The sequence below is a fragment of the Streptomyces sp. Y7 genome, from assembly GCF_043195415.1.
In the GTDB taxonomy this organism is placed as follows: Bacteria; Actinomycetota; Actinomycetes; order Streptomycetales; family Streptomycetaceae; genus Streptomyces.
In genome coordinates this window covers 512,476-569,488 of record NZ_JBIDDQ010000001.1, presented here as the reverse complement: position 1 = coordinate 569,488, position 57,013 = coordinate 512,476, and the positions used below count along the sequence as shown (strand labels likewise).

The 57,013-nt window shown below is 72.0% G+C and carries 49 protein-coding genes (2 of these 49 running past the window's edge); 22 read left to right on the top strand and 27 right to left on the bottom strand.

What is annotated here, in order from left to right:
- The 6 genes from ACGFW6_RS02305 to ACGFW6_RS02280 all read right to left on the bottom strand — a co-directional run.
- Positions 1–82, bottom strand: partial view of an aminotransferase class I/II-fold pyridoxal phosphate-dependent enzyme gene (locus ACGFW6_RS02305; protein WP_393503659.1) — the 5' end (the start) only. 1,400 nt of this gene lie to the left of the window's left edge; the window shows 82 of its 1,482 coding nt (coding positions 1–82); it begins with the start codon at positions 80–82; its stop codon lies off the left edge, out of view.
- A 105-nt stretch (positions 83–187) separates the two neighbouring features.
- Positions 188–1,207: an iron-containing redox enzyme family protein gene (locus ACGFW6_RS02300; RefSeq protein WP_393503656.1), complete on the bottom strand. Its 1,020-nt coding sequence runs from the start codon at positions 1,205–1,207 to the stop codon at positions 188–190.
- Positions 1,204–1,425, bottom strand: a complete 222-nt coding sequence (locus tag ACGFW6_RS02295; RefSeq protein ID WP_393503654.1) for a CDGSH iron-sulfur domain-containing protein — start codon at positions 1,423–1,425, stop codon at positions 1,204–1,206. The genes ACGFW6_RS02300 and ACGFW6_RS02295 overlap by 4 nt, the downstream gene beginning before the upstream one ends.
- Complete coding sequence (locus tag ACGFW6_RS02290) at positions 1,409–2,086, bottom strand: HemK2/MTQ2 family protein methyltransferase (RefSeq protein WP_393503651.1); 678 nt, start codon at positions 2,084–2,086, stop codon at positions 1,409–1,411. Before ACGFW6_RS02290 ends, ACGFW6_RS02295 begins: the two co-directional genes overlap by 17 nt.
- Positions 2,087–2,098: 12 nt before the next feature.
- Positions 2,099–2,299 (bottom strand): hypothetical protein, encoded by a 201-nt coding sequence (locus tag ACGFW6_RS02285; protein WP_393503649.1) that lies wholly within the window; start codon positions 2,297–2,299, stop codon positions 2,099–2,101.
- A 130-nt stretch (positions 2,300–2,429) separates the two neighbouring features.
- Positions 2,430–2,615, bottom strand: coding sequence for a hypothetical protein (locus tag ACGFW6_RS02280; protein ID WP_393503646.1), 186 nt, complete (start codon positions 2,613–2,615; stop codon positions 2,430–2,432).
- 290 nt (positions 2,616–2,905) lie between these two features.
- Between ACGFW6_RS02280 and ACGFW6_RS02275 the strand changes: the two genes are divergently transcribed.
- The 3 genes from ACGFW6_RS02275 (at position 2,906) to ACGFW6_RS02265 (ending at position 5,145) form a co-directional block, all read left to right on the top strand.
- The gene (locus ACGFW6_RS02275; RefSeq protein ID WP_393503643.1) at positions 2,906–3,382 is read left to right on the top strand and encodes an SRPBCC family protein; all 477 of its coding nucleotides are present in this window, start codon (positions 2,906–2,908) and stop codon (positions 3,380–3,382) included.
- A 167-nt stretch (positions 3,383–3,549) separates the two neighbouring features.
- Positions 3,550–4,074: a MepB family protein gene (locus ACGFW6_RS02270; protein ID WP_393503641.1), complete on the top strand. Its 525-nt coding sequence runs from the start codon at positions 3,550–3,552 to the stop codon at positions 4,072–4,074.
- Positions 4,075–4,323: 249 nt separating this feature from the next.
- The gene (locus ACGFW6_RS02265) at positions 4,324–5,145 is read left to right on the top strand and encodes a class I SAM-dependent methyltransferase (protein WP_393503638.1); all 822 of its coding nucleotides are present in this window, start codon (positions 4,324–4,326) and stop codon (positions 5,143–5,145) included.
- A gap of 229 nt (positions 5,146–5,374) precedes the next feature.
- Here the strand turns inward: ACGFW6_RS02265 and ACGFW6_RS02260 are convergent, their stop codons facing one another.
- The gene (locus ACGFW6_RS02260) at positions 5,375–6,505 is read right to left on the bottom strand and encodes an FAD-dependent oxidoreductase (protein WP_393503636.1); all 1,131 of its coding nucleotides are present in this window, start codon (positions 6,503–6,505) and stop codon (positions 5,375–5,377) included.
- 193 nt (positions 6,506–6,698) lie between these two features.
- On the opposite strand from ACGFW6_RS02260, the gene ACGFW6_RS02255 reads away from it, so the two are divergent.
- Positions 6,699–7,133 (top strand): VOC family protein, encoded by a 435-nt coding sequence (locus ACGFW6_RS02255; protein WP_393503633.1) that lies wholly within the window; start codon positions 6,699–6,701, stop codon positions 7,131–7,133.
- A 69-nt stretch (positions 7,134–7,202) separates the two neighbouring features.
- Here the strand turns inward: ACGFW6_RS02255 and ACGFW6_RS02250 are convergent, their stop codons facing one another.
- The gene (locus ACGFW6_RS02250) at positions 7,203–7,667 is read right to left on the bottom strand and encodes a winged helix-turn-helix transcriptional regulator (RefSeq protein ID WP_393503630.1); all 465 of its coding nucleotides are present in this window, start codon (positions 7,665–7,667) and stop codon (positions 7,203–7,205) included.
- Between the two features lie 89 nt (positions 7,668–7,756).
- Here ACGFW6_RS02250 and ACGFW6_RS02245 point away from each other — a divergent pair, with 89 nt between their 5' ends.
- The 6 genes from ACGFW6_RS02245 to ACGFW6_RS02220 all read left to right on the top strand — a co-directional run bounded on the left by ACGFW6_RS02245 (position 7,757) and on the right by ACGFW6_RS02220 (position 16,410).
- Positions 7,757–8,251, top strand: a complete 495-nt coding sequence (locus ACGFW6_RS02245; protein WP_393503627.1) for a PaaI family thioesterase — start codon at positions 7,757–7,759, stop codon at positions 8,249–8,251.
- Between the two features lie 155 nt (positions 8,252–8,406).
- Positions 8,407–9,909: a HEAT repeat domain-containing protein gene (locus tag ACGFW6_RS02240; RefSeq protein WP_393503624.1), complete on the top strand. Its 1,503-nt coding sequence runs from the start codon at positions 8,407–8,409 to the stop codon at positions 9,907–9,909.
- A gap of 118 nt (positions 9,910–10,027) precedes the next feature.
- The gene (locus ACGFW6_RS02235) at positions 10,028–11,014 is read left to right on the top strand and encodes a hypothetical protein (RefSeq protein WP_393503621.1); all 987 of its coding nucleotides are present in this window, start codon (positions 10,028–10,030) and stop codon (positions 11,012–11,014) included.
- 63 nt (positions 11,015–11,077) lie between these two features.
- Positions 11,078–12,925, top strand: a complete 1,848-nt coding sequence (locus ACGFW6_RS02230; RefSeq protein ID WP_393503618.1) for an HSP90 family protein — start codon at positions 11,078–11,080, stop codon at positions 12,923–12,925.
- A gap of 2 nt (positions 12,926–12,927) precedes the next feature.
- Entirely contained in the window at positions 12,928–15,888 is a 2,961-nt protein-coding gene (locus ACGFW6_RS02225) for a hypothetical protein (RefSeq protein WP_393503616.1), read from the top strand.
- 144 nt (positions 15,889–16,032) lie between these two features.
- Complete coding sequence (locus tag ACGFW6_RS02220; protein WP_393503613.1) at positions 16,033–16,410, top strand: nuclear transport factor 2 family protein; 378 nt, start codon at positions 16,033–16,035, stop codon at positions 16,408–16,410.
- A 260-nt stretch (positions 16,411–16,670) separates the two neighbouring features.
- On the opposite strand, the gene ACGFW6_RS02215 is transcribed toward ACGFW6_RS02220, so the two are convergent.
- From ACGFW6_RS02215 to ACGFW6_RS02200, 4 genes are all read right to left on the bottom strand, one after another.
- A complete protein-coding gene (locus ACGFW6_RS02215; RefSeq protein WP_393503610.1) occupies positions 16,671–16,808 on the bottom strand; it encodes a hypothetical protein in 138 nt (45 codons plus the stop codon).
- 275 nt (positions 16,809–17,083) lie between these two features.
- On the bottom strand, positions 17,084–17,830 hold the full coding sequence (locus tag ACGFW6_RS02210; RefSeq protein WP_393503607.1) for a phosphotransferase family protein: 747 nt from the start codon (positions 17,828–17,830) through the stop codon (positions 17,084–17,086).
- Between the two features lie 110 nt (positions 17,831–17,940).
- Entirely contained in the window at positions 17,941–20,427 is a 2,487-nt protein-coding gene (locus tag ACGFW6_RS02205) for an FtsX-like permease family protein (protein WP_393503604.1), read from the bottom strand.
- Positions 20,424–21,239, bottom strand: coding sequence for an ABC transporter ATP-binding protein (locus tag ACGFW6_RS02200; protein ID WP_393503602.1), 816 nt, complete (start codon positions 21,237–21,239; stop codon positions 20,424–20,426). Before ACGFW6_RS02200 ends, ACGFW6_RS02205 begins: the two co-directional genes overlap by 4 nt.
- A gap of 329 nt (positions 21,240–21,568) precedes the next feature.
- On the opposite strand from ACGFW6_RS02200, the gene ACGFW6_RS02195 reads away from it, so the two are divergent.
- Entirely contained in the window at positions 21,569–22,441 is an 873-nt protein-coding gene (locus ACGFW6_RS02195) for a GNAT family N-acetyltransferase (RefSeq protein ID WP_393503599.1), read from the top strand.
- 118 nt (positions 22,442–22,559) lie between these two features.
- On the opposite strand, the gene ACGFW6_RS02190 is transcribed toward ACGFW6_RS02195, so the two are convergent.
- Together ACGFW6_RS02190 and ACGFW6_RS02185 are read right to left on the bottom strand one after the other, a co-directional pair.
- Positions 22,560–24,446, bottom strand: a complete 1,887-nt coding sequence (locus ACGFW6_RS02190; RefSeq protein ID WP_393503596.1) for a LamG-like jellyroll fold domain-containing protein — start codon at positions 24,444–24,446, stop codon at positions 22,560–22,562.
- 167 nt (positions 24,447–24,613) lie between these two features.
- The gene (locus ACGFW6_RS02185; RefSeq protein WP_393503594.1) at positions 24,614–25,504 is read right to left on the bottom strand and encodes a S1 family peptidase; all 891 of its coding nucleotides are present in this window, start codon (positions 25,502–25,504) and stop codon (positions 24,614–24,616) included.
- Positions 25,505–25,836: 332 nt separating this feature from the next.
- Here ACGFW6_RS02185 and ACGFW6_RS02180 point away from each other — a divergent pair, with 332 nt between their 5' ends.
- Entirely contained in the window at positions 25,837–26,823 is a 987-nt protein-coding gene (locus tag ACGFW6_RS02180) for an LLM class flavin-dependent oxidoreductase (RefSeq protein ID WP_393503591.1), read from the top strand.
- 34 nt (positions 26,824–26,857) lie between these two features.
- Here the strand turns inward: ACGFW6_RS02180 and ACGFW6_RS02175 are convergent, their stop codons facing one another.
- Positions 26,858–27,619, bottom strand: a complete 762-nt coding sequence (locus ACGFW6_RS02175) for a DeoR/GlpR family DNA-binding transcription regulator (RefSeq protein ID WP_393503589.1) — start codon at positions 27,617–27,619, stop codon at positions 26,858–26,860.
- An 89-nt stretch (positions 27,620–27,708) separates the two neighbouring features.
- On the opposite strand from ACGFW6_RS02175, the gene ACGFW6_RS02170 reads away from it, so the two are divergent.
- The 3 genes from ACGFW6_RS02170 to ACGFW6_RS02160 are packed head-to-tail and all read left to right on the top strand — an operon-like array spanning position 27,709 to position 29,574.
- Positions 27,709–28,911, top strand: a complete 1,203-nt coding sequence (locus ACGFW6_RS02170) for an MFS transporter (protein ID WP_393503587.1) — start codon at positions 27,709–27,711, stop codon at positions 28,909–28,911.
- Positions 28,912–28,940: 29 nt separating this feature from the next.
- Entirely contained in the window at positions 28,941–29,159 is a 219-nt protein-coding gene (locus ACGFW6_RS02165; RefSeq protein WP_393503584.1) for a hypothetical protein, read from the top strand.
- A 7-nt stretch (positions 29,160–29,166) separates the two neighbouring features.
- Complete coding sequence (locus tag ACGFW6_RS02160) at positions 29,167–29,574, top strand: HAD-IA family hydrolase (protein WP_393503581.1); 408 nt, start codon at positions 29,167–29,169, stop codon at positions 29,572–29,574.
- A gap of 175 nt (positions 29,575–29,749) precedes the next feature.
- On the opposite strand, the gene ACGFW6_RS02155 is transcribed toward ACGFW6_RS02160, so the two are convergent.
- Entirely contained in the window at positions 29,750–30,541 is a 792-nt protein-coding gene (locus ACGFW6_RS02155) for a DUF4253 domain-containing protein (protein ID WP_393503578.1), read from the bottom strand.
- A gap of 164 nt (positions 30,542–30,705) precedes the next feature.
- Between ACGFW6_RS02155 and ACGFW6_RS02150 the strand changes: the two genes are divergently transcribed.
- Both ACGFW6_RS02150 and ACGFW6_RS02145 read left to right on the top strand, forming a co-directional pair.
- Complete coding sequence (locus tag ACGFW6_RS02150) at positions 30,706–31,272, top strand: PadR family transcriptional regulator (protein ID WP_393503576.1); 567 nt, start codon at positions 30,706–30,708, stop codon at positions 31,270–31,272.
- A 77-nt stretch (positions 31,273–31,349) separates the two neighbouring features.
- On the top strand, positions 31,350–33,068 hold the full coding sequence (locus ACGFW6_RS02145; RefSeq protein WP_393503574.1) for an acyl-CoA dehydrogenase family protein: 1,719 nt from the start codon (positions 31,350–31,352) through the stop codon (positions 33,066–33,068).
- Between the two features lie 131 nt (positions 33,069–33,199).
- Here ACGFW6_RS02145 and ACGFW6_RS02140 read toward each other — a convergent pair whose 3' ends face one another.
- Positions 33,200–33,865, bottom strand: coding sequence for a pyridoxamine 5'-phosphate oxidase family protein (locus tag ACGFW6_RS02140; RefSeq protein ID WP_393503571.1), 666 nt, complete (start codon positions 33,863–33,865; stop codon positions 33,200–33,202).
- Positions 33,866–34,306: 441 nt separating this feature from the next.
- On the opposite strand from ACGFW6_RS02140, the gene ACGFW6_RS02135 reads away from it, so the two are divergent.
- Complete coding sequence (locus ACGFW6_RS02135) at positions 34,307–35,104, top strand: hypothetical protein (protein WP_393503568.1); 798 nt, start codon at positions 34,307–34,309, stop codon at positions 35,102–35,104.
- Positions 35,105–35,246: 142 nt separating this feature from the next.
- Entirely contained in the window at positions 35,247–36,296 is a 1,050-nt protein-coding gene (locus tag ACGFW6_RS02130; protein WP_393503565.1) for a hypothetical protein, read from the top strand.
- Positions 36,297–36,394: 98 nt separating this feature from the next.
- Here ACGFW6_RS02130 and ACGFW6_RS02125 read toward each other — a convergent pair whose 3' ends face one another.
- Complete coding sequence (locus tag ACGFW6_RS02125) at positions 36,395–38,365, bottom strand: SMI1/KNR4 family protein (RefSeq protein ID WP_393503562.1); 1,971 nt, start codon at positions 38,363–38,365, stop codon at positions 36,395–36,397.
- A gap of 408 nt (positions 38,366–38,773) precedes the next feature.
- Here ACGFW6_RS02125 and ACGFW6_RS02120 point away from each other — a divergent pair, with 408 nt between their 5' ends.
- The 3 genes from ACGFW6_RS02120 (at position 38,774) to ACGFW6_RS02110 (ending at position 42,995) form a co-directional block, all read left to right on the top strand.
- Entirely contained in the window at positions 38,774–40,081 is a 1,308-nt protein-coding gene (locus ACGFW6_RS02120; protein WP_393503559.1) for a YhgE/Pip domain-containing protein, read from the top strand.
- Positions 40,082–40,139: 58 nt separating this feature from the next.
- Positions 40,140–41,093: a DUF389 domain-containing protein gene (locus ACGFW6_RS02115; RefSeq protein WP_393503556.1), complete on the top strand. Its 954-nt coding sequence runs from the start codon at positions 40,140–40,142 to the stop codon at positions 41,091–41,093.
- A 66-nt stretch (positions 41,094–41,159) separates the two neighbouring features.
- On the top strand, positions 41,160–42,995 hold the full coding sequence (locus ACGFW6_RS02110; RefSeq protein ID WP_393503553.1) for a glycoside hydrolase family 15 protein: 1,836 nt from the start codon (positions 41,160–41,162) through the stop codon (positions 42,993–42,995).
- Here the strand turns inward: ACGFW6_RS02110 and ACGFW6_RS02105 are convergent, their stop codons facing one another.
- The 9 genes from ACGFW6_RS02105 to uca form a co-directional block, all read right to left on the bottom strand.
- The gene (locus ACGFW6_RS02105) at positions 42,996–44,786 is read right to left on the bottom strand and encodes a cation:proton antiporter (protein WP_393503551.1); all 1,791 of its coding nucleotides are present in this window, start codon (positions 44,784–44,786) and stop codon (positions 42,996–42,998) included.
- 43 nt (positions 44,787–44,829) lie between these two features.
- Positions 44,830–45,867, bottom strand: coding sequence for a cytochrome d ubiquinol oxidase subunit II (locus ACGFW6_RS02100; RefSeq protein ID WP_393503548.1), 1,038 nt, complete (start codon positions 45,865–45,867; stop codon positions 44,830–44,832).
- On the bottom strand, positions 45,867–47,342 hold the full coding sequence (locus ACGFW6_RS02095; RefSeq protein WP_393503545.1) for a cytochrome ubiquinol oxidase subunit I: 1,476 nt from the start codon (positions 47,340–47,342) through the stop codon (positions 45,867–45,869). The genes ACGFW6_RS02100 and ACGFW6_RS02095 overlap by 1 nt, the downstream gene beginning before the upstream one ends.
- A 42-nt stretch (positions 47,343–47,384) precedes the next feature.
- The gene (locus ACGFW6_RS02090) at positions 47,385–48,224 is read right to left on the bottom strand and encodes an SDR family oxidoreductase (protein WP_393503542.1); all 840 of its coding nucleotides are present in this window, start codon (positions 48,222–48,224) and stop codon (positions 47,385–47,387) included.
- 162 nt (positions 48,225–48,386) lie between these two features.
- Complete coding sequence (locus tag ACGFW6_RS02085; RefSeq protein WP_393503539.1) at positions 48,387–49,967, bottom strand: GMC oxidoreductase; 1,581 nt, start codon at positions 49,965–49,967, stop codon at positions 48,387–48,389.
- Positions 49,968–50,101: 134 nt separating this feature from the next.
- Entirely contained in the window at positions 50,102–51,016 is a 915-nt protein-coding gene (locus ACGFW6_RS02080; protein WP_393503536.1) for a cyclase family protein, read from the bottom strand.
- Between the two features lie 238 nt (positions 51,017–51,254).
- A complete protein-coding gene (locus tag ACGFW6_RS02075) occupies positions 51,255–51,962 on the bottom strand; it encodes a TetR/AcrR family transcriptional regulator (protein ID WP_393503533.1) in 708 nt (235 codons plus the stop codon).
- A 73-nt stretch (positions 51,963–52,035) separates the two neighbouring features.
- The gene (locus ACGFW6_RS02070) at positions 52,036–53,703 is read right to left on the bottom strand and encodes an allophanate hydrolase (protein ID WP_393505050.1); all 1,668 of its coding nucleotides are present in this window, start codon (positions 53,701–53,703) and stop codon (positions 52,036–52,038) included.
- Between the two features lie 5 nt (positions 53,704–53,708).
- A protein-coding gene (gene uca / locus ACGFW6_RS02065) for an urea carboxylase (RefSeq protein WP_393503530.1) crosses the window boundary here: on the bottom strand, positions 53,709–57,013 show its 3' portion. It continues 289 nt past the right edge of the window; 3,305 of the gene's 3,594 nt are visible here — the last part of the coding sequence; its start codon lies beyond the right edge, outside the window; it ends in the stop codon at positions 53,709–53,711.

The following is a 57,013-nucleotide window of genomic DNA, read 5'->3' as shown; positions in this document are numbered from 1 at the left end:
GGGGAGTGAAGCCCAGGTGGTCGGAGTCGTGATAGCGGGCCAGCGCTTCGAGAACCGGAGTCTCGTCGTGGTTCACACCCATGCGCGCCGGGTTCCCCGCCCTCGCCCCGGCTATCGCGAGACCGGTCACTTCGTGTGCATGTCCATGAAGTGCCTGCGCGCCGGCGGCTCGGGGCCGATACCGGACTCAGGGCACCGGCGCCGGTGTGCGCAGCGCCGTCGCACCGGTCCGCCAGGCTTCCAGCAGCCCGGCCCCGAAGCGGTCCTCCAGATGCGTGGTCGCGCGGATCCCGAAGACCACGTCGCCCTCCAGGCCCGGTTCGTCCTCCAGGAGACCGTCGACCACGTCATGCCGTACGACCTGTTCGTGCACCGCGTCGGCCTCGACGTGCTCGGTGTAGAACCGCACCGCCGCCGGCCCGGCCCCCGCTCGGCGCATCGCTTCGGCGAGCCGCCGCGACGCGGGGGAAGAGGTCACCTCGACCGTCGCGAAGTGCCCGACCAGCGCGCCCCGCAGCGCCCGGTGCAGGCCGAACAGGGACATCAGATTGACGGTGGCGAGCATCGCGGCCGGAGCGGCGTCGACGTAGTGGCCGTACGCCGTGTCCAGGTCCAGGTCCGCCATGAGGTCGGCGAACAGTTCGGCGTGGATCTCCTCGGCACGGCCCGCGCCGAACTCGTCGAACTCGACGGCGACCATGCCCGCCTTGGCCCGCCCGCGGAGCCGGGGGATGACCCAGGCGTGCGGGTCCGCCTCCTTGAGGTGGTACAGGGAGCGCAGGGCCGCGTAGTCCCGCAGCTGCCCGAGGCTGCCCCGGTCACGGAGGAAGTGCGAGACGCTGCCGGATCCGTCGACCGGTTCGATCTGCAGTTCGTCCAGCGCCCGCACCGCCGTGTCGGTGGCGTCGACGGGCACGTCCTCGCGCAGCGCGCCCAGGAAGCGTCGCTCGATCGCCGAGCGGTGGGCCAGCAGTGCGCTGTCCCACTCCAGGTCGTCGGGCACGTCCTGGAAGCCCTCGTAGTGCAGTTCATAGAGGACGTACAGGGCGAGTTGCAGGTCGTCGCCGTACGCGGAACAGCGGTCCGGGGAGGGTGAGTCGGCGGGAGCCGATCCCCTCAACAGGGACAGGACGGCCGCGGACAGCGGACCGCGTGGCTCGGGCAGTGGCGGTGGCCTGCGCAGGGAGCGGGGGCGGGAGGGGCTCATGCCGGGCCGCCTTCGCAGGGTCGCCCGCCGCGGCGGCGATGACTGGTGTCGCACCAGGGGAACATGCGGCTGCGGCGGCAGGTGCAGATGGCCACGGCGAAGCGCTGAGAGACGGTCACCTCGCCGTTCTCGTCCACCACTTCCACCGGCCCCTCGATGAGCAGGGGGCCGTCGCGCCGGACGCGAATCCGGCGGGGTCGTTCAGGCGTGTTCGGCACGGATCACCACCAGCTCCTCCGTCGTGTCGTCCCCCGCCAGCCCCCGCTCGCGCATCCAGCCGAGGCGCGAGTGCAGCACATGGCCGAAAGGGAGGCGGAAACGGTCGACGACCTCCGCGCGCAGACCGGCCTTCGCGAGGCGGGCGCGCGTGGCGTCGATGCCGCACAGGTGCGAGTGCACGATCAGCAGGGTTCCTGAGGGCCGCAGGACCCTCGGAGCGCTGTCGCAGATACGGTCGATCAGCGCGCGGCCGTCCGGACCGGCGTCCCAGGCCCGCGCGATCCCACGCGGCGGAGCCTGGCCCGGGGCCGGTACATAGGGCGGGTTGGCGAGCACCAGATCGAAGCTGCGGCCCGGGACCGCCGCGACCAGGTCGCCGTGGCGTACGCGCAGGCTCCGGCCGTTCAGCAGGCCGTTGAACCAGGCGACGGCGAGGGCCCGCCGGGAGATGTCGACCGCGGTGACGCGGCCGCCGAGACGGGCCGCCTCGATCGCCAGCAGCCCGCTGCCCGTGCCCAGATCCAGTACGTCCGTCCGGTTCGTGATCGCCTCGCGGCGCAGTGCCTGCCGCAGCAGCCGCGTGTCGGTCTGGGGCGGATAGACACCCCGGGGGACCCAGCAGCGCGGCGGGGCGGGGGCGGTTCGACAGTCCAGGGTCATCGGTGTCCCCCGTCAGGCCGGTGCCTTCAGCGGCAGGGCCGCGAGGGCCACGGCCACTCCGTGCAGGGTGTCGGCCATCGCGCGTCCGGTGTCGTGCGCCCAGTCCCGGCCGCGCGCCTCCTCCCGGTGGTCGGGACCCGGTCCCGGCCCGAGGTGCCCGTGGAAGGTCTCGGGGGATTCCTTGAGGGTGCGGTTGATGGCAAGTGCTTTCACGGCTGCTCCGGTGTCGGGGGTTGCGCTGCGTGGATACGGACTCCCTGGTCGCAGCGCCCCACGAGTACCCGGTGGTCACAGACGTAACGTGCGCGAAGGCGTTGTGTCGGGGCTTCGGGCCGTGCCCGGGTCAGTCCTCGCCCCGCACGATGTTGCGCTCGGCGCCGGCGGGCGGCGAGGGCGTGGCACCTGGGTCCGCGACGGGGGCGACGCAAGTGCGGACGCGCCGGCCACTCAGGTGACGGGCCTTCGACCAGCCGGTCTCGGCCACGTGCAGGACATTGACGGTCTCGGTACTGACAGTGCGCGCGGTCACGGCGCTTCATCCACTCTCTGCGTTCAGAAAAAGTCGGTCCGCCGGACCCGGAGATGCGACATCCGACGGGCCGGCGATGAGAGGCCCGAGTTCCCGGTGGCCGCACCGGGAAACGCGGTCACCGGGTGCCGAGACCCGTGTCTCAGGGCCTGGGCGGCGCATTCTGTCCGTCGATCGCCGGTCGTGCTGATTCAGATCGCCTTCTCGGGTACCCGGGGCCCTGCACGCAGGGGGAGCGCCGCCCGGTCAAGTGCGGCCGACCCCCGTCAGGAACCGAGTGAGGAGGATCCATGAGCACGGTCAAGGAAGCCATCGAGGTGGACGTCTCGCTGCGCAAGGCGTACGACCAGTGGACCCAGTTCGAGGAGTTCCCGAACTTCATGGAGGGCGTCGACGAGGTCACACAGCTCGATGACCGGCACAACCACTGGATCACCAGTATCGGAGGGGTGCGGCGCGAGTTCGACACGGAGATCGTCGACCAGCTGGCGGACGACCGGATCACCTGGCGGACCGTCGACGGCGAGACCAGCCAGCGCGGCTCGGTCCGCTTCGAGCCCCTCGACGACATGCACACCCGCGTGGAGCTCACCATGGACGTCGAGCCCAGCGGCATGGCCGAGAAGGGCGCCGACGCCCTGGGCCTGATCGACCGCCGCGTCAAGGGCGACCTGCGCCGTTTCAAGGACTACGTCGAGAGCGGCGGAGCCGCCGCCGAGGGGTGGCGCGGACGCATCCGGCCCGAGAACCCGGGTTCGGTGCTCTGAACCTCTGACGGTGGGACGAGACACGCTGGACCAACACCATGATCAGGCCCCTCTCCCCGCAGCTGCTCGTCGCCGACCGGCCCTGACCACTCGGTGACGAGCAGCAGACGCCACGGCAGGGCCGATCCCGGGCCGGCGCGTGGCGGACGGGGTGGCACGATGAGTGGATGGTGACGGATCAGCCCTGGTCAGGGCTCCATGGAGACCTGCTCGCGGCGAAGACCCTGGTGTACGACCCGAGCGGCTTCACCTGCTCCCGGCCGGTGCCCGAGCCCGAGAGCGCCGAGTACGCGGCCCACGGGTTCACGCTCGACGGCCGGTCGGTGAGGTTCCGCGCGGCCAAGACCACGCCGACGAAGGTCGGCCAGTTCGTCACCGTGTGGCAGCGGTCCGCGCAAGGCCCGATCCGGCCCTTCGACGCCGAGGACGGAGTCGACCTCTTCGTCATCAGCAGCCGCGACAGCGGCTGCCTCGGACAGTTCGTGTTCCCCCGAGAGGTGCTGTGCCGGCGCGGCATCGTCTCCCGCGCCGGCTCCGGCGGCAAACGAGGTTTCCGCGTCTACCCGCCGTGGGTGACCACGACCAACCGCCAGGCGAGCAGTGCCCAGGCGTGGCAGACGGACCATTTCCTGCCCCTCGGGGACGGCGAACCCGTCGACGCGGCCCGCGCCCGAGCGCTCTATCACCCGTGAGGGGCGTGGAGCCTCTCGTGAGCCGCCGGTGACGCCTGCCGTGGCGGCCCTGGTCCGATCGGCGCAGGCTCGGCGCGCCTCGGGCGCCGGGGCGGTGGCCGGTGGAGGATCGGTGGGGCGACGGCTCCGGCAACGGGGCCCGGTTCGACCCACCGTGTGGAGAGGTACGGCCATGAAACTCCTCGACGACCCGCTGTACCGCCCCCTCGGGCACGACGACAGCCCCGGCGCCACGTCGGCGGCCAGGTGATGCCCGCCGCACGCGGGGCCACGCCGGGCGGCGGTCGCTACGGCGAGGCCGTCTTCCGCCCCGAACGGGCCGGCGAGGGCGAGCGGATCGACTTCGGCGCCCTGGCCTACGACGACGTCACCATGGCCAGGCTCAGGACACTGGGCGTGGGCCCGGGGTGGCGTTGCCTGGACGTGGGTGCCGGCACGGGCACGGTCTCCCGCCGACTGCTGGACGAGGCCGGGGTGGACGGCGTGCTCGCCGTGGACCGCGACGTGCGGTTCCTCGCCGAGCGTCCCGGGCTCGACGTGCTGGAGGCCGACATCACCTCCCCGGACCGCATCCCCGGCCGCTTCCGGCTCGTCCACGCGCGCTTCGTGCTGATGCACCTGCCGGAGCACCGGGGCGTGATCAACGCGCTCACCGAACTCGTCGAGCCCGGCGGGGTGTTGGTCCTGAGCGACGCGGTCGATCTGACCAGCGACCGGACGCCCGTGACGCCCTACACCACAGTGATGCGGGCGATGTGGGAGGGACTGCGGGCCACCATCGGCACCGATGTCTCCTGGGTGCCGTCGTACCCGCACCTGTTGCGCGCGGAAGGGCTGGAGGCCGTCGCCGCCGAGATCCATGTGCCGCCGCTGGTGCCGGGCAGCCCCATCAGCCGGTTCTGGGCGGACACATGGGAGCGCAGCCGCGCGGCGATGCTCGCCACCGACCTGGTCGACGACGCAACCGTCGACGCGGCGGTTCGCTACCTGGACTCGGACGAGTGTGCCGCGCTGTCCGCAGGCATGCTCACGGCGTGGGGCCGGAAGCCGGACGAGGAAGCCGGGCGCTGACGCCGGCCGGGGACGGGTGTTTGTCCCGAGCGGGCCGCGGCCGTGGGCGCGGGATCGCACGGGCCCGTGCTCGCCGTCCTGACCGATGACGGCGAGCGCGGTGTCCCGCTCGGCGCACGCCCGCCGGCAGCGGACGGTCAGTCCGCGTGGGCGGCCGTCGGGCGGGTGCGATGACGGTGCGAAGGGGGCAGGAGCCGTAAGGACAGCCCCGGTTCAGTGCGCGAGCGGGTCATCGGCCCTCCTCGGTGAACATGTCGATCAGGCCGTGGGCCGTGTTGTCCTGCGAGTCGATCCGATGGATCGCGGCATCCTCGGACGTGGCGACGTCGGCGCTGCGTGCGAGCATCACCTGCTCGTACTCGGTGAGCGCGGCCTCGATGTCGTCGGGGCGTGCCGCTATCGCCCGGCCGAGGTCGGCGCCGTCGAGCATGGCCAGGTTGGCGCCTTCGCCGTTCGGGACGGTGAGATGGGCGGCGTCGCCGAGCAGCGTCACCCCCGGCACCCGGTCCCACCGGTGCTCGGCCGGCAGGGCGTAGTGCGGGCGCAGGACCGGCGCGGTGTCGGTGTCGGTGATCAGCGCGGTGAGCTCCGGTGCCCAGTCGGCGAACTCGGCGGCGACGCGTGCGGTCGCCGCTGCGGGGTCGGTGAAGTCGATCGCGGCGAACCAGTCCAGGGGCTCGGCCAGCGCCACATAGATGTGCAGGGTGTCGCCGCTCTCCCGGTGGGCGAAGAACTGCCTGCCCGGCGAGGGCGCGATCATCGATCCGCCGCCCACGGTCTTGGCGGCGACGGGGTGCCGGGTGTCGGCGTCGTGGAGGTAGGTCTCGACCACGGACGTCCCCGCGTACTCGGGTGTGGCGGCGGACAGCAGCGGGCGCACCCGGGACCACGCACCGTCCGCGCCGACGAGCAGGCCGGTGACGGCGGTGCTGCCGTCGGCGAAGGCCACTTCGTGCCGGCCGTCGCCGAGGGATCGGGCGCCGGTGACCTTGTCCCCCCACCGGACGGTGCCGGCCGGGAGCGAGTCGATCAGCATCCGCCGCAGCTCCCCACGCATCACCTCGGGGCGTCCGCCGGTGCCGTCGTCCGCTTCCTCGAACAGGACGGTTCCGTCCCGGTCCAGGACCCGCATCGCCTGCCGGCCGTCCAGGACGATGGCGCGGAACGCGTCCATCAGCCCGGCCGCCTCGACGGCGAGCTGCCCGTTGTAGTCGTGGATGTCGAGCATTCCGCCCTGGGCGCGTGCCGAGGGGGAGGGATCGGCTTCGTGGACCGTGGCCGGGATTCCGTGCACATGCAGGACGCGGGCGAGGGTGAGACCGCCGAGTCCGGCGCCGATGATCGTGACGGGAGTGGTCATGGTGGCTCCTTCGGGTTCGGGCCGCCCGGTGTGTTCCGGTCGGCCGTCCCTGAAAGGTGCCAAGCCCCGTCGACGGGCCACCGATAGCCGACCGACAGCCCTGACAGATGACCGACGTGCCGACAGATGACCGACAGCCCTGCCGGTCAACGGTGCGGGCGGGGCCTCGGAGCGGCCCTGCTATCGTGCGTCGATGTCATCGGTCAAGCAGGTCCAGGTCACCTTCGACTGCGCCGAACCCGAGCGTGTCGCCCGGTTCTGGTGCGAGGTGCTGGGGTACGTCGTACCGCCGCCGCCGGAGGGGTTCGCCACCTGGGACGAGTTCAATCGCTCACTGCCGCCGGAGCGTCAGGACGCGGCGTTCGTCTGCATGGATCCCTCGGGTGCGGGCCCGCGCATGTACTTCCAGCGCGTACCCGAAGGCAAGGTCGTCAAGAACCGGGTGCATCTCGACGTCCGGGTCGGCACCGGTCTCGTGGGTGAGGAGCGCCTCGCCGCGCTCGAGGCCGAGTGCGCGCGCCTGGTCGCGCTCGGCGCGGTGCGCCTGCGACTGCTGCCTGCCGATGGAGTCGAAGAGTCGTGCATCGTGATGCAGGACATCGAGGGCAACGAGTTCTGCCTCGACTGAGCGTCCTCCGAGGCGGTCGTCCGGGAGGGGGCCGTCGCGTCGGCCCGTTCCCGGGCCGCGCCCGGCGGGTCACAAGGCGTGTGCCGTGGCGCCGGGCCGTGTGTAGGCCTCCCGTGGCGTGAGGGGCCCGTGATCGCCGGAGCAGACGACGACGGTCTCCACCGTCTCACCGCACTCACGGTGGCGGACCTCCAGGGGCGGCCCCTCGGGGTCGGCCGTGTAGCGGTCGCCCCACTGTTTCAGCGCGATCATCACCGGCCACAGATCCCAGCCCTTGCTGCTGAGCCGGTACTCGTGCCGGGTGCGGTGGCCCGCCTCGCGGTACGGGACGGTGTCCAGCACCCCGGCGGCGACCAGCTTGCGCAGCCGGTCCGCCAGCACCGCCTCCGACAGTCCCACGTGTCGGCGGAAGTCGTCGAAGCGGCGCACGCCGTTCATGGCGTCACGCAGAACCAGCAGCGACCACTTCTCACCGATCAGGTCGAGGGTGCGCTGCACCGTGCAGTTCTCGGTGTTCGTCTCCAGCCAGGTCATGCCTCATCCTAGGCTGGCTTCATCATTGACAGCCAGCTCTGCGTCCAGCTAACTTCGATTATTGAAGCCAGCCGGGGAGGAAGAGACGTATGACGAGGTCACGCACGTACGAGTGGCAGGATCCGGGCATCTCGGCAGCCGACGTCGGCCAGGAGAGCGGCCTCGACTTCCTGCGCGACGTGCTGAGCGGACGTCTGCCCGCCCCGCCCATCGCAGCGACCCTCGGCTTCACCCTCGAGCAGGTCGAGTTCGGTCACGCCGTCTTCGTCCTGGAGCCGGGGGAGGAGCACTACAACCCCATCGGCAGTGTCCACGGCGGCGTCTACGCCACCCTTCTGGACTCGGCGGCGGGCTGTGCCGTGCAGTCCGTGCTTCCGGCCGGCACGGGGTACACCTCGCTCGACCTGACCGTGAAGTTCCTGCGGCAGATCACCGTGGACACCGGCAAGGTCCGTGCCGTCGGCACCGTCCTCAACCACGGCCGCCGCACGGCCCTGGCGCAGGCCCAACTGCTCGACTCCGAGGACCGCTTGCTCGCACACGCCACCAGCAGTTGCATGCTTTTCCCGGTCTCGCCGAGCTGACGTCGGCGGCGAGCGGAGGGACCTGGGGGTTCGCCCCCATCAGAGGTGGACAGCGAGTGGCCGAGAGCCCCGGCCCCGTGATCCCGGACCCGCTTTCCTCGACCGGCCCGGTACAACCTCCGGCCCGCTCGCCGGTCTGACTCACCGGGGTGTTCATGGGCTCGGAACGACAGATCGCCTTCTTCCTGCGGGAGTTGGAGGACGGCGACACCTGGCGGCGTGCCGCCGCGGCGAAGGGGCTGGGCCGGATCGGGCGGGAGGAGCACGCCTGGGTGCTCGCCGGGTCGGCCGATGACCGAGCGGCGGAGGTGCGCGAGGCTGTGGCCGCGGGACTGGGACGGCTCGGGGTGGCCGGGGCGGGCCACGCGGTCCTTCCCGGCCTGATGGGCGACGAGGATCCCTGGGTGCGGCGCCGGGCCTCGCGTACCGCGATCCGGCTCGGGCTCGACGGCCCGACGGTCGTGGCCGCCTTCTCACGTCTGCTGCGCGACCCCGACCACCATCTTCGGATCAACGCGCTGGACGGCTTGCGGGCCCTGGGCGTGCCCGGTGACGTGCGCGCGCTCATGGAGCTTCTCGGCGACCCGGAGGGAGCCGTGTGGGGGCGCGCCCGCAGTCTGGTGTACGCCCTCCGCGATGACCCGGACGTCGGCGCGGAACTGGTCCGCACGGCCGAGCAGGGCGCGGTCGACGCCCGCGTGCAGGCTCTCCGACTGCTTCCTGAACGCTGGACGGAGCGCATCCTCGACGTACTGGTCGCGGGGTTGCGCGACGAGTCCGCGCAGGTGCGCAGCGAGGTGGCCGACCGCCTGATGCGCGTGGAGGACGCACGGGTCCAGGACGCCCTGGCCGCAGCGTTGGAGGCCGAACGGAACGCTGGATGCGCGGAGTTGTTGCTGCGCGGGCTCGCGGAGCGCGGCGACGAACGGCTGACCGGCCCGGCGATCCGTTGGCTCGGCCATGCCGACGCCGGAACCTCCGCGGCGCTCGCGCTGGGAGCCGCGGGAACACGGGCGGCCGCGCAGGCTCTGCGTACGGCCGTGACCGGCAGCGCGCTGTCCGGCCGTACACGTGGCGCGGCGGCGAAGGCCATCGGGCAGGCGGGGCGTTGGGACGCCGTATGGCTGCTGCTTCCGCTCCTGGACGACCCCGACGGCGAGGTGCGCGCGGGCGCCGTCGACGGCTTGGACATCCTGGTCGCCGAGGGGTTACGCCTCTGGGAACGTCATCCCGTGGCCCGCGCGTTGGTGGCGCACCTCGCCGCGGACCCGAACACGGTCCGGCAGACGCACAACGCGCTCATCGGCCTGGCGGAGGCGCTGCCCGGGCTCCGGCAGATCGTGGACCGGACCCCCTCGGCCGACGTCCGCGCCGCCGCGCTCTCGCTTCTCGACACGCACAACGCCACCGACGCGGACACCGGCCGGGATCTGCCGCGCTTCGTCCACGCCTTGGACGACCCCGACGAGGACGTTCGCCACCACGCCGCGGAAGGGCTGGCGCACTGGCTCGTGACCACCGGCAGACCGCCGCGCGACGAGCAGCGGCTCCGCGTCCGGCTCACCCGCCTCGCCTCGGACGCCTCGGCGGCGGAGACCCGCGCGGTGGCCGACGAGGCGCTTCGAGCGCTGGACGAGTGCCGTCCCTCCGGGCCGTGACCGGCGGGCGGACGGGGCAGGTCCGTGAAGCCTGGGTGAAAACCCTGTGGAAGCGGTGTCAGTCGTGCCGTTTATGCTGCCCCCCGATGATCACGCGGGACCCAGGGGAGGGCGCGGCATGTTGGGCAAGCTGTTCGGCAGGGGAGCGGAGAGACCGGCGACGGATCCGAACGTCATTCCGGCTCCGCGAAGGCAGCGGAACGGGACGTACACGCTCCGCGCGCTCGGGGACGCGCGGGTGCTCGCGCTGGTGGAGGCGGCCGACGCGGGTGAATGGGACGCGGTGAAGGCGGCACTGGCCCCCTTCGACCTCGGCCGCGACCACCAGGTCCTGGGCGAGCTCGCCGAGCTGGACGGAGTGCAGGACTGGATCGGCCGGGCCGTCGAGGAGGACAAGGAGCACCGGGCCACCGCCCTGCTCATCTCCGGGACCCGCCACGTCAGCTGGGGCTGGGAGGCCCGCACGGCCGCGCGGGCCGTCGACGTCACGCAGGAGCAGTGGCGGGTCTTCCACGAGCGGCTCGAGATCGCGGAGGAGCACCTGCTGGAGGCCGCCGAGCTGCGGCCGGACTGGGTCACGCCGTGGCGCCGCCTGCTCACCTCCGGCCGGGGCATGTCGCTGGGCCACGACATCACCCGGACCCGGCTCGACGCCGCGCTGCGCCGGGACCCCCTCGACCTGGAGAGTCACATCGAGTGGGTGTCGCAGCTGCAGCCCCGGTGGGGCGGTGAACCGGGGCAGGCCCTGGCGTTCGCCCGCGACGCCCTCGCCCGCACCCCGCAGGGTCACCGCCTCGGCTGTGTCGTCGCCATGGCGCACATCGAGGACTGGGTCGAGTCGGAGCGCGGGGACTGCCTCGAAACCCCGGAGATCCAGGCCGAGTTGCGCAAGGCGGCCGACCACAGCATCCTCCACCCCGCCTATGTGTGGGGGCCGGGCTGGCAGCACGACTTCAACATGTTCGCCATGGCGCTGTCGCTGGCCGGTGAGCGCCACACGGTCCGACGTGTCTTCCAGACGCTCGACGGTGCCTACACCAAGTGGCCCTGGGTCTACTTCGCGGATCCCGAGAAGCAGTTCGCCCGCCACCACCGCCGTGCCTGAGCACCCTCCGGCCCCGGTGCCGCCCACCCGCCACCCGTCGCTTCTCCCACCCCGGACTGCCCGATGACTCTGCACGACACCGCCGTGGACCCGGCCGGCGCCGACCGCACCTTCCAGGTCGACCTGCGCGGCCTCGTCGACCTCCTCTCCCACCACCTGTACTCCAGCCCTCGCGTCTACCTGCGCGAACTGCTCCAGAACGCGGTGGACGCACTGACCGCCCGGCACGGCCTGGAACAGACCGCACCCGCCGACGCGTTCGGCATCCGCCTGTACGCCGACGGCAAGGTCGTCCGCGTCGAGGACGACGGCGTCGGTCTCACCGAGGCCGACGTACACACCTTCCTCGCCACGATCGGCCGCAGCAGCAAGCGGGCCGACCGGATCGCCGAGCAGCGCGGCGACTTCATCGGCCAGTTCGGCATCGGCCTGCTCTCCTGCTTCCTGGTCGCGGACGAGATCCACGTCCTCAGCCGCTCCGCCCGCACCCCCGACGCCCCGGCCGTGGAGTGGCGCGGACGCGGCGACGGCAGCTACAGCGTCCGTACGCTGCCCGCCTCCGCCCGACCCCGACCGGGCACCACCGTGACACTGACCCCGCGCTCCGACGCGGGCGAGTGGACCCGCCCGCAGCAGGTGCACGCGCTGGCCCGGCACTTCGGCTCGCTGCTGCGCCACCCGGTGACCTTCGACGACGGCTCGGGCGGCCCGGGCGCCTGCGTCAACCCCGAACCGGCACCGTGGACACGGGGCTTCCCCACGCCGGGAGCCCGTGCCCGTGCGCTGGCCGCCTACGGCGAGGAGGTCTTCGGGTTCACGCCGCTCGACACCATCGAGCTGGACCTGCCGGCCGTCGGCCTGAAGGGCATCGCGTGCGTGCTGCCCGAAGCGGTGCCGGCCGGACGCCGCCACGGCCACCGCGTGCACGTCAAGGGCATGCTGCTGTCCGGACAGGCCGAGGAGATCCTGCCCGAGTGGGCGTTCTTCGTGCGCTGCGTCGTCGACGCGGAGAGTCTGCGCCCCACGGCTTCCCGTGAAGCGCTGTACGAGGACGACACCCTCGCCGCCGTCCGCGACGCCCTCGCCGAGCGGCTGCGCGCGTGGATCGCCCGTGCCGCCGCCAGCGACCCGGACCTGCTCGGCCGCTTCCTCCAGGCCCACCACCTGGCCGTGAAGTCGCTCGCCGTGCACGACGACGAGATCCTGCGGATGCTGCTGCCCTGGCTGCCGTTCGAGACCACCGACGGGCACACCACCCTCGACGAGTTCGCGCGCACCCACCGCACCGTGCTGGTGACGTCCAGCGTGGAGGAGTTCCGCCAGGTCGCGGCGATCGCCTCGGCCGCCGGGCTCGGAGTGGTCAACGGCGGCTACACCTACGACCGTGAACTGGTCCACCGGCTGCCCGAGATCAGGCCGGAGGTCAGCGTCGCCGACCTCGACCCGGCGACCCTCACCGCCCACCTCGACCCCGTCGACCGGGAAACGGAACTGGCGGCCGCGCCCTACCTGGCGCAGGCCCGCGACGCGCTCGCCGTCTTCGACTGCGACGTCGCCCTGCGCACCTTCCAGCCGGCCTCCGCTCCCGCGCTCCTCGTCGACAGCCGCGACGCCCGGCACGAGCGCACCCGCTCCCAGCTCGCCCGCGAACAGGAGGGCGGCCTGTGGGGCGACATCCTCGGCGCCCTGCGCCAGGAGGCCCCCAGGGCTCAGCTGATCCTCAACCAGCTCAACCCGCTGGTCCGCACCGCCGTGGCCATCGACGAGCCCGAGCTGGCGCGTACCAGCGCCGAAGCCCTCTACGGGCAGGCCGCGATGCTGTCCCGGCGCCCGCTCAGGCCGTCCGAATCCAGCCTGATCAACCGCTCCTTCCTCGACCTTCTCGCCCACGCCCTCCGCAAGGACAGCTGACGATGCCGACCGCACCCCAGACCACCGACGAGCTGTTCCAGGCGCTCCAGGAGAACGACCGGCGCCCCTACGGCCGCACCCGCACCGTCACGGCCGAGGAACTCGTCGACGCCGCCGAGCAGTTCGAGGAGCCCGTCGCGCTCGTCCACGCGCTCCTCGAACTCCAGGAGGCGTACACCTACGGCTCCGAACCCCGGAAGTCGCCGGTCGTCTTCGCCCGCCTGCTCAACCTCTTCGACGAGCAGCCCGACGTCTTCGACGACCGCCTGCGGCACATGCTGTTCTGGCGTTTCAAGTGGGTGGGCCACGCCCTGCGCCAGCTGCCCGAGGTCCCGCTGACCGGGCTGCGCCAGTGGCTGACGGAGATGCGCGACCGGTACGAGAAGGCCGGCCTCGGACTGCAGCCCTACTACGGACAGGCCTACCAGCTCGCCGCCCACCTGGGCGAGGACACCGCCCTCGCCTACGAGCTGTGGGCCGGCCGCACCCGCACCCGGCTCAGCGACTGCGAGGCCTGCGAGATCTGCGAGCGGGCCCTGTACCACCTCGTCGCCGGCGACGACGAACGGGCGCTGAGCGTCTGGGAGCCCGTCCTGGCCGGGAAGGAGTCCTGCCAGGAGGAGCCGGCCCGCTCCGTGTCGTACGCGCTGCTGCCCCTGCTGCGCACCGGCCGCACCGACCGGGCCCGCGAGCTGCACCTCGCCGGCTACCGCGGCTGCCGCCGCAACCCGTCCATGTCCCGGGAGGTCGGACGGCACCTGGAGTTCTGCGCGCTCACCGGCAACGAGGCCCGCGGCCTGGAGCTGCTCGCCGAGAACCGGGTCCTGTTCGAGGAGGTCGACTCGCCGCTGGACCAGCTCGGCTTCCTCACCGGCGTGGAGGTCCTCCTCCAGCGCGTCGAGACCCTCGGCCGCGGCGAACTGCCCGCCGCCGGATACGCGGGCCGCACCTGGACGGTGTCCGGCCTGCGCGCCGAGGTACGCGGTCGCGCCGACGACCTCGCCGCCCGCTTCGACGCCCGCAACGGAACCACGGCCCACACCGACCGCCGCCGGGTACGCCTCGAGCGTGCCCCGCTCGTGGACTCCCTCGAACTGACCCTGCGCGCCCGCGGCCTCGACGACGTGACGCCCGTCGCGGCCGCCCCGGTCGCCGAGCCCACCGCCCGAGCCGCCGCCGTCCCCGACGCCCTGCCCGAACTCGTCCTCCGGGCAAGGGCCCTGGACGAGCAGGGGCACCCCGATGCCCGGGCCTGCTGGGCGCGGCTGCGTACGCTCGTCACCGCCCGGGACTACGTCCATCCCGACGACCCGGCCGTCGGCCCGCTCGTGCGGCTGCGCGCGGACCTGCTGGCCGAGGAGGCGAGCCGGGCGGGCGACAAGGACGAGTTCACCGTCGCCGCCGACCTCCACGAGGAGGCCGCGGCCCTGTACGACGACGCCGGGGAGCCGGGGCAGGCGGCGGTCTGCCGCGCCTGCGCCGTCCTCGCCACCGCCGAGAACGCCACGGAGGGCGCGGACGCGGCGGAGGCACAGGCCGGTGACGGCGCCGAGGCGAAGGTCGCCGCGCTGACCGCCGCCCACGCCGCCATGGTCCGCCTGCACGAGGAGACGCCGGGCCTCACCCCGTTCCAGGAGGCCCGCCTGCTGCGCCTGCGGGCCACCGCACTCGGCCTGCGCCTCCAGACGTCCAGGAGCGAGGAGCACGCAGCGCCCGTGTTCGCCGAAGTGGACCTGCTGCACGCGTTCGCCGCCCGGCACGACATCGACGTACAGGTCTCCGGCGCCCTGCTGCTGCGGACCAGCACGCACGCTCTCTCCGGCGACCTGCCCGCCGCGGTCACCGAGGTCGACGCCCTGCTCGACCGGCTGAAGACGCGGGGCCCCGCCTGGCATCTGCCCCGCACGCTCGGACTGCGTGGCCGGCTCCAGCTCGCGCTCCGGGACGCGCAGGCCGCCCAGGCGGACCTCGCCGAGGGCCTGCGACTGGCGGCCGACTGGCCCGCCGACGCCGTCGACACCGCCCGCCTGCACGGCGACCTGGCTGAAGCCGTCATGCACCTGGGCCGTCCCGACGAAGCCCTGCGCCACCTGACCCGCTGCGCCGAGCTGGAGCTCCGCGGCGGCAGCCGTACCGACGCGTACTGCACGTACAGCAACGCCGCTCAGCTCAGCCTCGACCTGGGCCGTGTCGAGGACTGCATAGCCCTGCTCGACTCGCTGCTCGCGGAGCCCGACGTGGCCGCCGGAGAACTCGACGACCGGCTCGTCGCCCAACTGCGCCTGACCCGCGCCCGCGCGCTGCACGCGGGCGAGGACCTCAAGGCCGCCACGGCGGAGTTCGTCGCCCTCGCAGCCGAGTCGGCAGGCTGGGACGACGACCCGGGCAGCCATGCGATGATCGCCGCGGAGACGGCCGTACTCCTCGGCGAGTCCGGCGAGTTCGGCCGCGCCCGCGAGGCCGCGGACCAGGCCCTCGCCGCCCACGCCCTGGCTCCGCGCTACGAGCAGCTCAGCAACTGCCTGCGCGAACTCGCCCGCCTCCAGGCCCAGCGACAGGGCCACGACGGCCTCGACGACGCGCGCGCCTTCCTCGACGACGCCGCCCGGGTCGCCGACGAGGCCCGCACCGCCGAGTACGAGGCTCAAGGCCGCTCCCTGGACACAGCCCTGGCCTACGAGCACGGTCGGGTGGCTGCCTACGCCGGCGAGTACGAGGACGCCCTCACCGCCCTGGACAAGGCCCTCGCCCTGCTCGGTGAGCCGGGCGAGGACGCCGACCACGCCGGAGAGTGGGCCGAGTGCATCCGGCTCGCGGGCGCGGTGGAGGGCCTCTACCTGGAACGCCCCGCGCCCGCCCTCGCCCGCCTCGACCCGGCGATCTCCCGGCTGACGGCCGCGGGCCACCGGCAGGAAGCGGAGTCGCTGGCCTCCCTGGCGACGCGGCTGCGCGACGAGGAGTGACGGGCCGGTGCCGGGGCGAGGTGTCCACCCGCCCCGGCACCCGGGTCCGTCACCCCAGAAGCCGACAGGGAGCCCTCCGGGCAGGCCGGCACGAGCTGTTCGCGAGGTGAGCGCGATGCGTGAAGCGGCTGGTACTACTGGTGCATGCAGGAAGAGATCGCACGTTCCGCCATTGACACGTTCATCTCCGCGTTCAACGCCTCGGACGACAGCTATGTGACCGGTCTGCTCTCACAGGCCCTGACCTCGGACGTGGTGTTCTGGGGACCGCTCGGCCGTAGCGAAGGGATCGAGGCGGTCGAACAGTTCGTACTGGACCTCCGGCGGCACCCGGCCGGGGCAGGCACGATGGTGCGCTGTTCGGCGGTGGACATGCCGGACGAGTGGGCGCGGTACCAGTGGGTCTTCACCACGCCCGGCGGTGGCCCCCGCCTCGCGGGGACGGACGTCGTCCATCTGCGGCGGAGTCTGATCGACCAGGTCATCGTCTTCGCGGGGGAGATCGAGAAGTCCGACGCCTGACCCGTCGTGGCTCAGGCGCTGCCCGTCGTCCTCCACCGGCAGGCCGGGCGAACCGGGTCCCTTCATCCGGCGGGGGAGTCCTGCTCGAGGAAGTCCCGCAGGGCGGTGACCATTTCGGCGGGGGCTTCGAAGGGCCAGAAGTGGCCGGAGTCGAAGAGGTGCACGCCACTTCCTTCCGACAGCTTCGCGAGGACGTCGGGGTCGGTGTAGAACTCGCGGGGCTGGAGGGGGGCGTCGGCTCCCTGGAGCAGCAGGACAGGTCAGGTCCACCGAGGGATGAGCCGGGTGCGTCGATCGATCCATTCCTGGTGGAACGACGACGAGTTGAAGTAGCGGGGGACGGCGGTGCTGATGCCGTCGTAGCTGAACTCCTGCACGGTTCGGACGAGGTCGGCCACCTTCACTCACGTTCACCGAGCACGGAGTAGGCGGTCACGACGATGCGGCGGGCATCGGCCAGGAGGGCGGGGGCCTCGGGTGAGGTGAACAGGTCCTGCTGCGGGTGGAGGTCGGGGTGGAGGTGCCAGAGGTGCTGCTGCCCTCATCAGGAAGTGAGCGCGTCAAGGAATCGGCGCCGCTCGCGGGCGGTGCCGAGTTGTGGGTGGTGCAGGCTGGTGGGTGCGTCAGGCACGCGGAGTCGGTGTGCCTGCTCTCGATGACGCCGGGGCGTGCCTCACAGCCGGGAGCGCAGCACGTCGACCTCGCAGCCCGGTGCGAACGGGTCGAAGCCGTGATCGAGGAGCCAGCGAACCGCCAGCAGGCTGCGCAGCGACCACCAGGCGTGGATCACGTCGAGGTCCACGTCGGTGCCGTAGCCGGCGAAGAGGTCGCCGAGGTGCTCCTCGTGTCCGAGGGCCAGCGTGGCGAGGTCGTACAGGGCATCTCCTCGGCCCGCCTCGGACCAGTCGATGATGCCGGTGATCTCGTCGCCGTCGACGAACACGTGCGCGATCTGCAGGTCCCCGTGGGTGAACTCGGGAGTCCACGGCCGGAGCGCGGCCTCGGCGACCTGGCGGTTACGGGTGACGAGGCCGGCGGGCAGGACGCCGTTCCTCACCAGCCACGCGCACTCGGCGTCGAGAGCCGCCGCCAGCTCGTCCGGGCCTCGGCCCGCTCGGCCGTGCCAGGACGGCGGCGGCCCGTCGTGCAGTTTCCGGACGGCGGCACCCGCCGCCTCCCACGCCGCCGGCGACGAGGTCGACGGCTCGCCGAGGCGGCCGAGCGCCCGTCCCGGGACCGCGGCGATCGCGAGCACGGGCGGCCTGTGCCACAGGACCCGCGGGGTCGGCACCGGCGCCAGGGCCATCGCCGCGACTTCGATGTCGATGCGTGCCTGATCGGGGTCCACCTTCAGGAACACGTCACCGACGCGCAGGGTCGCCCGCTCGGCATGAGCGACGACGACTTCGACCTCGTCCATGGGCGACCAGTATCCCGAGGGCGGTCACCGACGTCTCCGGGTTTTGTCGCGGGCGAGGGCGCGGCTGACTCCGTCGACGCCGTGAAAGGCGAGGATCGGCGAGGCAGGCCCTACTTTCTCAACGCCGCCCTCGCCGGCAGCGTCACCGCCACCAGGCCCAGTCCCACCGCGCCCCCGGCGAAGGCCGCGTACAGCAACGGAGGTACGTACGGCCCCTCTCCGGTCAGGCCCCGCATCATCGGGATCAGGGTCGCGGCGGCGATGGCCGTGCCGAGGACGATGCCGGCGAGGGTCACCAGCAGGCCCTCCCAGTGCAGCATCCGCATCACCTGACGCCGGGTGGAGCCGATGAGACGGAGCATGCCGAGCTCGCGGCGGCGGTCGAGGACGGTCATGACGAGGGTGTTGACGGCGGCGATCGCAGCGAAGCCGCCGAGGACGCCGGCCATCGTGTAGTTGGCCCAGGCGTTGAGCTCGCGGTCGGTGTTCTGCTCCACGACGTACCCGGACGCGTCGGTGACCCGGCCGAGCGCGGTGAGAGCCGCCGCGTCGCCGCCGCGTACCAGCAGCACCCGGTCGAAGCCCGAGGTGACATGGGGCGCCAGGGACGCGCGGTCCATGGTCACCGCCGCGAGGCCGAGTCCGCGGCCGTACACGGCGACGACCTCGGGGCTGGACATGGTGCCGTCCGGAAGGTACAGCGGCAGCTCGTCGCCGACCTCGACCTTCGCGGATGCCGCGAGCGTCCTGTCGATGGCGATCCGCCCCTCACCGACCCGGTCGAGGCTGCCGCCGCGCACGTCGAGGTCCTGCACCTCGGCGAGCTCCTCACCGGAGCCGGAGATGCCCTGCGCCGTCGAGCCCTGCAGCCACCGGTCGCCGCCGGATCCGACGGGCACCAGCACCTGTGCGTCGAGGAGGCCCACGGCGGCCTCGACGCCGGGCGCCCGGGCGGCTCGGGCGGCGGCGTCGGCCGGCAGCCCGTCCGGGTCCGTGACCACGTGGTCCGCGGTGACGCCCGCGCGCAGCTGTTTCGCGGCCACGTGGCTCTCGCTCGTGTGCATGAAGACGAGCGTCGAGGCGAAGGCCATAGCCAGCACGATGGGGGTGATCGCGGAGGCCAACCTCCGGGCGTTCGTACGGGAGTTGGCGGCCGCGAGGGACGCCGGGGCGTCGCCTCCCCGCAACGCGAGCCCGAACAGCGCCGCCCACAGCCGTGCCACCAGCGGGCCGAGGAGCGCGACGGCGAGCATGAACAGCATGACGACGCCGAGAGCCGCGTTGGCGGCGTCGTCCCCGGCCGAACGAGCGGCGACGACGGTGAGGAACCCGCCGCCGACGAGAGCGCCCAGACCGAGCACGACACGGATCACGCCCGGCCGCAGCCGCTCCACCGACGCCTCGGTCAGCGCCTGTCCCGGTTTGATCCTCGCGGGCCTGCGCCCGGCCGCCCAGCCGGCGGCGAGCGCCGTCAGCAGCCCCGTGCCGACGGCGACGACGAGCGGGATCCAGGAGACGTGCAGCTGCACGGCCTCAGGGACGGCCCCGCGGTCCTGGAGCTGTCCGAACCACCAGTGCGCGAGACCGATCCCGGGCAGGCACCCCACCACACCGGCGAGCGGCGCGACGAGCAGCGCCTCGGCGGCGACCGCGCGGCGGATCTGCCGCGGGGTGGCCCCGACGGCGCGCAGCAGCGCGAACTCGCGGGCGCGCTGGGCGACCGACAGGGCGACCGTGCCGGACGCCGTGAAGACGGCGACCGCGGCGGCGATTCCGCCGAAGGAGCCGCCGAGGCCGGTGAGCATCTCCTTGGCGTAGCCGAGCCCCCGGTCCTCGACGCCACCCCGGCTGTCACCGGTGTGCACCTGGGCGCCGGAGCCGGCCAGCGCCTTCCGCACGCCGGCGGCGACGGCGTCGGTGTCGACCCCGTCCTCGGACAGTACGGCGATCGCGTCGGCCTTGCCGGGATGGCCGGCGAGCACGGGAGACCGGGCGTCCGCGAACCAGACGGTGGGCCCGTCGGACACGTCACCTGACCCGCCCTCCGCCAGCCCGGAAACGCGGAAGCCGGCCCGTCCCGTGGCGGTTTCGAGGGCGACGGTGTCGCCGACGCCGGCCTTCGCGGCGCGCGCGGTGGCGGCGTCGAGCACGACCTCGCCGGTCCGGGGCGCGACCCCGGCGGTGAGCGCGGCACCGGTGAAAGCGTGCGATCCCCAGCCGTGGCCCGTCAGCGGGCCCGCGTCGTGGCGCACCGGGAACGTGAAGTCCGGCACCGCCGCCGTCACGCCGGGCACGCGTGCCGCCCCGTCCGCGAGAGCGACATCCACCCGCGCCGCGTCCGGCAACGGGTCCGCCGACTCCGACCGGTCGTCGCCGCTGCCCGTGACGAGACGGGCGTACTGGTCCGCCGCCGCGACGACCGGCGCCTGCGCGTACCGCTGCGGCGGCACCGAGGCGCGAACCCCCGTCTCCAAAAGGATGCCGCAGGCGGACACGATCAGCGCCGCCATCATCAGCGCGACGAACGTGCCCGCGAACGACGCCGGCTTGAAGCTCACGGCCGCGCGAGCAAGGCCGTTGGGGACGAGGCTCCTCACGCCGCGGCCCTCACCATCGCGCCCGTACGGGACGTGAGGGCGGCCATCCGGGCGGCGATCTGGTCCGCCGAACCGCGGTCGAGACTGCCGGCGAGGACACCGTCGGCGAGGAACAGCACACGGTCCGCCCAGGCGGCCGCCACCGGGTCGTGGGTGACCATGACGACGGTCGCCCCGAGGGCGTCCACCGCCTGCCGGAGCAGACCGAGGACCTCGGCGGCGGTACCGGTGTCCAGGGCCCCGGTGGGCTCGTCGGCGAAGATCACGTCCGGCCTGGTGACCAGGGCACGGGCGATGGCGACCCGCTGCTGCTGGCCGCCGGAGAGCTCGCCGGGCCGGGACCGCGCCCTGTCGGCCAGTCCGACCTGCGCGAGCACCTCGGCCGCCCGGCGGCGGTCGCGGCGCTGCCCCGCGAGGCGCATCGGGAGCAGCACGTTCTGCTCGGCGGTGAGGGAGGGCAGCAGGTTGAACGCCTGGAAGACGAAGCCGAGGCGGCTGCGGCGCAGCTCCGTGAGCCGGTTCTCACGCATGCCCGTGATCTCCGTACCGCCGAGGCGCACCGAACCGGCCGAGGGCCGGTCGAGACCGGCGGCACACTGGAGGAAGGTGGACTTGCCCGAACCGGAGGGGCCCATGACGGCCGTGAACGTGCCGCCGGCCAGGGCGAGGTCGATGCCGGCGAGCGCGTGCACGGCGCCTGCTCCCCGGCCGTACTGCCGCCGGACACCGCGCAGTTCGACGGCGAGACCGGGCGTGCCCTGCGCCCGAGGCGGGTCGTCCGTCTTCTCGCGCTTGCCCTTGCGCAGCCCCATGGTCCGCCCTCTCGCGATCTTCTCCAGCCGATGACTCGACGCTACGGATCACGGTGATCGCGGGCCATGGTGGCTGCTGGCGCATCGCGGGTGGGGATAACCCGAGGCGCTCCCTGAGGTGGCCCCGTGAACCCGCGGCCATCTGGTGCCGGCGGGCGCACAGTGGTCTTCTGCCGCCGGGGCCGGGGCCGGGGCCGGGGCCGGGATCGGGGGCGAGGACGGGGACGGAGACGGAGACGGGGCCGGAGACGGGGCCGGGGGCGTGGACGAGGCGGGGGCGTGGACGAAACCGTGTGCTGCGGAGCCCCGCACATCCGGGACCATGAACCATGCGCCCGGACGACTGGCAACTCACCCACGACATCGACCACTTCCTCGCCCGAGCTGGGGACTTCCTGCGCTCGCGGCCCGCCCTGCACAACACGCCGCTGACCGACATCGAGAAGCTGCGAAAACGCGGGCCGGAAGCACACGCGGGCGATCCCGCCGTCCTCGGCCGACTGGAGTCAGGAGGCGAGGTCCGCGGCATCTGCTACCGCACCCCGCGCGGATACCTGAACATCACCCCCCTCGCCGCCGAACAGGCCGGCACGCTCGCCGCTCACCTGGCCGCCCTCGGCCACCGCCCCTCGGGCGTGATCGCGGACCACGACACCGCCACCGCCTTCGCCGAGGCTTGGCGGCGGCACACGGGCGCGGTGCCGACGCCTTTCTGGCGGACCCATCTCTACCGACTGGGCACGCTCACCCCACCCCGGCCACACCCGGAGGGAAGGGCGCGTACGGCGGGCGCGCGCGACCATGCCCAAGTCGTGCGCTGGTGCCGTGAGTTCTGCGTCGAGGTCGGGGAGCAGCACTCCATCGACCTGATCGACGCCGGTTCCTGGGCCGACTCGCGCTTCGGCGACCGGCACTTCACGTTCTGGGAGACCCCGGAGGGCACCCCCGTCTCCCTGGCGGCCGCCACCACGATGGTCGCCGGCATGATCCGGGTGGACCCGGTCTACACCCCGGCCCACCTCCGGGGCGGCGGTTTCGCCGGCGCCGTGACGGTCGAGGTGAGCCGTGCCGCGCTGGCATCGGGCGCTACGGACGTCGTCCTGTTCACGGACCCGGCCAACCCCACCAGCAACGCCCTCTACCAGCGCGTCGGATACGTCCACGTGGCCGACTTCACCGGATACCGGTTCGCCGGTCGATGACCTGGAGCCGGGGTGGTGGGGCCGTGAGGGTGGGGCGGGGCGCCGGCCGGCAGGCGTCCATCCGCGGCTGCCGGCCGACGCACACGGCCCCGCCGTCACGTCCTCGCGCGCAGGCCGCTCAGTCGAAGGGCGTCAGGAAGTCGCGCGGGGACAGGGCCCGACTCACGATGCGGGTGTCGCCGATCCACCCGTAGAAGCCCTGCCCGAACTTCTCGTCGAACTGGGTGGCGCCGATGACGAAGGGCTTGCCCAAAGTGGTGATGCCGGTCGACGGCTGCGTCGGGTTGCGGGCGATCCTCGAGCCGTCGACGTACATCACCGTGCGTCGGCCGTCGTTGACGAGCGCGATGTGCATCCAGCGGCCGACCGGCACGGCGTGGCTCCAGGACGTCGGGTCGGCGTCCTGCGCGTAGGGGTAGACGACGAACTGGAGGAACCTCTCCGGAGACAGGTTGAGGCTGCAGGTGGGTTCCAGCGGGGACCAGCCGGTGGTCTTCCCGGCGTCGCCGTTGCGGCCCTCCCAGCTCAGGATGCCCATCCAGCTGTGGTCGCCCTCGAAGGGCTCCGGCAGCATGATGTGCGTCTCCAAGGTGTAACCCCGGGTGAACTTCGCGCTGTTGACGGGAGCGCCCGCGGCCGTCGTGAGGATGGCGCCGCGGTCGGGGCTCTTGCCGCCGTCGAAACGGAGGCTGGCGTGCGCCGGCTGGTTCGGGTGATGGTCGGCGGACCAGGTGAGGGCGTCCGGCCCGCTCGCGTGCAGCCGGCTCACCGTCAGATCGTTGCCGTTGCCCGTGAGGTCGCGTACCCGCACTCCGTCGGCCACGGGCGCACCCGGGGTGCCGGCGGCGGTCGTACCGGAGGTGTCGAAGCGCCAGTAGGCGACCGTGCCGCGGGGCATGACGGCGGACGCGGGACGCGGCTTCGGCGCGGGGACCGGCGCGAAGCCCTTGAAGCGCTCGTCGAAGTCGATGCTGAGGCTGAACCGGTCGGTGGGGCCCGTCAGTTCGATCGTCTCGGCCTCCAGCGGCGCACGCTGCTCGGGGTCACGGGCGAGGAACCACGGCGAGAACGTCTCGACGTCGATGACGCCGCGCACCACGTCGAAGCCGTAGAGGCGGATCATGCCGGCGCCGCCGTAGTAGCGGTCCTGGTAGTTGGTGATATGGACGTGGACATCGTTGTCAGCGTCGTTGGTCAGAACGGTGCGCCCGGGCGGCCAGTAGTGGCCGCCCAGCGCGAGGAAGATCTGGTCGTTGCCGCGGATGAGCCCGTCCCACAGCCGCTTGCCGTTGTCCGACAGCTGCGCCGCGCCCTCGTCGTCCGACCAGGCGATGTCATGCGTGGTGAGGACGGCGGGCAGCGTCGGATGCTCGTCGAGCACACCCTGCGCCCACCGCAGCCCCTTGTCCGACACCCGCCAGTCGAGGGCGAGTACCAGCCACTCGCGGTCCGCGGCGCGCAGCACGTGGTAGCTGTTGTAGCCGTCGGGGGAGGCACCGCGGAAGGTCGGCATCGACGCGTAGCGCTCGGGACCGAACGCCGCGAGATAGGCGGAGTCACCACGCTGGTCGTCCGTGGACGAGCGGATGTCGTGGTTCCCCGCCAGGACGCTGTACGGCACCTTGCCGTGCAGGCCCCTGAAGGTGTCGGCGGCGAGCTCGATCTCCTCCTCGGTGCCGTGCTCCGTGACATCGCCGAGGTGCGTCATGAAGGCGATGTTCGCCTCCTCCCGCTCGGCGACGAGGTAGCGGAACGTGGCGCGCAGCGGCGCCGGGTCCGCGCTGTCGGCGTCGAAGAGGTACTGCGTGTCGGGAAGCACGGCCAGCGCGAACCGCGGACTCTCGGTGTCGAACCGCGACCGACCGCTGCTGACGGCCGCCGAGTCGGCCCGCGCCGGTCCCGCGCCGGCCGCCGTGACCACCGCACCGGCCGCGGGTATCGCGACCGCGGCCTGCAGCAGGACACGTCTGTCCAGTCGTCTGCGGTTGTCCTCTGTACTGCTCATCTGCCCTCCAGGTCATGAATGTCGACGTAGGAAGGCACAGTGCTGACCGGCCGTGGCCACGTGATGGCAACAGGCCGAACGGCGGACCCACAAACGGCGAATGGCCGCTCGTGGGGCCGCCGGGCACCTCGGGCGCCGCTCGGTGGACGGCGCGGGCGGGCGTGTCGTCAGTAGACGGACAGGCCGTACGCGCTCAGCACCTCCCCGATCGGCTGGTAGTAGGTGGTCCCGCCCGTGGCGCAGTTGCCTGAGCCGCCGGAGAGGATGCCGATGACCTTGTCGCCCGCGTACAGCGGGCCACCGCTGTCGCCGGGCTCGGCGCAGATGTTGGTCTGGATCAGCCCGCTGACGATGTCGCCCCCGCCGTAGTTCACCGTTGCGTTCAGGGCGGTGACCACGCCGCACCGGACCCCGGTCACCGCGCCCCGGGTGCAGACCCGTTGGCCGACGTACGCGGACGCCGTCCCGGTCACGTCGACCGTGCCGATCGTGCCGGGGTGCGGCACGGCCGGGTTGGCGTGACGGACGACCCCGAAGTCGTTGCCGGGGAAACTGGTGCCGGTGGTCGGGCCGATGGCCGTGTCCAGCGCGGCGCCGGTGTACCAGGTGGCCGCACCCTCGGTGCAGTGTCCCGCGGTGACGAAGTAGTAGGCGGACCCGCTCTGCACATTGACGCCCGCCGTGCAGCGGCGACCGCCGGCGTAGACGCCGTCGCCGCCGGACAGGAGCGTGCGCAGCCGGCCGTCGACCCGTTCGAAGGTGACGGCATCGGTGAGGCGGCCGGTGGCGTGGCGGAGCCGGGCCAGCTCGGTGCCGCTGACCGTCGAGTCGGCGAGGACGCGCAACTTCCCGCTGCGCTCGTCCACGGCCCACGCCGTCCCGTCGATCCCCAGGGACGCGACGGCCGAGGCCGAAGCGGAGAGGGAGGACGGCGCGGGCCGGGCGGTGGGCGCTGCCGTCGCGCTGGTACCGGACACCGTGAGGGCGGCCACTCCCAGCAGGCTCAGCGCGTAGGCGATCGGCCGAGAGCGTCTGTTGGTGGTACGGCGTGCTGTCATCCCGAATCTCCCCGAGGACGGTCGGACGGTTTCGGGCACGCCGGGTCGTCACCGGGCGCGCCGGCTTGCCTGCCGTGGTGCTGGTGTCGTGCGGGATTCGAAGGCGAACGCGAGCCCTCGTCGTGGCTTCGTCTACGACGCCGGGCGGAGGCGAAGCAGGCTCATTGTGCCCGGGCGGGGTCCGGCGGGGGTAGGGCGCGTTCGGTCGCGGTGTGCGCGCCGCGTCGGGCTCCCGTGTGCGAGTCGAAGGAGCCCCGGCTCCGAGTGGCCCTGCGTCGGGCGGGTGGCGTGAAATCCCGCTCGGGTGCGGGAGGTTGGGCCATGATGATCACATGATGGCTGTGCCGCTCTCCGTACTGGAAGTCGCGATGGTTCAGGCCGGCGGCAAGGCCGCCGACACCCTGCGCGACACGACCGTGTTCGCCCGGCGGGTCGAGGCCATGGGCTATCGGCGACTTTGGTACGCCGAACATCACCATTCGCCCGCCATCGGTGCCTTCCCGCCGGTCGTGCTGATCGCGCACGCCGCCGCGTCGACGTCGACGATCCGGCTGGGTTCCGGGGGTGTTCTCGCTCCCCACCACAGTCCGATCCTGCTGGCCGAACAGTTCGGCACGCTGGCCGGGCTGCACCCGGAGCGTGTCGACCTCGGCATCGGACGAGGTCCGGGAACGCTGGACGAGGCGACCGCGCGGGCGCTGCGGCGAGGAGCGGGACCGACCACCGACGACGAGTACCGCGACGGCGTGGCCGCCACCTTGCGGTTCCTCGTGGACGAGGTCGCGCTCGACGACCTGCCCGAGCCCTGGCTGCTCGCCTCCAGCACCGCCGGTGCCGCGCTCGCCGCGGACCTGGGCCTGCCGGTCGCCGTCGCCCACCACATCCGCCCCGACAACACCGCTGCCGCGATCGCGGAGTACCGGGCCCGCTTCCAGCCCTCGCGCTGGTGCGACAGCCCGCGTGTGCTGCTGTGCGTGGAGACGGTGTGCGCTCCCACGCCGGAGGACGTCGAGTGGCTCGCCGGTCCGATGAACGTGGTCAAGGCCGGGCTCCTCCAGGGCCGCGGTGACTTTCCCTTCCCGACACCGGCCCAGGCGGCAGAGCACCGCTTCACCGAGCAGGAGTCGCAGGCCCTGGCCGGCTTCCGCGCCCAGCAGGCCCACGGCACGCCCGACACCGTCGTCCGGCGCCTGACAGAGCTCGTCGACGCAACGGGGGCACAGGAGTTGATGCTGGTCACCCCCGTGTACGCGGTGGAGGAGCGTCTGCGGTCCTACGAGCTCGTCGCGACGGCCTCGGCCGTCGGTTCGATCGCCTGAGGTCCGGCGCTGATCCACGGGCGCCGTGCCGAGGTCAGACGGCCTTCACCACGACGCCGGCCCGTTCCAGCGCGGCGACCTCGTCGGCGGGCGCCGTTCCGTCGGTGACGAGCGTGTGCGCGAGTGTCGCCGGGCCCACGTGGGCGTAGGCGGTGTGGCCGAGCTTGCTGCCGTCGGCGGCGACCAGGACGCGGCGCGCGGAGGCGATCGCGGCCTTCTTCACGGCCGCGTCGTCGAGATCGTAGGCGGTCATGCCCTCGACGGCGCTCAGACCGCAGCAGCCCATGACGGCGGTGTCGAAGCGCAGGGCCGCGAGGGACGCGAGGGTCAGAGGGCCGGTGAGGGCGCCCTCGGCGGCCCGGGGCCGCCCGCCGGGCACCATCAGCCTGGCCGGGTTCGAGCCTTCGCCGAATACATGGATGGCCTGCAAGGACAGGGGCATCACGGTGACCGGTCGTCGGCGCAGCAGGTGGGCGACCTCCAGGCACGTCGTGCCGCTGTCGAGGAGGACGGTCTCACCGTCGGCGACGAGCGAGGCGATCTCAGCCGCGATACGGCGCTTGGTCTCGACGCCCTCACGCGCGCGCAGCGCGAAGGGGGGCTCCTCGCCCCTCAGCAGCAAGGTCCGTGCGCCGCCGCGGACCCGTTCGAGGACGCCTTGCGCGGCCAGCGCGTCGAGGTCCCGGCGGATGGTCATCTCGGAGGCGCCGGTCAGTTCGGCGAGTTCCTGGACCGTGACCCTGCCCGACTCCCTGACGGCCTGCGCGATCACCCCGTGCCGGTCTGCGTTGCTCATGCCACGATTCAACACCGCACGAAACGAACAATCAATATGTGCGAAACGCCAGTGTTCAATCGTCCTGCGTGTTCGTTACGGTTGCCTGTATGGATCACTCCCTCCGAGCCGCCCGAGTGGCGACCTTCGTCTACTTCATCCTGTGCGGCGCCTTGATGGGCACCTGGGTGGTGTACATCCCCGCTGTCGAGGAGCGCGTGGACATCAGCCACGCGACGCTCGGGGGATTCCTGGTCCTGCTGGGGCTCGGAGCCTTCATCGGCATGCAGGTGGCCGGGCGGCTGACGGACCGGCTCGGAGCGCGGGTCGTCGTCCCCGTCACCGGCGTGCTGTGCAGCGCCGCCCTGGTGCTGCCCGGCCTGCCCCGGGAGCCGTGGATGCTGGCAGGGGCCCTGCTGGTGTTCGGCTTCTGCAACGGCTCCCTGGACGTGAGCATGAACGCGCACGCCGTGCACGTGGAGAAGGCGTACGGCCGCCCCGTCATGTCGGCCTTCCACGCGACCTTCTCGGTCGGCGGTGTCTTCGCCGCGGTCGTCGGAGCGGCCACGGCGGGCGCCGGCCTGAGCCCGGCCGTGGCCATGGCCGCCGTAGGAGCGCTCGGCATCGTGATCGCTCTCGTGTCGGCGCGCGCCCTGCTGCCGGCCGCACCCACCGCTGCCGACACCGATGTCGTCCCGCAGGCCGAGCGGACGCCGGCCACCGAGCGCCGCGGCGCCGGCGGCCGCATCTGGCTGCTCGCCGCCCTGGCTCTGATGGTGATGCTGTGTGAGGGTGCCGCCAACGACTGGAGCGCCCTTCACCTGAAGGACATCCTGGGCGCGTCCGCGAGCACCGCCGCCTTCGCCTACGGCACCTTCGCGGCGACGATGACCATCGGCCGGCTGCTCGCCGACCGCCTCGCCGCCCGGTTCGGGCCCATGGCGATCCTGCGTCACGGCGCGGCCACCGCCGCCGTCGGCATCACCCTCGTCGCCCTCGCGCCGTGGATGGGGGCCGCGTTCGCGGGCTGGGCCCTCTTCGGTCTGGGACTCTCCGGCTGTGTCCCGCAGCTGTTCAGCGCGGCCGGGCACGCCGACCCGGCCGCCGCGGGCGCCAACGTCTCCCGTGTCGCCGGGCTCGGCTACGTCGGCATGCTCGCCGGTCCCGCCGTCATCGGCTGGCTGACCCACCTCGTCCCCCTGAACCAGACCTTCCTGCTGCTCACCCTGCTGTGCGTGATCGCAGCCGTGGCCGCGGGAGTCCTGCGCACCGGAGCCGACCGCACCCGCGAGATGTCCGCCAGCAGCCACTGACCCCCTCGGGATGCGGAGGTCCCGCCATCATGCGCACCGACCGGAACATCGTTCTGTTCGACCTCTTCGGGGTCGTCGCCCGTCACCAACGCCCGGGCGCGCTGGAGAAGATGGCCGCACGCTGCCACGCGCCCGTCGACGCCTTCACGGCGGCCTACTGGGCCTGCCGCGAGCCCTACGACGCGGGCCGGCAGTCCGCGTCCGAGTACTGGGGGGGCCGTACTGCGCGGGCTGTCCCGACCGGGTGACGCCGGCATGATCGAGGAGCTGCGCCTGACCGACATCGACAGCTGGTCCCGCGTCGACGAACGCATGGTGGCCTACGTCCGCTCCCTCCGCGCCGTCGCGGAGGTCGCGCTGCTGTCCAACATCCCCTCCGACCACGCGGACGCCTTCCTCGTCGCGAACCCCTGGCTGTGCGATCTGGACCACGTCGCCTTCTCCGGGAAGATCAAAGTGGCGAAACCGGACCCTGCGGCCTTCCATCACTGCGCCGTCGCCATGCGGGCCGCCCCGGCCGACTTCCTCTTCGTCGACGACCGGGAGGAGAACGTACGCGCCGCGCAGGCCACCGGCATGAACGGACACGTCTTCACCGACCGCGACGGGCTGGCAGCCGTCGTCGACACCTGGCTGCCGACTCGACGCCCCACGCGGAAGTGACACGGGTCCTGAACCCGGCTCCGCGTGACGGGACTTGGGACGGCGGCGATCTACCGCCCGTGCGCGAGACCCCGTTCGTCCTCGACGGCGGGCTGGACGAGTGCGAGGAGGTTGCCTTCGGGGTCCTTTGTGACGGGTTCCCCCTTCACAGGGGCTTACGGCCGGCCCTCACACCTCAGTCCCACCAGAACGACCAGGAAGTCCGCCCCACGAGGTCCGTCGCGTACTCGGGGAACGGCGTCGGAGGGTCGTCGACGATGTTGTCCGCCGTCGACAGCACATGCTCCAGGGCGAGCAGGTCGGCGTGCTCCGCTGCGGCCGGAGGGCGCGCGACCGACACGTGCAGCTCACCGCCGGAGACCGCCACGACCTGAGCGCCGAAGCGGTCCTCCCAGCTCCGCAGCAACGCGCACAGCAGGGGCAGGGGCGCCTCCGCCGACCAGCCGATCAACGCCAGGGCGTCGCTGCCCCGCACGGCAGGGACGAGAACCAGGCGGCAATCCTCCAGCCCGAACGGGCCGGTATCGATGAGCCGGGCCACCAGGCTCGCCGCAGCCTCCTCGGGCGTCGGGCCGCCTGACGTGGCCGGCATCCGCGGCGCCAAGCCCGGCCATTGCTCGAAGGGCGGCCCGGGGTCGTGCGGCCACGGCTCGGTGTCTTCGTCCTCAGGTGCCGGGTCCGGCGTCCGGTCCGTCCAGTAGGGCAGCCGCCTGCGGCGGTACTCGGCAAAGTCGGCGGCCAGCACCTCTTCCAGCCGGACGCCGTCGACCTGGTCGAGGCGGAGCGGCTTTCCGATGGCTTCGAGCGGGCAGAGGAACGGGACCGGGCCGCCTGCGCCCTGCTCGCTCAGCAGGCGTGGCCACAGCCGGTCGATGTCCTCAGGGAAGTCGTCGGAGACCCAGACGGGTGCGGAACCAGGGGGCAGGAACCGGCCGGGAGGCAGGCCACCGGGCAAGGCGAACGGCATGGTCGCACCGTAGACCGTGGCACTGACAGCGCAGCCACCGGCCAGGCCCGAGGCGTCCCGCTCGTCAATGATCCGGACGAAACGCCCTGCCCCGCCGCGTGACCCCTGTCTCACCCGGGCGGCGCCCCTTGGCTATGCAACGAGTTGCATATGAAGATCGAGGCATGGCGCTCGAGCACGCGATCCTCGTCTCCCTGCTGGAGAAGCCGGGCTCCGGCTATGAGCTGGCCCGGCGGTTCGACCGGTCCATCGGATACTTCTGGACCGCCACGCACCAGCAGATCTACCGCGTTCTCAAGCGCATGGAGAGCGACGGCCTGCTCGCCGTGCGCGGGCTGTCGCAGCAGAGCCGGCCGGACAAGAAGGAGTACTCCGTCATGGGCCCCGGCCGCGCGGCGCTGTCCCAGTGGCTGCACGAACCCATCGAACCCGAGAGCATCCGGCACGAACTCGCCGTCAAGATCCGTGGCGCGGCCTTCGACGACCCGTCCCTGCTGATCCGCGAGGTCGAACGGCACCGTCAGGTGCACAGCGACCGGCTCGCCCACTATCTCGCCGGAGAACTGCGTGACTTCACCGGCCCGACGGCCCCCACCCCGCTCGACGCCGGACAGGAGCTGCAGCACGTCGTGCTGCGCGGCGGCATCGCGTACGAGCGGATGACGGTCGCCTGGCTCGACGACGTACTCGCCACCCTCCACCGGCTCCGCACGCCGCACCCGCGCACCTGAGCAGCGGGCCACCGCCGCCCGCGCTCCACCAACTTCATTCCCGCACCCTCACCCTCAACCCCGGAAGGCGGACCTCCATGGCCGACTCCCTCCTCTTCAACCCGCGCACGTACGACCCGGCGCAGTTCGACCCGGAGACCCGCAGGCTGCTGCGTGCCACCGTCGACTGGTTCGAGGACCGCGGCAAGCGCCGGCTGATCGAGGACTACCGTTCCCGCGCCTGGCTGGCGGACTTCCTCGCGTTCGCCGCCAAGGAAGGGCTGTTCGCCACCTTCCTCACCCCGGCCTCCGCGGCCGGCGCCGAGGACCAGCGCTGGGACACGGCCCGGATCGCCGCCCTCAACGAGATCTTCGGGTTCTACGGTCTCGACTACTGGTACGCGTGGCAGGTGACCATCCTCGGCCTCGGACCGGTCTGGCAGAGCGACAACGCCGCGGCCCGCACCCGCACCGCCGAACTCCTCTCCCAGGGTGAGGTGTTCGCCTTCGGTCTCTCCGAGAAGACCCACGGCGCGGACATCTACTCCACCGACATGCTGCTGACGCCGGACGGCGACGGCGGCTTCACCGCGTCCGGTTCGAAGTACTACATCGGCAACGGCAACGCCGCCGGGCTCGTCTCGGTCTTCGGCCGCCGCACCGACATCGAGGGCCCGGACGGCTACGTCTTCTTCGCCGCCGACAGCCGCCACCCGGCCTACCACCTCGTGAAGAACGTCGTCGACTCCTCGAAGTACGTCAGCGAGTTCCGCCTCGACGACTACCCGGTGGGCCCGGACGACGTCCTGCACACGGGCCGCGCCGCCTTCGACGCCGCGCTCAACACCGTCAACGTCGGCAAGTTCAACCTCTGCACCGCCTCGATCGGCATCTGCGAGCACGCGATGTACGAGGCGGTCACCCACGCGCACAACCGCATCCTGTACGGCCGCCCCGTCACCGCCTTCCCGCACGTACGCCGCGAGTTGGCCGACGCGTACGTCCGCCTCGTCGGCATGAAGCTGTTCAGCGACCGCGCCGTCGACTACTTCCGCTCCGCCTCGCCGGACGACCGCCGCTACCTCCTCTTCAACCCGATGACGAAGATGAAGGTGACCACGGAGGGCGAGAAGGTCATCGACCTGATGTGGGACGTGATCGCCGCCAAGGGCTTCGAGAAGGACACCTACTTCGCCCAGGCCGCCGTCGAGATCCGGGGGCTGCCCAAGCTCGAGGGCACGGTCCACGTCAACCTCGCGCTGATCCTCAAATTCATGCGCAACCACCTCCTGAACCCTGCCGAGTTCGCGGCCGTTCCGACCCGTCTCGACGCGGCCGACGACACGTTCCTCTTCGAGCAGGGACCGGCCCGCGGCCTCGGCTCCGTACGCTTCCACGACTGGCGCCCCGCCTACGACGCCTACGCCGCCGTACCGAACGTCGCCCGCTTCCGCGAGCAGGCCGACGCCCTGTGCGAGTTCGTCGCCACCGCCGCCCCCGACGAGGAGCAGAGCCGCGACCTCGATCTCCTGCTCGCCGTCGGCCAGCTGTTCGCGCTGGTGGTGCACGGCCAGCTGATCCTGGAACAGGCCCGCCTGACGGGCCTCGACGAGGACGTGCTGGACGAGCTGTTCTCCGTCCTCGTCCGCGACTTCTCCGCCTACGCCGTCGAGCTGCACGGCAAGGACTCCGCCACCGCGGACCAGCAGAGCTGGGCGCTCGGCGCGGTGCGGCGCCCCGTCGTGGACGCCGCGCGTTCGGAGCGTGTCTGGGAGCGTGTCGAGGCACTGTCCGGGACGTACGAGATGGCACCCTGACGCCCTGCCCGGGGAACGCGTCGGCATATGACCGTCGTTGCTGCCGTAAGCAGTGACGTCCCTGCCGTGGCCTCCGCGAACTGCCGCGCGGAGGCCATCGGTTGGGCCGTGCCGACCGGCCCCCGACCGGGTCACCCCCAGCCGGGCCGCGATCCGCTTCGGGTTGCCGCCGGCTGCTCGTCCTCGTAGTACGGCGTGGACCGGTGCTCGGAGCCGGACACGAAGTACTCGGCGTCCTTCGGCCGCTGGGCGCCCGCACGCGGACGGGGCGCCGGCTCGAGGTGGGGGATGTGCTTGGAGCAGTGCACATACGCCTCCTCCACCGTGATGTGCACCCAGAATTCGGGCCGGCGTCCCGGGGCGGTGTCCACCGGAAGGCGGGGGTAGGCCCGCCGCTGCTCCTCGTCCCTGTGGAGCCGGGCCGTGCCATTGACGTGCAGACCTATGTGGTCCTGCGTGAAGTCGACGAAGAGCAGGCCGATATGCGGGTTCTCGGTGATGTTCCCCGCACTGGCGAGGACTCCGTTCCCGCGGTACTCGGGGTAGGTGACGGTGCCGTCGTCCAGCACGGTGACGAAGCCCGGGGGACCGGCACGGAAGGTGACGTCGCAGGCGCCGCCGGCGTCCGCGGTGGAGAGAAACGCCATGGTCTGCCGGCTGATGAAGTCCGCCATCCGAGGGGTGAGACGGGGCTGCACCTGCCGGTCGTAGAAGGTGGCGGCCTGCTCGGCTGTGCCGAGAAGATGCTGTAGGCGGCGCTCGCCGAGGGAACCGGTGGACTCGTGGGGGTGGGTCACGGAACGCGCTGCCTTCCTATGGCCTTGCTGGGCGTGGGGGGAGCGACGGCACTCTAACCCCGGAGGGAGCGCGGTGTCGTGGCCGGTACGGGGGCGCGACGTGCCTGCGCTGCACGGGCAGGCGGGCAGGCGGAGCGCGACGGGCGACGGTATCGGTGGTGCTGCCGGGGTTTGTGCGGGAGCGCTCTCATCGGTGGGCGCGCCGCTGTCGCGAGGGACCGGGGCGGACGTGTTCGTCCGTGCAGCTCGGGCGTACCGGCCCGCATTCGGCTGATTGGTCCGCGAAGCCGGACGCCGTGCCGGGGCGTCGGGAACGGCTCGGGTCGTTCGCCTGTGACCATGAGGCGTCCGGTGAAAAGTGATCAACGAGCAGCTCCGGGTCGCAGGGGCCGAGGTGCCGCCGCCGTGGAGCGCTCGCGGGAACGCGCTGTGGGTGATGTGGTGAACGGGTTGACCTCGCTGCCGGCCGCGGTGCTGGTCGTGGGCGGACTCCTGCTCGCCCTCCTGGTCACGGCCGCCGCACGCGTCGGCGTCCGGGCGCTCGTGCCGGTCGGGGAACAGGACCAGGTGGCGCAGATCGCCATGCCCCTGATGTCGTCACTCGGCGCCGCCTTCGCGATCTTCGCGGCACTGTCACTGTCCAGCGAGGCCGGCTACCTGCGCTCGGCGGAGGCACTGGTGAGCGACGAGGCGGCCGCCGCCTCCCGCCTGGCATGGGCGACGACCAGCCCACGAGTCCGGGCGGAGCCGATCCAAGCCGCGCTGGTGGACTACTTGCAGACCACGCGCGCCAGGGAATGGGAGGGCGCGGCGGCGGCGTCCGGCGACGACACGGCAACCGCCCGCGCGATCGCACGGCTGGAGCGGAGCGTGCGCGCCGAGGCGGCACGGCCCGAGGTGGGAACCACGACGGGCACCGAACTGGTGGTCTCCCTGGACGGGGTCACCAGCAGCCGCCGCGCCCGCGTCGCCGCCGCCTCACGCGACGTGCCCGTGCTCTACGTCGTCACACTCGTCGTCAGCGGCCTGGCCCTGATCGTCAACTCCGGCGCACTGGTCTTCCGCAACAGCCTGCGGACGTCACTGCTCGTCGCGGGCGTCGCGTGTGTGGTGGGGCTGAGCCTGGCCCTGCTCCTCGCACTCAGCGCCTCCTGGAGCGGACCGTTCATCGTGAGCGGGCATCCACTCGACGCCATCGTCGGGGACCTGAAGTCCGGCTTCTTCCAGGGCGGACCGTAGGCGGCGGGCAAGAGCGCAGCGCGAAAGCCGGGCGGGGAGAGGCGCTAGCATCTGCCCTGTTGAGGGGGAGCCATGGCATTGGTCCGCAGCGGATCACGAGGACGCTCCAGCCGCCCATCGCCCGCGCAGGAGGCCCGTCTTCGTGTCCGTGCAGTTACAGGCAGGTCTGATCAGCGCCGGTGTGTCGACGCTGATCCTCGTCCTCGGTGAGCTCTTCCTGCGGCAGCGCGCCCGGCAGGAGAAGAGGCAGGGCATCCAGGCCACGTACCAGAAGTACACGGAGCCGCTCGCGCTGAGTTCGATGGATCTCTTCTGGCGTCTCCGGGAGGTATTCGACACGTCCGGCGCGGGCTTCTACCTCCAGGGCCAGCTCCATCTGACCAAGTTCGAGCACTACAAGGCCCTCAGCACGCTGTACCGGCTCGCGGTCGTACTCGGCTGGATCCGTGCCCTGCGGCGCGAGTTGTTCTTCCTTCCCGGCGCCAGCAAGACGACGCTCGAACGGCTTGACGATGCGCTGCACTCCTTCACCTCGGCCCTGGCCGAGGGAGGGCACGTGGAAGCGAAGAGGGTCGCTTCGTTGATGCGCCTGTGGAGCGTCAGTGCGAGTCCTTCGACCGAGGTGATCACGCAGGCGGGCATCCGGATCGACCGTGAGCAGCGAAGGTTCCTCCACGAGGCGCAGGTGGCCGGCGCCACCCACTTGTCCGACGAGGACCAGCTGCGTCTGTGCCAGGCCGTGGCCGACATGCTCGCGGAGGTGGTCGAATGCCCGCGCATCGCCGACGGCATCGTGGGGGAGACCCGCCACCGGGCGGTCTCGTGTCTCGCCGTGCGCGAGGCGTGGATCTACCGTGACTGGCAGGCCGCGATCGGTGACCTGATGCTCCGTGACGCCCAGATGGGCCAGCGCCAGTTCGAAGTCATCGGATACAAGCAGTTCGAGGCGATGGGCACCAACGGTGAGGAAGAGGACCGCCTGTGGCTGCGCCGGCTCAACACGGTCATCGACGACCTCGACGTCGGCGGCGACCGCACACGCGATGCGCGCATAGACCAGCTCCGCGAGGTCTATGTGGCCACCGCGCGCATCATCGAGGCACTGCACAACGACGACGCCACCCGATCCAGGATCTCCCCGGCGACGGTACGAGCCGTCGAGGAGACGCTGGCCTCCGCGGCAACCTGCTGAAGACGCCGAGACCTCACATCCCCGTCCTGACACCCGGCCATTCTCCCGTCGCAGCGGACACGGAACACCGCACGGCCGTCGTGTGTACCGACCGCGGTTCATGGCCTACGCCGAGCCGGGTTCACCCCCCCCAGGTCGTCGTCGCCCGTGCCCTCGCCGCCCCTCGTGTGCGGGGCGCTTCGGTGCAGGCGGATCACCGCGTACGTCTCCCCGTCCCTCGGCGGACGCGTCCAGGACCGCGTGGTGAACGTGTGCAGCCGCCCGTTCGTGATGGCGTGGCGCGGCAGTCGGGCACCGAACTCCCCGGCCACCGCTTCGAGGAGCGAGCGTTCCACCTCGGCGCCGGAGACCAGGTCACCGAAGAACCGGTCCGGGTTCAGCGCCGGCGGTATCTCCCCGCTCTTCCGGACCTCGCCGTCCGCGTAGGTGAACGCGTACTGCTCGACCCCGTCCACGGACACGGACAGGTGGAAGAACGGCTCTCCGTACGACGCCCTCAGGCCGCTCCACACCACCACGGCACGGGTGCCCGCGCCGGCGCTCGCGGCGGGGGAGACGAACCGGCGCCGGTCGAACGGGGCCGGTTCGCCGTCGAAGGCGAAGCTCCAGCCGGGCCCTGCCCGACCGACCGCCATGAGCGCCCGGTCGTCGTAGGACGAGAACTCCTCCTGGTCCCGCCGGGACCGGTGGCGCGCGTCCCACAGGGTCATGGGCTCGTTGAGCACCGTGTCGCGGCCCGCGAGGCGTCCGGGCAGTTCCTCCGGCTCGACCCCCTCCATCAGGACGAACCGGTAGGACGTGCGGTTGTTGCCCGGGTCCGGCACCGCGAGCCACGCCAGGTCGCCCGGGTCGAGCGGAGCCGTCGGGCTCGGTGCCTCACCCGTCTGCCCGCCCCGCGGCGTGGACAGCAGCTCGCGGCCCCGCTCCGGAGTCAGCAGCGGCCCGAGGAGAGGGTCGGCCACCCATCCCAGGGGCGCCAAGTGGTCGGGTCCCAGCGGCTCCCACAACGGCAGCGCAGCAGTCAGTGTCCGCCACGCCCCGTCCGTGTCCCCCCAACGTGCCAGCTTCCGCGCCCGCTCGACCGCTTCCCCGAACGGCCCGGCCGCCATATACCGGTACGTGCCGTTGCGGATCTCTTCCAGCGTCGCGTACGCCGACGACACCAGGTCACCGTCGGCGCCCCGCAGATGGAACGTCAGCGTCGAGTCGTCCCGGTACGAGTGCGCGGCGTGCTCGGCGACCAGCGGGGGCAGCAGCTCGGGCGCGTACAGAGGGTCCGTCACCAGGCCGTCGAAGTACACCATGTAGGTCTCTCCGAGCAGGCGTCGTATCTGGTCCCCCAGCCCGGCCGCGCGTGGACGGCCGTATCCCTTGGCCTCGTCCAGTGAACCAGCGGCCGCCTCCCAGTTGCCGCGCAGCGCCTCCAGCCGGGCCTCCTCCACCCGGGCGTCCAGCTCTCGCGTCGTGTCGTTGACGAACGCGGGCTCACCGTCGCCCGGGCGGGACCGCAGGCTGTGCAACTCCCGGTACATGTCCCGCATGAACGCGAGGAAGTTCTCGTGCCGCTCGGGTGGCGCGGCCCGCCAGCTCGCCCAGGTGTAGACGGCCCACTCGCCGTCCTCGTCCACGTCCTCGGGGTCCAGGAGGACATGGGTGATGTCGGACTCCACGTCGAGCTGCAGCCCGCGCCGCCAGAGCTCCGCCTCCCGCCGCTCCTCGGGCCCGGCGTCCTCGTCCAGAGACTCCTCGAACAGGTCCGCGAGTCCCGACTCGTTGTCGTGCCAGTGCGCGTGCTCGGTCCCGGCCAGCAGCCACACGAACCCGCCCGCGTGCCGCCATCCGTCACAGACCTTGAGGAACTCCCGGTACGACGGCGGCATCCGGCGGCCCAGGCGCTCCTCCATCGCCGCGATCCGCTCTTCGGACGCGGGCGGAAACCCCAGCCAACGCGCCTGCCGGGCAGCCTCGTCGTCCTCGCCCTGCGCCTCGCCGTGCGGGAGGGAATCGGCCCACTCCCCGCTCCACCTGAGCAGGAAGGACCGCCAGTCGAATGCCGTGGTGTCCGTCATACGGCCGATGCTGCCACCTGCCACTGACAGTGCCGGGCGGCAGCCGTGGCCACTCGCAGTGCCGGGCCGGCAGCCGTGGCCGGCGAAAGTCCCGTACCCGCGCGATGAGTTGTGCCTGCCGGGCACGTCCCACCCTGCCCGCCCGGCGGGTGACGTGCGGATCATGCACGGCTCGCACGGCTTCGTCCGACCCCGGCCGGGCCGGGCGCCGTGCTCCCGAGCCCCGGTCGTGTCGTGAAGGGATGCCCCGACCGCGCAGGGCTATCGTCGCTCGAGGGTCGGCCATGATCGTCGCTCCCGGGTGTGCGGGCCGCCGCGACACCCGGCGTGCGGCTCCTGCGCCACAGTCGACCGCCCACACCGCAGGCAGGCCCAGACAGCGCGGCACCGTGTCCCCATTGGAGTTCCATGACCTCAGCGGATTCCGGGCAGCAGCAGACGTCGCTCGCACGCGCCTCCGCCGTGGCGCGTCACGGAAAGCTCTGGCTGGTGCCGACGATCCTGGCCTCGCTGGTGGCCCTGTGCCTGACGCTGCTCTACCTGGGCGGCATCCTCAATCCGAACGGGAACCTGCGCGATCTCCCGATCGCCCTGGTCGACGCGGACCAGGGGCCGCCGCTGCCGGGACAACAGCAGACCCTGGGCGCGCAGGTGAGCCGGGCGGTCATCGCACAGACCCCGGCGGACACCGTGGACTGGCGCCGGCTCAGCCAGGCCCGGATGCAGGACGAACTCGACTCGGGCAAGATCTACGGCGCCCTGGTCATCCCGGCCGACTTCACCACGTCGGTGGGGGCACTGACGACCGCCAAGGCCACGGCGCGGCCCGCCCTCACCGTCCTGACCAACCCCGGGCTGGGCAGCCTCGGCTCCTCCCTGGCCAGTCAGATCACCCAGCGTGCGGCTCACCAGACATCCCTGACGATCGGTCGGCAACTGACCAGCCAGTCGTCCGCGCCGGAGGCCGACACCACGACCCGTGTGCTGCTCGGCGATCCGATCACCGTCACCACCAAGGTGGGCCACCCCATCGGCAGGCACAGCGGCCTCGGACTGACCGCCTTCTACTTCGCCCTGCTCCTGGTGCTCACCGGGTTCGTGGGCGGAAACATCATCAACAACGGCGTCGACGCGGGCCTGGGCTACACCGACAACGAGATCGGGCCCTGGCATACCCGGCGCCCCACGGTGCCGATCAGCCGCACGCAGACGCTGCTGCTGAAGATGCTCATGACCGCGGGCATCACCGTGCTCACCACCAGCCTGCTGATGATCGCCGCGATCGGGATCCTGGGCATGGACGCATCGCACCTGCCGCTGCTGTGGATCTTCTCCTACTGCGCGAGCCTGGCCGTGGGCCTGGGCGTGCAGGCCATCAACGCGGCCTTCGGCGGGATCGGCCAGGTGGTGTCCATGTTCGTGTTCATCGCCCTGGCCCTGCCGTCGTCGGGGGCGACGATCCCCCTCCACGCCGTTCCCGGCTTCTACCGCTTCCTGGCGCTGTTCGAACCCATGCGGCAACTGAGCGACGGGGTGCGCGCCATCCTGTACTTCGACGCCCGGGCCGACGCCGGACTGACCCGCGGCTGGGTCATGATCGCCATCGGCGTGGCCCTGGCCCTGCTGTTCGGGTTCGCCATGACCCTCTACTACGACCGCAAGGGGCTCCACCGCCTGACCGCGCGGCCCCCCGCGACGGCCGGCGAGGCACCGTGACCGGCACCAGCGCGAGCGTGCGCGCACCCATCACGGTGCGCGTGGGCCGGGGACCGGCATGGACCTGATCCACTTCAGGATCGTCGTGCCGTCCGAGCTGACCGAGCGGACCGTCGGCCTGCTCACGGCGGACGATCATGTCCTCAATCTCGTGGTCGTTTCCTCGGCGGCGCACACGCCCGACGGCGACGCGCTCGAATGCGACGTCATGAAGGGCGCCGCCAACGGCGTGCTGGGCAGCCTGCGCGCTCTGGGGGTCGACCGGGTGGGCGCGATCGCCGTCGAGGACGTCGAGATGATGTTCTCGAAGCGTGCGGAGCAGATCGAGGCCGACGAGCCCAGCGCACTCGTCCACACCCCGCTGTGGGCCGCGGTCGAGGCCCACATCCGGGCGGAGGGCACCTACCTGCCGTCCTTCTACCTGTTCCTGGTCATCGCCGGGATCATCGGCTCGGTCGGCATCATGTCGAACTCCCAGATCCTCATCGTGGCGGCGATGGTCGTCGGCCCCGAGTACAACGCGATCGCGGGAGTCGCCCTCGGGCTCGACCGCGGCAACCGTCGCAGAGTGCGTGAAGGTGCCCGCGCGCTGACCATCGGCTTCCTGCTGGCGATCGTCGTCACGTTCGCGTTCGCCGTGCTGGCGCGAGCCGCCGGCCTGGAGTCGGAGGCGTTTCGGCGCGGCGTGCGCCCTGTCTCCCAACTCATCGACACACCCAGCTTCTTCTCCCTGGTCGTGGCCTGCCTCGCCGGGATCGTCGGCATCGTCTCGCTCACCGAGGCACACGCCAGTGCCCTCCTCGGCGTCTTCATCTCCGTGACCACGATTCCGGCCGCCTCGGACATCGCCGTCTCCGTCGCCTTCACCGACTGGTCCGAGGCCCGGGGATCGCTGCTCCAGCTCCTCATGAACGTGTCGGTCCTCGTGATCGTCGGCTTCCTCACCCTGCGTACCCAGCGACGACTCTGGCGGCGCGCGAGTCGCCGAGCTGCCACGGAGGCGGAGGGCTAGCGGCAGACTTACGCTGGTCAAGGGGGCGCCACCCGAGGGACGACAGATGCTGGAAGGGGCGCCCCGATGGACGAGTACCCGTTGATCGAGAACCACGGTCTGATCGGCGACCTCCAGACCGCGGCGCTGGTGACCACGGACGGGACGGTCGACTGGCTCTGCTGTCCCCGCTTCGACTCGCCGAGCGTGTTCGGTGCTCTGCTGGACAAGGGCAAGGGCGGTCACTGCACGGTCCGGCCGGCTCATGAGATGTACGCGACCAAGCAGTTGTACCTTCCCGACACGGCGATCCTGGTGACCCGGTTCATGACGGAGGCGGGCGCGGGCGAGGTGGTCGACTTCATGCCGGTGACCGGAACGACGGCCACCGCCTGCCACCGGCTGGTCCGGATGGTCCGCTGCGTGCGCGGCAGCATGACGTTCGAGATCGACATCGCGCCACGGTTCGACTACGGACGCAAGCCGCACGAACTGCACGTCACCGAGCACGGAGCGGTGTTCGCCTCGGACGACCTGCGACTGACCGTGCACTCGATCCGGGAACCGGACGACGAGCGACTGCTGAACTCACTCGTCGGAGACCGTGACCTGCACCTCTCGCTGAGCCTGCAGGCGGGCCAGCAGCGCGGGCTGATGCTGGAGTCCGCCGCCGACGGACCACCGAGGGAGATCGGGCTCACCGAGTACCAGCAGGTCTTCGACGACACCATCCGGTTCTGGCGTTCGTGGCTGAACCAGTCGCGCTACTCGGGTCGCTGGCGGGAGGCAGTGGAACGCTCCGCGGTCACGCTCAAGCTCATGACCTACGCCCCCACCGGCGCGGTGGTCGCCGCTCCCACGGCGGGCCTGCCCGAACAACTGGGCGGCGAACGCAACTGGGACTACCGGTTCACCTGGATCAGGGATGCCTCCTTCTCCGTGTACGCCTTGCTGGGCATGGGATTCACGCAGGAGGCGAAGGCGTTCATCGCCTGGCTCGGCGAACGGATCAAGGAACGGGCAGGCGGCGAAGGAGGCACCGGCCCGCTGAACATCATGTACACGGTCGACGGCTCCTCCGACCTGACGGAGGAGATCCTGGAGCACTGGGAGGGCTACGAGCGATCGGCTCCCGTGCGCATCGGCAACGGGGCGGCCACGCAACTCCAGCTGGACATCTACGGCGAGGCGATGGACAGCATCTTCTTCGCGCAACGGCACGGCATCCACCCGGGCCACCAGGGGTGGACCGGGCTGATCACGGTCCTGGACTGGCTGGCGGACCACTGGGACCAGGCCGGCGAGGGCCTGTGGGAGACCCGCGGCGGCCGTGAGCACTTCACGTACGGCCGGGTGATGTCCTGGGTCGCGTTCGACCGTGCGCTGCGCCTCGCGGAAGGCACCGGGCGCCCTGCCCCGGCCGAACGCTGGAGCGGCGTGCGGGACGCCATCTACGAGCAGGTCATGGCCAAGGGATGGAACGACGCCCGTGGGGCCTTCGTCCAGCACTACGGCGGCGATGTGCTCGACTCCTCCCTGCTCCGCATGCCGACGGTCGGCTTCATCACCCCCGACGACCCGATGTGGGCCTCGACGCTGAACGCCATGGAACAGGAGCTGGTCACCGACAGCCTGGTCTACCGGTACAACCCCGAGGCCTCGCCCGACGGGTTGCGCGGTTCGGAGGGCACCTTCTCGCTGTGCACCTTCATGTACGTCGACGCGCTGGCCCGCGCGGGGCGGACCGACCAGGCCAGGCTCGTGCTGGAGAAGATGCTCGGGTACGCCAACCACCTCGGCCTGTACTCCGAGGAGATCGCCCTGACGGGCCGTCAACTCGGCAACTTCCCACAGGCGTTCACCCATCTGGCGCTCATCGACGCCGCCATCACCCTGGACGCGGCTCTGAACCGGCGACGGTAGTCAGCCCAGGACGCGTGCGCCCGTGGAGTTCTCCGTGCCGTCGTGCGGTACCGGTCCGAGCAGCACGAGCCGGTCGCCCTCGGCCGGTGTGACCTCCTGCGCCTCGGTGACCGGTTCGAGCCGGCCGTCGGCACGCACCAGGAAGAGCGTCGTGTGTCCCGGAGGCACCGGGTCGGAGGCGGGCCGCACGAGAAAGCGGGCCCCGCGCCCGTGCCGGGCGGCCAGGGTGTCCCGGACGAGGCCGGGGCCGAACAGGACACCGCCCCCGGTGTACGGGGCCACGACGCCCTTGCGGTCGGGCGGCGGGCCGATGCGGTAGACCGGTCCTTCGACCCTGTCCTGCACGATCACCGAGGCGAGGGCGTTGAAGTCGTCGTTGTCGGTGAGCAGGAGCACCGCTGTGATGCCCTCCAGTTCGGCCTCGGGGTCGGTCACCGTGGCGAGGAGTTCCCCCGGGGCGAGCTCGAACCCCGCCTCGGTGATCCGGTCCCGTTCCCGCGGGAGTCCGGCCCACATCACCACGTCCAGTCCCGCCGTCCTCAGCGAACGCGCGATGTCGACCGACCAGGGTGCGCCGCCCACCAGCAGGGGCCGGGTCCGCGTCGGCCGGACGACGCCGAGCCGGGCGGCCACCGGTCTGGCGGTCAGCGCGTACACCAGAACCGTCCCGACGATCACGAGGAAGGTGATCGGCAGGATCTTGTCGGCGCCGCGCAGTCCCTTGTCGACGAGCGTGGCGGAGAACGTGGAGGCGGTGGAGGCGGCGACGATCCCCCGGGGCGCCATCCAGCCGATGAAACGCCGCTCCCCGGGCGCGACGTCCGTCCGCGCCGCCGCGCAGGCGGCGACCAGTGGCCTCACGACCAGGACGAGCGCCCCCACGAGGGCCAGCGAGGGAAGCAGGACGGGTGTGACGGCCTTGGGCGCGACCGTGGCGGAGATGGAGATGAACAGCAGGCCGATGACCAGTTCGACGACGGTTTCGAAGAAGGGCCGGCGGGCCGGCATGTCGAACCCGGGGAGGTTCGCCAACGCCATCCCGATGACGATCGCCGCGATGAGCCCGGTGTCGTCGAACACCATGTCGCATCCCGCGGACACCGCGACGACGGTGGCCAACTGCGCGAGCGTACCCAGCGTCTCGCCGAGTCGCAGCCTGCGCAGCGCGAACCACAGCAGCGCGACGCCGATCGCACCGCCGGCCAGGCCCACGGCCATGCTGCCGGTGAAGGTCCCGAACCGGAATCCTCGACTCTCCTGGGATCGGACGATGACGTGGAAGACGACCGCGCCGAGGATGCCACCGAGGGGATCGATCAGCGAGCCTTCCCAGATCAGGATCCTGCGCACCCGGTCGGTCGGTCCGACATGGTCGAGCAGGGGACCGACCACGGTCGGGCCGGACACCACCAGGATCACGCCGACCATCAACGCCACCGTCAGGGACACGTCGAACAACGCGGTGACCAGCCCCAGACAGGCCCCCCAGGTGATGAAGACCCCCAGCACGATCAGCCGGGCCACCACGCGCCGGGTCTCGCCCAGCAGATGCCGCAGATCGAGCCCCAGCCCGGCGTCGTAGAGGATGACGGCCACCGCCAGCGAGACGAGGGGCGTGAAGTCGGGTACCAGCCGGTCGGGGTGGATGACGTCGGTGAGCGCTCCGGCGGTGAAGCCGACGGGCAGCAGCACGACCAGTGAGGGGACGTGCAGCCGGCTCGCCAGGATCTGGGAGCCGACCGCCAGCACCACGGTCAGTCCGATGCCCAGCAGGATCTGCTCTTCGCTCACGGCGGTCCCGTTCCTGTCGAACGCGGTGGTGCGGCGGCGGGGGTCAGCCCCGGTCCCCGGCGCCGCCTCGCCGCAGGTCGGCGTCGGTGAGGGACTCGAGTTCGCCGTGCGTGTCCAGCCAGTACAGGAGCACGACGGCCGGGAGGACGAGCAGCACGGCCACCAGAGTGACGACACCGAGCCAGCGCAGCGTGCCGGGGGCGCCCGCCCCCTCGGCGATGGTCAGGGAGGTGGGAATGAGGTACGGGCGCTGGGCCATGCCCCAGGCGATCACGGCCGAGGCGACGACCGCGACGGCCGTCACCCGCGACCAGGAGCCGGAGGCCGTCAGCAGCAGCCCGCCGGTCGCGAGTGTGGCCACCGCCGCCAGGACCACGAAGACCAGGCCCACGCCGTGGGTCAGACCGTGCCAGACATGCGGGGCGTCGTCATGGGTGACGAACAGGGTGATCACCGCGAGTACGGCGACGGCGGCGAGCGCCCCGAGGCCGCGCCTGCGGAAGTAGCCGTCGAGGTCCGGAGCCTCGAAGCGCCGGGCGTCGGCCGCCAGGAACACGGCCCCCAGCAGCGCCGTCGTGGCGATGGCGAGCAGGCCGAAGAGCAGGGACGTGGGGTTGGACCAGGCGTCGGCCGCCGCGGGTGTGCCCGGGGCCACCCGGCCGGAGGCGACGCCGCCGGCCGCCGCACCGAAGAAGAACGGGGTCAGCAGCGACGAGACGGCGAACACGGCCCCGTACAGGCGTCGCCCGGCGAGCCGGCGGCTGGGCTTGCGCAGGGCGAAGCCGGCGCCCCGCAGGACCATGCCCACGGCCGCCAGGGCCAGGGGCAGCCACATGGCGGAGAACACCGTCTGGAACATCACCGGGAAGCCGGTCCACATGATGACCAGCACGAAGATCAGCCAGACGTTGTTGACCTCCCAGACGGGGGCCATCGCATGGTCGATCAGCCGGCGGGGCCGCTCGCCGCGCTTGGCTCCCCCCGCCGTCAGATCCCAGAACCCGGCCCCGTAGTCGGTGCCGCCGCCGCAGCTGTAGGCGGCCACCGCGAGCAGCAGCACGACGGCGATGACATCGGCCATCACGATCCACTGCCTTCGGTCGGTCCGGTGCCGGACGGGCGGGAGTCCCCGACGGGGACGGCGGGGCGGGGGCCATAGGGGGTGTCCGCCTCCGGGCCCTCCACCGGCCGGCCGGCCGCCTGCTGTTCGTCGGCGCGGCGCCAGCGGGTGCGCATCTTGAGCAGCACGGCGAGGAACGAGCCGAAGACGAACACGTACACCACGATCACCACGCTGAAGGTGATCCACAGTCCGGTGGAATGGGTGGCCGTCACCGCTTCGGCGACCCGCATGTTCTCGTAGACGATCCACGGCTGGCGGCCCACCTCAGTGGTGATCCAGCCGCATTCGACGGCGACCACGGAGGCGACGCCCGCGCAGGCGGCGGCGCGGTAGAACCACGTCGACTCGGGCAGCCTGCGGCGGCGCCACCAGACCAGGGCGTACCACAGGGCGAGCAGCACCAGCAGGGAGCCGATGCCCACCATGGCGTCGAAGGCCCAGTGGGCGATGGTGGCCTGCGTGGCGTTCGGACGCTGGTCGGCGGGCACCGACGTCAGGCCGGTCACCTTGGTGTCGGGGCTGAATCCCGCCAGGATCGAGTCGAACTGCGGAATCTTGATCCCGCCGGAGATGGTGCCGTCCGGGTGCAGCCGGCCGAACAGGTACTCCGGCACGTGGGTGTCGGTCTCCCAGACGATCTCCATCGCGGCGAACTTGATCGGCTGCTTGTGGAAGACCTGCCGGGCGATCGAGTCGCCCAGCATGAACTGGACGGGCGTGCACACCGCGGCGACGGTGAACGGGACGGTGAAGCCGAGGCGGTGGTAGCGGTCCCGGCGTCCGCGCAGCCACCCGGTGGCGTAGACACCGGCCACGACGTAGCCGGCGGTCACCAGCATGGCCACGACGAAGTGCCAGTACTGCGGCCCGAACATCGGCGTGAAGATCGCCTTCCAGATGTTCACGTCCGTCGGGTTGCCCTCGGCGTCGAGCGTGAAGCCCCGCGGCGTGTTCATCCAGGAGTTGGCGGCCAGGATGCCGAACGCCCCGAGCAGGGCCGCCGCGGGCAGCGGAAGCCCGAGCAGGAAATGGGTACGCGGCTTCAGACGCCGCCAGCCGTACAGGTAGATGGCGATGAGCACGGCCTCCAGGAAGAAGGCCCACGCCTCGACCCCGAAGCCGATCCCGAAGACATCGCCCCAGCGGCCCATCAGGCCGGGCCACAGCAGCCCGAACTCGAAGGACAGGACCGTGCCGGTGACGACGCCGATCGCGAACTGGACCGCCATCACGGCCGACCAGCGCCGTGCCAGCAACAGGGCGGTCGCGTCGCCCTTGCGCAGCCCGTACCCGTGCATGATGAGCGTGATCAGCGGCAGCGCAACACCCAACGGCACCAGGATGATGTGCGAGGCGAGGGTGAAGGCCATGAGCGACCTGGCCGGCAGCATCTGCGGCGGCGCGTCCGCCAGCAGATGCATCGCGCTGTGCATATGTGTCTCCCCGAGAGCCGACGACGACGCGGACGAGTGCGGTCAGCCGCCGGTGGCGAATCCGGGGAAGAGGGTCATGCCGCCGTCCACGTAGAGGGTGGTTCCCACGACGTAGTCCATGAGGTCGGAGGCGAGGCTGACGGCCGCGTACGCGATGTCCTCGGCGTCACCGACGCGCCCGTAGGGAATCAGCCGCAGAAGATCCCGCTCGGCCTCGGGGGTCTCCCAGGCGCTGCGGTTGATGGGCGTCTTGATGGCCCCGGGGGCGATCCCGTTCACCCGGATCCGCTTCGGGGCGAGTTCCTGCGCCAGGGTCTGCATCAGCATCTGCACGCCGCCCTTGGAGGCCGCGTAGTTGACGTGACCCGTCCACGGGATGAGCTGGTGGACCGAGCTCATGCAGATGATCTTGCCCGCGGACCGTGACACCTCGGGTACGACCCCGCGCCGCAGGAACTCCTTGGTCGCCTCCCGGGCGCACAGGAACTGCCCGGTGAGATTGACGTCCAGTACCTTCTGCCACTGGGCGAGGGTCATGTCGGCGAGCAGAGCGTCCCGCTGGAGCCCGGCGTTCGCGACGAGGATGTCGATCGTCCCGAACTCCGCGATCATCCACTCCATCATGGCCACGACCTGGCCCTCTTCGGACACGTCCGCCTCGTACGCCGCCGCCCGCACGCCGAACGAGCTGATCTCCTCGGCCACCTTCTCGGCTTCGTCGCGGCCGGTCACGTAGTTGACGACCACGTCCGCTCCGGCTCTGCCCAGACCGATGGCGGTGGCCTTGCCGATTCCGGAGTTGGCTCCGGTCACCAGTGCCTTCTGCCCCCGCAGCAGCTGGGAGGGAATCACCTTCTGGGACCGGCCCTCGGCGGAACTCACGATCGACTGCCTCCTCGACTGCACGGCCCTGTCGGGGCAGGCCGCGGCCCGCCCCGAGTTCGCGCGTCACACAATCACCGGGTGCGGGGGACCTCGTGGACGGCGGGCCGGTGTTGGGCCGCCTGGCCGACGAGGTTCGCCCGGACAGAGGTGGGTCGGGCGTCAGCTCAGCCGTTCCAGCAGATGGTCGCCCACACGCAGGGCGTTGGCGATGGCCGTGAGCGACGGGTTGACCGCGCCGATGCTCGGGAAGAAGCTCGTGTCCACGACGTAGAGGTTGTCCACCTCGTGCGCCCGGCAGTTGACGTCCAGGGCCGAGCTTGCCGGGTCGTCGCCGAAGCGGACGGTGCCGGCCTGGTGTGCCGTGGCACCGATCGGCATGCCCTTGTGCAGGTAGATGCTGTGGTCCAGCAGATGGTGCTCGTGCATGCCCAGATGGCCGAGCATGTGCTGGAGTCTGTGCCGCAGGCGCTTGAGTCCGGCGATGTTGTTGTTCTCGTCGAGGGCGAGGTGGATGCGGCCGTCACCGTCCAGGGTGACGCGGTTGCCGGGGAGGGGGAGGTCCTCTCCGCACAGCCAGAAGTCGACGGCGTGATGGGCCAGCACCGCGAAGGGCATGTCCGGGGCCACGGCTCCGGCCCAGCGCGGGGCCTCGCCGTGGATCTGCTCGGCGTCCGACTTGCCGAGCATCTGGATGCCCCCGAGCGGATAGTCCCAGTCGTCCGCGCCCAGGTACCAGTCGTGCAGGGCGAGCGTCTTCTGGAACTTGGTGTCATTGGGTTCCTTCGACACCGCCATCAGCGCGAGGTTGTTGTGCCGCATGTAGTGCCGGCCGACCACGTCGGAGCCGTTGGCCAGGCCCTGGGGATGGTGGTCGTTCGCCGAAGCCAGCAGCAGCGCGGCCGAGTTGACGGCCCCGCACGCGACGACCACGATGTCGGCGCTGAACCGGGCCTCCTCGCCGCTCGCGAGCCGGGCGACGACCGTGTCGACCCTGCGCCCCGTCGGGTCGGTCGCCAGCCGCACCACGTGGGCGTTGGTGATCATCTCGACGTTGGGGTGCCGCAGGGCCGGGTCGACGCAGATCACCTGGGCGTCGGACTTGGCGCGCACGAGACACGGGAAGCCGTCGACCCGGTCGCAGCGGATGCACACGCTTGCATGGGTCGCCCGGCCGGCTTCGTCCTGGGTCAGGTTGACGCCGATGGGCAGATGGAAGGGGTGCAGGCCCTGCTTCTCCAGGTCGTCGCTGAGCTGCTGGATACGGGGCTCGTGTGCGACCGGCGGGTACGCGTACTGCTCGCCGGCCGGGCCCTCCCAGGGGTCCTCGCCATGCCGCCCGTGCACCAGGTAGAGGTGTTCCGCCTGGGTGTAGTACGGCTCCAGGTCGTCGTAGCCGATCGGCCAGGCGGGCGAGAGTCCGTCGTGATGGCGCAGTTCGCCGAAGTCCTCGGGCCTGAGCCGGAACAGGGCCGCCCCGTAGAACTTGGTGTTGCCGCCGACGTAGTAGTTGACCTCGGGCGGGAACTCCCGGCCCTGCTGGTCGAACCAGAACTCCGGGGCCCGGTACTTGCCTTTGACGAAGACCGAGGTGGAATCCCAGTTGTCCCGCTCTCGTGGGAGGTAGTCCCCACGTTCGAGGATGAGGACCCGTTTCCCGGAGGGAGCCAGCCGGTGGGCGAGAGTGCCACCGCCGGCACCGGTGCCGATGATGATGACGTCGTAGTGGGGGGTGTCGCCCACAGCGACCACCGTCCTCGGGTCAGCGGTCCCGCGTCCTCCCCTGGGGGACCAGTCACGCCTGCTCCGTCCCTTCGAACGTATACGCCCTTCGGCGGCTCGGCACCTGGGGACGACCCGTGCCCGGGACGGCCAGCTCAGAGCACGGCGATCGGATTCACCGGGCAGCCGGTGGCCGCGGGCAACCGCAGCGGCGCGACCACGCTCAGGAAGTGCCAGCGGTCCAGCTCCGCGCACGCCGGGGCCAGCTCTTCGAAGTCCAGGTAGTCCAGCAGATGCACCCCCATGGCCTGCATCGCCAGCACGTGCACGGGAAACGCGATCCCCGCCACCGGGCTCGGAGCGATGTCGTTGTTGCCGTCCGAGCCCAGCACAGCGACCTGCCGCTCGGCCAGCAGCTCCATCGCCGTCGGATGCAGTCCCGCCCGGGCCCGCGCCGCGTCCCACGCGCCGAGCTCCCGCCGCCTGCGCCGGTGCCCGACGCGCACGAACAGCAGGTCTCCCGGCCCGGTCAGGACCCCTTGCGCGGCCTCGGCCGCCCTGAGGTCGTCGGCCGTCACCTCGTCGCCGGGCTCCAGCCAGGGCACTTCGCGCAGCCGTGCGATGTCCAGGAGCACACCACGGCCGACGATTCCGTCGTGCAGCAGGTCGAGCGTGAGCGCGGTGGCACCGTCCGGAGTCACGGTGCCGGCCGGAACGCCTCCGTAGAGCTCGCCGTCGAACAGCACGTGGCACAGCGCGTCGAGGTGGCTGTCCGCGTCACCGTGGACGTTCATGGCGAAACGGTCCAGGGCGAAGTGCAGCCCGGCGGCTTCGGTGTCCCGGCGGGAGGGGCCCGTCATCCGGTGCGTCGCCGGATGCGGGTTGTCCGGCCCGGGGTGCGCCTCGATGGGCGCGGCCAGGGAGACGCTGCGGCCGTACCGCACGCCGGCGGTGGCTGCCGACACCCGCTCGGGGGTCAGATGGACCAGAGCGCCGCGGCTGTGCTCCGCGCCGGTTCGCGCCTGGTCACGCAGCTGCCGGTACAGCGACCGGAACGCCTCCTCGGACATCGGACGCGGAGCCTGCCGGCCGGGCGCCGGCGGGTCCGGGCGGGACGTCATGGGGACCGACCGCCCGCGCGAGGGGCGCCTGGCTTCCCGGCGCGGGACGCCGGACGCGGACCGGCTCCGCTCGTACGAGCCTGCACGCCGACCTCCTTCCGCTGCGACAGAGGCCGATGTCTCCAATCTCCGGTGCCGCAGCCGCAGCCGCATCCCGGAGGGGACGACGGCGCCTCCGGCGGTACGCCTACTCCTGGCCGGGCGGCAGCCCACCGCCCAGGCGGTTCAGCAGGGCGTACGCGTCGTCCCTGGCGGCGGCCACCGTCCGCTCGTCGAGCCCGCACAGCCGTAGACACGACGACGCGATGACATCCGTGTCGGCCGGCTCGGGAGCACGGGTGCGCCGTATCTGGATGACGACCTCCACCAGCTGGATCAGCAGTTCCCCGAGCCGCTCCGGCGGAATGCCCGCGGTCACGCCCTGGGTCGCCGCCGCAGCGCCCAGAGCCCCGTAACTCTGCTGCAGCCGGCTCCGGTCGGCGCGGAAGGCGTCGAACCGATCGGTCAGCACCTCCGGCAGCAGATACAGCGTGCCGATGTTGTGCGGGGTGCTCGACAGGGTGCGGACGTCTGTCGCGGCCACCGCGTAGAGCGCCGCGGCCGCACCGGCCTGCTCCGGCACGCACGCCTGGACGCGGTCGACCATCTCCAGGCTCGGCCGGACCGAGGTGGCGAGGAGCTCGGCGAGGATGTCGTCCTTGGTGGCGAAGTGGTAGTAGAGCGAGGCCTGTCGGATGCCCACCCGCTCGGCGATCATCCTGGTGCTGGTGGCGGCGATCCCGTGTGCGACGAAGAGCGAGGCGGCGGCGTCCAGGATCTGTTCGCGACCGGAGGCGTTCGGATCGGACGGCGGCGTGTGCCGGGGTCTTCCTTGGCGCGGCCGCGTGGTCTTCATGGCCCCATCCTGCCACTCCGCCGGCGGCGCCCCCTCGCTGTGGACATGGGGGGCGCACCGGTTCCGCAGCCGGTCAGGAGGATGCCAGATAGGCCCGCCAGCCTCCGAAGCGGGTGATGTCGGGGGCGTTCTCGACGCCGTACGGCTCGACCAGGAACCCGCTGATCCGCCGTCCGTCGGCCAGTTCGACCGTGCCGATGGTCATCGGCGTGGGAACGGCGGCGGTCAGTGTCCCGAACCCCGCTGCCGGCAGCCGCCAGATCTCGCCCTCGATCCCCGCCCCGCCACCGGCGTTCGGGTCGCTGTCGGCGATCCGTACGAGGCCAGGCTTGGGCGGCCGGGTGGCCAGGGCGTGCAGCCGGTAGTGGGCCGCGGTGCGTGCCGGGCCCACGAACGTGCCGCCCGCCTGCACCAGTTGGACGTTGAGGGGCTGCCCGGTGAGGTGGGCGCCGACTACGAACAGGTCGATCCCGGGAGCGGCGAACCGCTCGGCCAGGGCCGCCAGGGCGCGGTCGGAGAAGGCCGGGCCGGTGAACATCACGCCGAACGGCAGGCCCGCCACGAAGCCGGCGGGGACGGCCAGCGAGGCGTAGTCCAGCAGATTGGCGAAGTTGGTGAAGCGTCCCATGCGGGCGTTGGTCGCGACCGGGTCCGCGGCCACCTCGTCGAGGGTGGGATGCCAGGTGGTCGTCGGCGTGAGAAGCGCCGCGCAGCCGTCGAGAGCGGTGCGGGCGGCGGCGCCGAGAGCGGCGAGCCGGGCGGTGTCGGTGGCCCATTCGGCGGCGGTCTTCTCCCGGCCGGCGAGGATGATGGAGGCGACGGTGGGGTCGAGGTCCGTACCGATCAGTTCCCGGTGCTTGTCCAGGTGCTCGCCCACCGCGGCGTACCGCTCGGCCACGAACGCGCCGTCGTACAGCAGTTGCGCGGCCTCCAACAGCGGGGTCACATCGGCCTCGACGATCTCCACTCCGGTGCTCGCCATGCGGGCGACCGCGGTGGCGAAGGCCTCGCGCCAGCCGACGGCCATGCCCCGCAGGTTCTCCTCGGCCGGGACGGCGACCCTGGGACGCGCGGACGGTGCCGGCAGTCCGGCGTCGGTGCGGGAGAGCGGGTCGGCGGGGTCGGGGCCCTCGACGATCTCGGCGGCCGTGCGGGCGAGTCGCAGGTCGCGGGCGAAGACGGTCACACAGTCGAGGGTGTAGCAGGCCGGGACCACACCCGTCACGGGCACCAGGCCCTTGGTGGGTTTGACCCCGACGATGCCGTTGAGGGCCGCGGGCACGCGCCCGGAGCCGGCCGTGTCGGTGCCCAGCGCGATGTCGGCGATGCCCAGCGCCACCGCCACGGCGGAGCCGGACGACGAACCGCCGGAGATCCGGGCCGGGTCCCAGGCGTTGCGCACCGCACCGTGGGGGCTGCGGGTGCCGACCAGGCCGGTGGCGAACTGATCCAGGTTGGTCTTGCCGAGCACCAGCGCGCCGGCCGCGCGCAGCCGTGCCACCGCGGGCGCGTCGGCGTCGGGCCAGTATGTGTACGACGGCGCGCCGGCGGTCGTGGGCAGCCCGGCCACGTCGATGTTGTCCTTGACGGCTGCGACCAGACCGGCCAGCGGACGTGCCGGATCGATCCGGGCGGCTTCGCCGAGCACCTCGTCGCGGGGCCTGAGGTGGATCCAGATCTCGGGCCGGCCGGCGGACTCGATGCGGTCGTAGGCGGCCTCGACACGCTCGGCCGGGGTCATGGCGCTCATACCCGCACCGCCGCGAGGACCTGACCCGGGGCGACCTGTTCACCGGGCTTCACGTAGATCTCCAGGAGCGTTCCGGTGGCGGGGGCGCTCACTTTGGACTCCATCTTCATCGCCTCCAGAGAGAGGATCGGGTCGCCTTCGGCGACGGTGGTGCCCGGCTGCGCGACGGTCTGCCAGACGGTGGCGGTGAAGGGCGCGGTGACCGGGACCGCGCCGTCCGGCACGACAACGGCGTCGGCGGCCGGGGGCTCGGGGTCGTCGTCGCGGTCGAACTCCCCGGCTGCCCGCCAGCGTTCCTTCTCCGCCTCGAACGCGGCGTTCTGCCGCTGCCGAAAGGCGGCGATCGAGTCGGCGTTCGCGGCCAGGAACGCGCTGTGGTCGGCGATCGAGAAAGTACCTTCCCGCGTGTCGAAGAGACCTCGGCCGGCATCGGTCTCGGCGCGCAGTTCCAGCAGTTCCTCCGCGGTGACGGGGTACCACTCGATGCGGTCGAAGAAGCGCAGCGCCCAGGGGGAGTCCTGGAACAGGCCGCCCCTGCGGAACCGGTTCCAGATCTGCACGGTGCGGCCGACGAACTGGTAGCCGCCGGGGCCCTCCATGCCGTAGACGCACAGGTAGGCACCGCCGATGCCGACGGAGTTCTCCGCGGTCCAGGTGCGGGCCGGGTTGTACTTGGTGGTCACCAGGCGGTGCCGTGGGTCCAGCGGGGTCGCCACGGGGGCGCCGAGGTAGACGTCACCGAGGCCGAGCACCAGGTACGAGGCGTCGAAGACCGTGCGGTAGACGTCGTCGGCGCTGTCCAGGCCGTTGATCCGGCGGATGAACTCGATGTTCCACGGGCACCACGGGGCGTCGTCGCGCACCCCGGCCATGTACCGCTCGATGGCGAGGCGGGTGGCCGGGTCGTCCCAGCTGAGCGGCAGCCGCACGGTACGGGAGGGCACCTCCAGCTCGCTGGTGGGCGGGACCTCGTCCTCCAGTTCGCGCAGCAGGGCGGTGAGGTCGCGGGCCTCGAGGCGGCGGGCGTCGGTGTGGATCTGAAGGGAACGGATGCCGGGGGTGACGTCGACGATGCCGTCGGGGGCGTGCGCGGCGAGGGTCTCCTGCAGGGCGTGCACGCGCATCCGCAGGCCGAGGTCGAGTGCCATGGGGCCGTACTCGACGAGGACGTTGTCGTGGCCGTCCCGGCGGTAGGTGACCGAGGGGCGGGCAGCGGTGGCCTCCATGCGGTCCAGTACGCCGTCGTCGCCGTCGCCGCCCGAGCTGATCAGCGCGGGTGAGGCACGGCGGGCGTCGAGGGCGCCTGCCTCGGCCTCCTTGACGGGTACGAACCGGACGCTGTCGCCGGGGCGGAGCTGGCCGAGCTTCCACAGGTCGCCGCCCGCGACCACCGCGGGACAGACGAACCCGCCGAGGGACGGCCCGTCGGGGCCGAGGACGATCGGAGTGTCGCCGGTGAAGTCCAGAGCGCCCACCGCGTACGGCGTGTCGTGGATGTTGGAGGGGTGCAGTCCGGCCTCGCCGCCGTCCTGGCGTGCCCAGCGCGGTCTGGGTCCGATCAGGCGCACACCGGTGCGGGCGGAGTTGTGGTGCACCTTGTAGTCGGTGGCGTAGAGGGTGTCGATGTCCTCGCGGGTGAAGAACTCCGGTGCCGCGTGCGGTCCTTCGGTGACCCCGATCCGCCAGTGCGAGGTGATCGCGGGACGGCGCTCGGGCGGCGTCGGTCCCCCCGCGGTGGCCATGTCCGCCGTCCCGGGCCGCAGCACGTCTCCGGCGAGCAGCGCCCGGCCGCCGTGCCCGCCGAAGCCACCGAGCGTGAACGTGGAAGCGCTGCCCAGGTAGGCGGGCACATCGATGCCGCCCCGGACGGCCACATAGGTGCGCAGGCCCGGCCCTTGCGCGGCACCGAGGCGCAGGGTGGCACCGGCCGGCACCGGCACCGGTTCCCACAGGTCCGCCGCGCTTGCGTCCACGGTGACGGCGACGGGGGCGCCGGTGACGGCGACCACGGTGGACTCGGAGAAGCGCAGGGTGACGCCGCCGGCGGTGACTTCGAGAGCGGGGGCCTCGGCCGGATTGCCGACGGCCAGGTTGGCCTCGGCGAAGGAGACCCGGTCGAAGGGCCCGCTCGGCGGCACGCCGACGTGCCAGTAGCCGAGCCGGCCGGGCAGGTCCTGGACTGTGGTCATCGCTCCCGGCACCAGGACGTCGATACGGGCCTCGGGGTCGGCGGTGGTGGCGAGAGTGCTGGTGCTGTGCACGGCCTCGCGTACCTCGTCGCGCACGGTCAGCGAGCGCAGCAGGCCCAGATTGGTGACGATGCCGTCGATCCGGCTGGCGTCCAGGGCCGCTCCGAGGACGTCGAAGGCGGTGTCGCGGTCGGCGCCGTGCGCGATGACCTTGGCGAGCATGGGGTCGTAGTACGGCGAGACGTCCAGGCCGGTCTCGGCGAAACCGTCGACGCGCACACCCGGTAGCGCGTCCGCATCCTGGCCGGGGAAGACCGCCCGGGTGATCAGGCCCGACGACGGCAGCGAGTCCTTGCCGGGGTCCTCCGCGTAGACCCGGGCCTGCACGGCATGTCCCAACGGCGTCCACTCCCGCTCGAACACGGCGTCGTCGCTCCGGCCGTCACGGGCCAGCGCGAGCATGAGCGCGACGAGATCGACGCCGTACGCCTCCTCGGTGACCGGGTGTTCGACCTGGAGCCGGGTGTTGACCTCCAGGAAGGCGGCTTCCTCGCGCACCGGGTCGTAGACGAACTCCACGGTTCCCGCGCCGCGGTAGCCGACCGAGGAGAGCAGCCGGCGGGAGGAGTCGTGCAGCAGGGCACGGACGTGGCCGGGCAGGGCCGGGGCCGGGGCCTCCTCGACCACCTTCTGGTTGCGGCGCTGCAACGAGCAGTCACGGTCTCCGATGACGGCGATCCGGCCGGTGCCGTCGCCGAAGACCTGTACCTCGACGTGCCGGGCCGGGCGCACCAGGCGCTCCAGGAACACTCCCGCCGATCCGAAGTGGGACTCCGCGAGCGCGGCGACGCGGGCGAAGGCGTCGCGCACCTCCTCGGTGGTGGCGCAGGCCTGCATCCCGATGCCGCCGCCGCCTCCGGTGGCCTTGACCATCACGGGCAGCCCGATCGACTCGGCAGCGGTGACGGCCTCTTCGGCGCCCGCCAGCAGTTCGGTCCCGGCCAGCAGCGGCACCCCGGCCGACGCGGCCAGGGCACGGGCGGTGTGCTTCTCGCCGAAAGCGGTGATCTGGTCGGGGGTAGGGCCCGCGAACCGCAGGCCGGCGTCCTCGA

What these genes read in the sequence shown, in the direction of transcription:
- ACGFW6_RS02300 (WP_393503656.1), bottom strand. Translation starts at nt 1,207, where the DNA reads ATGAGCCCCTCCCGCCCCCGCTCCCTGCGCAGGCCACCGCCACTGCCC.
- ACGFW6_RS02290 (WP_393503651.1), bottom strand. Translation starts at nt 2,086, where the DNA reads ATGACCCTGGACTGTCGAACCGCCCCCGCCCCGCCGCGCTGCTGGGTC.
- ACGFW6_RS02275 (WP_393503643.1), top strand. Translation starts at nt 2,906, where the DNA reads ATGAGCACGGTCAAGGAAGCCATCGAGGTGGACGTCTCGCTGCGCAAG.
- ACGFW6_RS02270 (WP_393503641.1), top strand. Translation starts at nt 3,550, where the DNA reads ATGGTGACGGATCAGCCCTGGTCAGGGCTCCATGGAGACCTGCTCGCG.
- ACGFW6_RS02265 (WP_393503638.1), top strand. Translation starts at nt 4,324, where the DNA reads ATGCCCGCCGCACGCGGGGCCACGCCGGGCGGCGGTCGCTACGGCGAG.
- ACGFW6_RS02260 (WP_393503636.1), bottom strand. Translation starts at nt 6,505, where the DNA reads ATGACCACTCCCGTCACGATCATCGGCGCCGGACTCGGCGGTCTCACC.
- ACGFW6_RS02255 (WP_393503633.1), top strand. Translation starts at nt 6,699, where the DNA reads ATGTCATCGGTCAAGCAGGTCCAGGTCACCTTCGACTGCGCCGAACCC.
- ACGFW6_RS02250 (WP_393503630.1), bottom strand. Translation starts at nt 7,667, where the DNA reads ATGACCTGGCTGGAGACGAACACCGAGAACTGCACGGTGCAGCGCACC.
- ACGFW6_RS02245 (WP_393503627.1), top strand. Translation starts at nt 7,757, where the DNA reads ATGACGAGGTCACGCACGTACGAGTGGCAGGATCCGGGCATCTCGGCA.
- ACGFW6_RS02240 (WP_393503624.1), top strand. Translation starts at nt 8,407, where the DNA reads ATGGGCTCGGAACGACAGATCGCCTTCTTCCTGCGGGAGTTGGAGGAC.
- ACGFW6_RS02235 (WP_393503621.1), top strand. Translation starts at nt 10,028, where the DNA reads ATGTTGGGCAAGCTGTTCGGCAGGGGAGCGGAGAGACCGGCGACGGAT.
- ACGFW6_RS02230 (WP_393503618.1), top strand. Translation starts at nt 11,078, where the DNA reads ATGACTCTGCACGACACCGCCGTGGACCCGGCCGGCGCCGACCGCACC.
- ACGFW6_RS02225 (WP_393503616.1), top strand. Translation starts at nt 12,928, where the DNA reads ATGCCGACCGCACCCCAGACCACCGACGAGCTGTTCCAGGCGCTCCAG.
- ACGFW6_RS02220 (WP_393503613.1), top strand. Translation starts at nt 16,033, where the DNA reads ATGCAGGAAGAGATCGCACGTTCCGCCATTGACACGTTCATCTCCGCG.
- ACGFW6_RS02210 (WP_393503607.1), bottom strand. Translation starts at nt 17,830, where the DNA reads ATGGACGAGGTCGAAGTCGTCGTCGCTCATGCCGAGCGGGCGACCCTG.
- ACGFW6_RS02200 (WP_393503602.1), bottom strand. Translation starts at nt 21,239, where the DNA reads ATGGGGCTGCGCAAGGGCAAGCGCGAGAAGACGGACGACCCGCCTCGG.
- ACGFW6_RS02195 (WP_393503599.1), top strand. Translation starts at nt 21,569, where the DNA reads ATGCGCCCGGACGACTGGCAACTCACCCACGACATCGACCACTTCCTC.
- ACGFW6_RS02190 (WP_393503596.1), bottom strand. Translation starts at nt 24,446, where the DNA reads ATGAGCAGTACAGAGGACAACCGCAGACGACTGGACAGACGTGTCCTG.
- ACGFW6_RS02185 (WP_393503594.1), bottom strand. Translation starts at nt 25,504, where the DNA reads ATGACAGCACGCCGTACCACCAACAGACGCTCTCGGCCGATCGCCTAC.
- ACGFW6_RS02180 (WP_393503591.1), top strand. Translation starts at nt 25,837, where the DNA reads ATGATGGCTGTGCCGCTCTCCGTACTGGAAGTCGCGATGGTTCAGGCC.
- ACGFW6_RS02175 (WP_393503589.1), bottom strand. Translation starts at nt 27,619, where the DNA reads ATGAGCAACGCAGACCGGCACGGGGTGATCGCGCAGGCCGTCAGGGAG.
- ACGFW6_RS02170 (WP_393503587.1), top strand. Translation starts at nt 27,709, where the DNA reads ATGGATCACTCCCTCCGAGCCGCCCGAGTGGCGACCTTCGTCTACTTC.
- ACGFW6_RS02165 (WP_393503584.1), top strand. Translation starts at nt 28,941, where the DNA reads ATGCGCACCGACCGGAACATCGTTCTGTTCGACCTCTTCGGGGTCGTC.
- ACGFW6_RS02160 (WP_393503581.1), top strand. Translation starts at nt 29,167, where the DNA reads ATGATCGAGGAGCTGCGCCTGACCGACATCGACAGCTGGTCCCGCGTC.
- ACGFW6_RS02155 (WP_393503578.1), bottom strand. Translation starts at nt 30,541, where the DNA reads ATGCCGTTCGCCTTGCCCGGTGGCCTGCCTCCCGGCCGGTTCCTGCCC.
- ACGFW6_RS02150 (WP_393503576.1), top strand. Translation starts at nt 30,706, where the DNA reads ATGGCGCTCGAGCACGCGATCCTCGTCTCCCTGCTGGAGAAGCCGGGC.
- ACGFW6_RS02145 (WP_393503574.1), top strand. Translation starts at nt 31,350, where the DNA reads ATGGCCGACTCCCTCCTCTTCAACCCGCGCACGTACGACCCGGCGCAG.
- ACGFW6_RS02125 (WP_393503562.1), bottom strand. Translation starts at nt 38,365, where the DNA reads ATGACGGACACCACGGCATTCGACTGGCGGTCCTTCCTGCTCAGGTGG.
- ACGFW6_RS02120 (WP_393503559.1), top strand. Translation starts at nt 38,774, where the DNA reads ATGACCTCAGCGGATTCCGGGCAGCAGCAGACGTCGCTCGCACGCGCC.
- ACGFW6_RS02115 (WP_393503556.1), top strand. Translation starts at nt 40,140, where the DNA reads ATGGACCTGATCCACTTCAGGATCGTCGTGCCGTCCGAGCTGACCGAG.
- ACGFW6_RS02110 (WP_393503553.1), top strand. Translation starts at nt 41,160, where the DNA reads ATGGACGAGTACCCGTTGATCGAGAACCACGGTCTGATCGGCGACCTC.
- ACGFW6_RS02100 (WP_393503548.1), bottom strand. Translation starts at nt 45,867, where the DNA reads ATGGCCGATGTCATCGCCGTCGTGCTGCTGCTCGCGGTGGCCGCCTAC.
- ACGFW6_RS02095 (WP_393503545.1), bottom strand. Translation starts at nt 47,342, where the DNA reads ATGCACAGCGCGATGCATCTGCTGGCGGACGCGCCGCCGCAGATGCTG.
- ACGFW6_RS02080 (WP_393503536.1), bottom strand. Translation starts at nt 51,016, where the DNA reads ATGTCCGAGGAGGCGTTCCGGTCGCTGTACCGGCAGCTGCGTGACCAG.
- ACGFW6_RS02075 (WP_393503533.1), bottom strand. Translation starts at nt 51,962, where the DNA reads ATGAAGACCACGCGGCCGCGCCAAGGAAGACCCCGGCACACGCCGCCG.
- ACGFW6_RS02070 (WP_393505050.1), bottom strand. Translation starts at nt 53,703, where the DNA reads ATGACCCCGGCCGAGCGTGTCGAGGCCGCCTACGACCGCATCGAGTCC.